The following is a 57,671-nucleotide window of genomic DNA, read 5'->3' on the forward strand; positions in this document are numbered from 1 at the left end:
CGCGTCCGCCCCGTCCGCGGTGTCCGCCGCGTCCGGATCGGACGCCTGGTCCGCCCCCGGGCCGGCGGGTGCGCTCGCGCCGGCCGGCCCGGATCCCGTGTACCCGGCCGGTGCGGATCCCGGTCCGGAGGCCGTGCCGAGGACGCCCGCGCCCGATCCCGCCGGGGTCCCCGGTCCCTTCGCGGTGACGGGGTCCGGGGCGGACTCCGTCGTCGACCTCGTGCTCGACCTGGTGCCGGGGGAGGACGAACGCGCGGGCTCCGCCTTCGGCGCGACCTCGGCCTCGGTGTCGGTCCCGGCGGCCCCGGGCTCCGTGCCGACGGCCGTCCCGGGTGCGGAACCGGCGGCGAGCGATCCGGTGCCGAGGACCGCGGGCCCCGGCCCGGTGTACCGGAAGGCCGACGAACGCGTCGCCGGTGGCCCGCAGCCGCGCGACGCCCGGCCGAACGCCGTGGACCTGCTGCCCGTTCCCGCACCGGAGGCCGGTGCCTCGGCCGCCGGTGATCCGGTGGACGGCGGGCCTGCCTCGGCCGTCGAGGCCGCAGTGCTCGTCATGGCGGGCGCCGGGTCGGCGACGTACGGGCCCGGAGCCACCGCTCCCGATGTCCGCGACGCCTCTGCTCCTGATGTCCGCGACGCCTCCGCCACCGACCCCCGCGACATCTCTGCCACCGATCCCCGCGACGCCTCCGCGGCCGCTCCCGGCCGGGGCGGCGCACCGCACACCGCGCCCGCGCCGGGGCTCGCCCCCGACTCCCTCTCCCTGACGTTCACCGGCGAGGACACCGGCGAATTCCGGACCGGCGCCCGCGAGGACACCGGCGAATTCCGGACCGACCCCCGCGAGGACACCGCTGAACTCCGCCCCGACGTGCGGTGGGACACCGGCCGGCACCAGGCGGTCATCGCCAACGAGCGCACGGCTTCCATCCCCGTGCACCTGCTCTTCCGGGAGGAGGCCGAGACCGGGGCGGACGCCACGGCGCTGCCCGTCACCGTCGTACGCAGGGCACCCGGGGGCGAGCAGCCGGCCGGTGTCCGGCGGCCGCCGGTGCCGAGGTCTCCGCAGGTACAGCCCTCGACCCGGCCCGCACCGGTCGCCGATCCGCGGCTGCACGAGCGGCCGGGACCGGCGCTGCCCGGCTGGGTCGCGGTGCTCACCGCGGCCTGCGGGACCGCCGCCGCCGGTGGAGTCCTGTGGTGGGCCGGGGCGGTGCCGGCCCGGGTGCTGTCGCGGATCGGGGTCGGTCCGCGACCGTACGACGGACTCGGTACGGGGGCCTGGGCGGCGCTCGCACTGCTGGCGACCGTGGTCCTCTTCGCGATCGGCGGTCTGAGCCGGGGCCGGGTCGGGTACACCTGGGTGCTCACGCTCTTCGGCCGGTACCGGGGCACCGTGCGGCGGACCGGGCTGATGTGGATCAGCCCGCTGCTGCTGCGGCGCCGGGTCGACGTACGGCTGCGGCACTGGCGCAGTGAGCCGCTGCCCGCGATGGACGCCAACGGCACCGCGCTGCGGGTCGTCGTCCTCGTCGTGTGGCGGGTCGAGGACACCGTCCGGGCGACGCTGGGGGTCGAGGACCACGAGGAGTACCTGCGCGAGCAGGTCGAGGCGGCCATGGCGCGGGTCCTGTCCCAGCTGCCCGCCGACGCCTTCCACGAGGACGCGCACACCCTGCGCAACGCCGAGGCGGTAGGCGACGCGCTGACGCGGATGCTGAAGGCGGACTGCGAGCCGGTCGGCATCGAGGTGTACTCGGCGCAGCCGACCGGAATCGAGTACGCGCCGGAGGTGGCGGCGGCCATGCAGCGGCGCCGGATCGCCGCGATCGACGCCAAGCACCGCGACAGCGTGCTGACTTCGGTGGTGGACGCCGTGGACGACACCGTCAACCGGCTGACCGCCCGGGGCCTCGTGGAGCTCGACGACTACGAACGCAAGTCCCTGGTCAAGGACTTGACGGTGGCCTTCTACACCGGCCGCAGTGGTGGGGACAGCGCCTGAGACGTTCTGCCCGGCACCTCGGAGGCAACCGGAATCCGGCTCTCATTGGTCTGGACATGTTCATGCTGCGTCAATAATCTAGGTCTTGGTCTAGACCGCACAACACGCGCGTAGCAGTGCTCATGGAACCTCCCCCACGTCTCCGAGGAGCGGCAGCAATGCGTAAGAAGACAGGCGCGGCCCTGGTCGGCCTTGCGGTAGCGGGCGTCTCGATGTTCGCGACCAGCAGTGCCAGCAGCCACGGCTATACGGACAACCCCATCAGCCGTCAGAAGCTCTGCGCCAACGGCACGGTGACGAACTGCGGCAACATCCAGTGGGAGCCGCAGAGCGTCGAGGGCCCCAAGGGCTTCCCGGCGGCGGGTCCCGCCGACGGCGCCATCTGCTCCGGCGGCCACGGCGAGTTCGCCCAGCTCGACGACCCGCGCGGCGGCAACTGGCCCGCCACCAAGGTCACCGCGGGCCAGGGCTTCAGCTTCCGCTGGCAGTTCACCGCCCGGCACGCCACGACCGACTTCCGCTACTACATCACCAAGAACGGCTGGGACCCCACCAAGCCGCTCAAGAGGTCCGACCTGGAGTCCCAGCCCTTCATGACGGTGCCGTACGGCAACCAGCAGCCGCCGTCGACCCTGACCCAGCAGGGCACCATCCCCACCCAGAAGACCGGGAAGCACATCATCCTGAGCGTCTGGAACATCGCCGACACGGCCAACGCGTTCTACTCGTGCTCGGATGTTCAGTTCTGACGCCTGGTCGGTTACCGTGCGGCGCCATGGGGAGCGCAGGCACCGTCGCGGAGCTCGTACAGCGCCAATGGGGCGATCACCGGCCCGGGTTGAGACATGAGGGAACCGTCCTCAGTCATCACCAGGTCGCCTCGGGCGCTGCCGCACGGGCCGCGCTCCTGGCGGAACTGCTGCCGGCGGGCAGCGAACCGCACCTCGGGGTGCTGCTCGACAACACCCCCGAATTCCCGCTGTGGTTGAGCGCGGCGGCCCTGGCCGGGGCCGCCGTCGCGGGCATCAACCCCACGCGTCGCGGCGCCGAACTGGCCCGCGACATCCTGCACACCGAATGCCGGGTGCTGATCACCGAGCGCGCCCATCTGCCGTTGCTCGACGGCCTCGCGCTGCCGGGCGTACGGGTGCTGGTCACCGACACCGACGCCTACGCCGCACTCCTCGCCCCCTACGCCGGGGCGCGGCCCGGTGACACGGTCCTGCACCGGCCCGCTCCCGCGACCCGGATGCTCCTGTACTTCACCTCGGGATCCACCGGTGCCCCCAAGGCCGCGATCTGCACGCAGGGGCGCCTGGCGGCGGCGGGGCGCTCGCTCGTCGATCACTTCGGGATCCGGGGCGACGACGTCCACTACATCTGCATGCCCATGTTCCACGGCAACGCGGTGATCGCCGACTGGGCCCCCGCCCTGTCCGCCGGTGCCGCCGTCGCCCTGCGCCGCCGCTTCTCGGCCTCCGGCTTCCTCGCCGACGTACGCGCGCACGGCGCCACGTACTTCACCTACGTCGGCCGTGCCGTGCAGTATCTGCTGGCCACCCCCGAGCGCCCCGACGACCGCGAGCACCCGCTGCGCCTGGGCTTCGGCACCGAGGCCGGGGCGGTGGACGCGGCCCGCTTCCGGGAGCGGTTCGGGGTGCGGCTCGTCGAGGGGTACGGCTCCTCGGAGGGAGGTGCGGCGATCCAGCGGACCCCCGACACCCCGCCGGGTGCGATCGGCCGGGCGTCCGACCGCGACGACCTCGCGGTCGTCGACCCGTCGAGCGGCCGGGAGCGGGTGGCCGCGGTCTTCGGCCCCGGCGGAACCCTCCTCAACGGGGCCGCCGCGATAGGGGAGCTGGTCAACCGGGGCCGGACCCCTTTCGAGGGGTACTGGCGCAACGAGGCGGCGGACGCCGCCCGGTTGCGTGACGGCTGGTACTGGACCGGGGACCTCTTCTACCGCGACGCCGACGGCTTCCTCTACTTCGCGGGCCGTACGGAGGACCGGCTGCGCGTCGACAGTGAGAACCTGGCCGCCGCGATGATCGAGAACATCCTGGCCCGCTGGTCCGACGCGGCGGCCGTGGCGGTCTACGCGGTGCCCGACCCGGTCGCGGGGGACCAGGTCATGGCGGCGCTGGCACTGCGCGACGGGGTGCGGTTCGATCCGGACGCGTTCGCCGCCTTCCTCCGGGACCAGCCCGACCTGGGGACGAAGATGGCCCCCCGGTTCCTGCGCGTCGTCGAGTCGATGCCGGTGACCGCGACGAACAAGGTGCACCGGGTCGGACTGCGCCGCGAAGGTTTCTGGTCCGGGGGGCCGCTCTGGTGGAACGGGGACGGCGGAGGGTACGTACCGTTCGGTGACGGCCAACTCGCCCCGCTGGTACGGGAGTACGAGGAGCACGGGCGTCACGGCCTGCTGTCCTCACACGGCGGAGGGCTCTGAAGCCGCCGCCCGTCGCAGATGCGTCACCGCCAGGACCGCCCCCACCAGCAGGAGCAGCCCGCCGGCCACCGAGGCGTACTGCATGCTGTGCACGAAAGCGTCCCGCCCGACCGCGATCAGTGAGCCGTCGCCGGTGGACAGCGCCCCCGGCAGTGTCTTGCGGGCCGCCTCCGGGGCCGTGTCCGGCATGTCCGCGGTGTAGACCGCGGTCGCCACCGCACCCAGCAGGGCCATGCCCATCGCCCCGCCGAACTCCTGTCCCGTCTCCAGCAGGGAGGCCGCCGAACCCGCCTTCTCCGGCGGGCTGGTGGACATGGCCAGGTCCGAGACGAGTGCCATCACCGTGACGATTCCGCTGCTCATCACGGCCGAGCCGATGAGCAGGACGGCGAGGGAGTCCGTACCCGACAGGGCGAGGACACCGAAGCCCGCGGCCGCGATGAGGAAGCCGGCACAGATCACCCGGGCGCGCTCGGTCCGCTGGGCGATCGCGGTGGCCGCCGGTGCGGCCGCGCCCACCGCCAGCGACGGGGCCAGGCTCCACAGCGCGGCCTCCATCGTGCTCATCCCGAGCACCGACTGCAGGTACTGCGTGGTGAAGAAGGCCGAGCCCATCATGGCGAACGCGGCCAGCGCGTTCAGGCCGATCCCGGCGGCGAAGTGACGGTCGCGGAAGAGGTCCCGGCTGATCAGCGCGTCGGAGCGGCCGCGCTGACGCCGGACGAAGAACCGGCCGACGACGAGCCCGGCGACGATGAGGAGGCCGTTGCGCAGGCTCATCCCCTCGGCGGCCGTCTCCTTGACCCCGTAGACGACCGGGAGCACGGCGCCCATCGACAGGGGCACGCTGAGGAAGTCGAAGCGTCCCGGGTCCGGGTCCTTGAACTCCGGCACCAGGACGGGCACCAGGATCAGCAGCAGCACCATCGCCGGCACGTTGATCAGGAAGACCGAACCCCACCAGAAGTGCTCCAGCATGATGCCGCTGAGGACCGAGCCGAGCGCGATCCCGCCCGCCATGGCCCCGGACCAGATGCCGATGGCGCGGCCGCGCTGCTTCTCGTCGCGGAACATGTTCCGCACCAGGCCCATGGTCGAGGGCATCAGCGTCGCACCGCCGATCCCGAGCAGCGCCCGGGCCGCGATGAGCATCTCGGGGCTGGTGGCGTAGGCGGCGCCGACCGACGCCGTGCTGAAGGCGGCCGCGCCGAACAGCAGGAGCTTGCGGCGTCCGATCCGGTCGCCCAGCGAGCCCATCGTGATGAGGAGCCCGGCGAGCGCGAAGGCGTACACGTCGAAGATCCAGAGCTGCTGGGTGGCGCTGGGCGCGAGGTCCCGGTCGATGGACGGGATCGCGAAGAAGAGGACGGACACGTCCATCGAGACCAGGAGGAGAGGGAGGAGCAGGACCACGAAGGCGGTCCACTCCCGACGTCCGGCGAGCTCGCCGGGGGCGGTGGTGGTGCGCGAAGAGGTGGGCATGGAGAGGAATATACGAACGTCTTAAACGGTTGTCTAGTACGTCTGTGTAAAACATCCGTACAGTGTCGAGGGCGGCACAAAACACACGAGGCGGTCTCCGTTGAACGGAGACCGCCTCGTGTGCTGTCTGTGCGCCGCCAGGGACTCGAACCCCGGACCCGCTGATTAAGAGTCAGCTGCTCTAACCAACTGAGCTAGCGGCGCTTGCTGACTCGAAAATAATACCTGCTCTTCAGGGGTGCTGATGACGCGCGCCCGTGACCCCGCTGACCTGCCTCTTTGTGCCCCGTGCGGGACTGTGGCGCCAGTGCTGCCACGGCTGGCGCCAATTATGGCTCGCATTGGCACTATGAATGTGCCAATATGGCACCACGAAGAGATGAGCCCCCGGCTTCGCGGAGCGAAGGGCTCACCTCGCACCTGGTGGGCGATCGAGGGGACGGGTCATGGAGGCAGCACAGCGGCAGCAGCAGGTGGCGGCGTCGGGCGCCGTCGCCGCCTTCGCCCGCTTCGTGCTCTGCGGTGGCGGAGTGGGGGTCGCCTCCAGCTTCGCTGTGGCGGCCTCGGCCTCCGTGATCCCCTGGGCTCTGGCCAACGCCCTGGTCACTGTGGTCTCCACGCTCCTCGCCACCGAACTGCACGCCCGCTTCACCTTCGGATCGGGCGGGCGTGCGACCTGGCGTCAGCACGGGCAGTCGGCCGGCTCGGCAGCGGCGGCGTACGGGGTGACCTGTGTGGCGATGTTCGCGCTCCAGCGGTTGGTGGAAGCGCCGGGGGCCGTGCTGGAACAGGTCGTCTACCTGTCCGCCTCCGCACTCGCCGGCGTCGCGCGGTTCGCGGTGCTCCGCCTCGTCGTCTTCGCGCGGAACCGCTCGGTGCCCGCGGCCCGTCCCGCGCACGAGGTCGTGACCCGCGCCCTGCCGCCGGTCGATGCCGCGGAGCTCTGCCCGGCCGCCTGACCCCTCGGCGCGGGGTGCGGGGGAGTGCGTTTCCACCCCTCCGGCACCGCGTGTGGCCGGGCGGTCTTTCAGTGAAAGTCATTTTCTTTCGTAAGTGATCTTCCTTTTTGCGTGCGGCTTTGTAGGGTGAGCCCGTGACGAAACGACGACTCTCCCAGGTGGCCGAGTTCGCGGGTGTCAGCGAGGCGACGGTCAGCCGTGTCCTCAACGGCAGCCCGGACGTGGCGAGTGCGACCCGAGACGCGGTGCTGAGCGCCCTGGACGTGTGCGGCATCGAGCGGCCGCTGCGCTACCGCGCCCCCCGCGCCGCGCTGATCGGCCTGGTCGTGCCCGACCTGCAGAACCCGATCTTCTCCGCGTTCGCCGAGGCCCTGTGCGGGCTGCTCAACAAGCGTGGGCTGATACCCGTGCTGTGCACCCGCACCGCCGACGGAGTCTCCGAGGCGCACTACATCGAGATGCTGCTGGACCAGAACATCGGCGGGATCGTCTTCATCGGCGCGAGCTACGCCGACGCGGGTCCCGAGCACGGCCGGGCGCTGAGGGAGCGCAAAGTGCCGATGGTGCTGCTCAACGCCGCGGACGAGAACCTGGGCGTGGCCCAGGTCCGGGTGGACGACGCCCTGGCCGCCGAACAGGCGCTGACGCATCTGACCGCGCTGGGGCACGAGCGGATCGGGATGATCCTCGGGCCGCTCGGGCATGTTCCCTCCGCCCGGAAGCTGGCCGGGTTCGCGGGGTTCTGCAGCCGGCGCGGCGTCGCCCCGGACGACTGGCGGCGGCTGGTGGCGCATGCGCTGTTCACCATGGAGGGCGGCGCCACCGCGCTGCCCCGGCTGCTCGCCGAGGGGGTCACGGGCATCGTTTGCGCAAGTGACGCGCTGGCGCTCGGGGCGGTCCGCGGCGCCCGCCGCCACGGGCTCTCCGTACCGAAGGACCTCTCGGTCGTGGGCTTCGACGACTCCCCGTTCATGGTGGCCACCGAGCCCCCGCTGACGACGGCCAGGCAGCCCATCCAGGCCATGGCGACGGCCGCCGTCGCCGCGCTCATGGCGCAGATCGACGGCCACGCCAGTGCAAACGACCTGATGATGTTCGACACCGAGCTGATCGTCCGCGGCTCGACCGCCGCCCGCCCCCGTTGAGAACGGTGGCGTTACCTCCGAAGGTCAAGAACATTACTTTCTTGCGTTGATGCATTGACTTCTTGCGTAACCGCCTTCTACCTTCAGCGCAGCTCAAAGCGCCCGGGGTCCGACAGCCCCGTACCCAGGAAGGCACGATTCGCATGGATGGCTCGTCCGGCATCAGCAGACGCCAGCTTCTCGGCTCGGCGACGGCCGTCGCCCTGTCCCTCGCTCTCACGGCCTGCGGTGGTTCCGCGTCCTCGTCCTCCGGTGTGGACAAGAACGGCGTGGTCACGATCAGCGTCAACGGCATGCCGGCCAAGACCCAGCCGGTCGACCGCAAGAACTTCATGGAGGACGTCAAAGCCTTCGAGAAGAGCCACCCGAAGATCAGGATCGACGCCCGCGAGGGCCAGATGGACCCGAAGACCTTCGCCGCGAAGCTCGCGGGCGGTCAGCTGGAGGACGTCTACTACGTCTACTTCACCGACCCCGCCGGGCTGATCCAGCGCCGTCAGGCCGCCGACATCAGCAAGTACGTCGCCGACGTGCCGTTCTCCGAGGACATCGACCCGGCGCTGCTGAAGGTCTTCAAGGACGCCGACGGCAAGACGTACGGACTGCCCACCGGCAACTACTCGCTCGGGCTCCTCTACAACCGCGCCCTGTTCAAGAAGGCCGGGCTCGACCCCGACAAGCCGCCGGCCGACTGGGACGAGGTCCGCGCCGCCGCCAAGAAGATCAGCGCGCTCGGCGACGGCACGGTCGGATACGCCGACTACAGCAAGAACAACCAGGGCGGCTGGCACCTCACCTCGTGGATCTACTCCATGGGCGGCGATGTCGCGACGCGGCAGGACGGCAGGTGGAAGGCCGCCTTCGACAGCGACGCCGGGCGCAAGGCCCTCCAGGCCCTGCACGACATGCGCTGGACCGACAACAGCATGGGTACCCGCCAGCTGCTGGAGATAGCCGACGTCCAGAAGATGATGGGCGCCGGCAAGCTCGGGATGTACATGGCGGGACCGGACAACATCCCCACCATCGTCAAGCAGTTCGAGCGCAGTTACGACGACTACGGCCTGGCGGCCATGCCCGGCACGGCGACCCTCGGCGGCGGCGACGGCTTCATGTTCAACCCGAAGGCGTCCCCGGAGAAGATCAAGGCCGGCCTCGCGTGGGTGCAGTGGAAGTACCTGCGCAGCCCCGAGCGGGAGAACGTGGACAGCAAGCGGGCCAAGACGGACGGCGTGCCGATCGGGCTCCCGCAGCCCCGGCTGTTCGCCGGCGGGACCCAGGCCGAGATCGACCGGATCCACGCCAAGTACGCCAACACCCCGGTCGGCAACTACAAGCCGTTCGTCGACCGCAACGCCCAGGTGGAGACCAAGGTCGAGCCGCCCAACGCCCAGCAGCTCTACACCGTGCTCGACGGCGTCATGCAGTCCGTGCTGACCAAGAAGGACGCGGACATCGACCAGCTCCTCAAGGACGCGGCGAAGAAGGCCGACACCATCCTCGCCACGGTGAAGTGACGATGAACGTGTCGTCGCTCTCCTCCGCCCCGGCGAAGAGCACCGGCCACCCGGACGGGGACCCGGCAGCCGCCGGGGCCCCCGCCCCGGCCCGTACCACCGCCGCCCCCGCGGCCGGGCCGGGCAGCGCCCGGCTGCGCCGGGCGGTCCGCGAGAACCTGGTCGCGTACCTCTTCCTTGCCGCCGGTGTGCTCTGCTTCGCCCTGTTCTCCTGGTACCCGATCGTGCGCGGGGCGCTCCTCGGCTTCCAGCAAGTCACCTTCGCCGAACCCGCCCGGTGGGTCGGCCTGGACAACTTCCAGCGGCTGTTCGACGATCCGCTGTTCCTCACCGCGTGGAAGAACACCGGCTACTTCACCCTGCTCGCCCTGGTCTTCGGCTTCGCCGCCCCGTTCGCCACCGCCGTCGTCCTGAACGAGCTGCGCCACGGCCGCTCGTACCTGCGGATGACCGTGTACCTGCCGGTCATGCTGCCGCCGATCGTCACCATGCTGCTGTGGCGCTGGTTCTACGACCCCGGCCCCGGCCTGTTCAACAACGTCCTGGGGGTCTTCCACCTCCCCGCCCAGCAGTGGCTGGAGTCGGAGAACCTCGCGATGATCTCCCTGGTGCTCGTCTCCACCTGGGCCAACATGGGCACCACCACCCTCATCTACCTCGCGGCCCTCGGCGGCATCCCCGGCGAGCTCTACGAGGCGGCGGAGCTCGACGGAGCGTCCATCCGGCAGCGGCTGTGGCACGTCACGATCCCGCAGATGCGCTTCATCCTGATGATCACGCTGCTGCTCCAGGTCATCGGCACCATGCAGGTCTTCGTCGAACCCTTCGTGCTCACCGGCGGCGGCCCCGACGACGCCACCGTCACCGTGCTCCTGCTGCTCTACCGCTACGCCTTCGTCTACAACGACTTCGGCCTGGCCAGCGCCATGAGCACGCTGCTGTTCGTCGTGCTCGGACTCTTCGCGGGCGTCTATCTGCGCCTGACCCGGACGAAGGGCTGAGAGGACCACCCATGCCTGCCGAAACCCCCGTACGCACTTTGATCGCACCCGCTGAGATGAACCGCCGCACCGGACGGCTCCTCTACCGCTTCGTGCTGGTCCTCACCCTGATCGGTTTCACTCTCACCTTCGTCTTCCCGCTGTACTGGATGGCGACCGGCGCGATGAAGTCCTCCGCCGAGCTCGGCGATCCGCACCCCACGATGTTCCCGCAGAGCTGGCACCCCGAGAGCTACACGGACGCCTGGACCAACGTCGGACTGGGGCACTACTTCCTCAACACTCTGATCCTCGCCCTGGGCGCCTGGCTCACCCAGCTGCTCGTCGACGTCTCCGCCGCCTACGCGCTCTCCAAGCTGCGCCCGCTGCTGGGCAACGTGGTCCTCGGCATGATGCTGGCGACGCTGATGCTGCCGGTGTCCGCGCTGCTCGTGCCGACGTATCTGACCGTCGTGGACGTACCCCTCTTCCACATCAACCTGATCAACACCCCGTTCGCGATCTGGCTCCCCGCCGCCGCCAACGCCTTCAACATCTTCATCCTGAAGCGGTTCTTCGACCAGATCCCCGCCGAACTCCTCGACTCCGCACGGATCGACGGCGCCGGCACGCTCAGGGTCCTGGTCTCGGTGGTCCTGCCGCTGTCGCGGCCGGTGCTGGCCGTCGTCTCGATCTTCGCGGTCGTCGGCGTCTGGAAGGACTTCCTCTGGCCGATGCTCGTCCTGCCGGACGAGGCGAAGCAGCCGATCACCGTGGCCCTCAACCGACTGTCGGAGTTCATGCCCGCCAACCAGCTGCTGGCCGGCATGGCCATGGCCGCCGTGCCGCTGCTCGTCCTCTTCCTGATCTTCCAGCGCCACATCATCGCGGGCCTCACCGCGGGCAGCCTCAAGGGCTGACCCGCGGGGCCCCGCCGTGGTGCCGTCTCGGCACCACCCCGGGATTCCCCCACACAGGAAGGACACACAGCCGTGTCTCCTGCACCAAGAAAGCGCTCCCACAACCGCTCCCGCACCCTGCGGGCCGTGCTGCCGCTGCTCCTGTCGATGCTCGGAGCCCTGCTGTACGGGGCCACGGCCACCGCGCAGGCCGCCGGCACCGTGCTCGAAGCGGAGTCCGCACAGCTGTCCGGCGGAGCCGCCGTGTCGACCGAACACCCCGGCTACACGGGCAGCGGCTTCGTCGGCGGCTTCACCGACGCCCACAAGGGCGCCGCGTCGGTCTCGTTCGCCGTGCACTCCGAAGCGGCCGGTGCCGGGTCCCTGGCCCTCCGTTACGCCAACGGCACCACCGCCACCATGACGCTCAGCCTGTACGTCAACGGCGACCGGATCCGCCAGGTGAGCCTGCCCGCCACCGCGAACTGGGACACCTGGGCCACCCACGAGGAGGCGGTCGGCTACCGGGCCGGGGACAACACCGTCACCTGGACGTTCACCACGTCCGACAGCGGCAACGTCAACCTCGACCACGCCACCGCGGTCACCCCCACCACCCCCACGGACCCCGGTCCCACGACCCTGACCCACCAGGCCGAGGACGCCTTCGTCTCCGGCGGCGCGTCCAGGGCCACCACCGCCGCCGGCTACGAGGGCAGCGCCTACCTGGCCGGCCTCACCACCACCGGCGCCCGCGCGGTCTTCTCCGTCGACGCGCCCGAGGCAGCCACCTACCCGCTGACCGTCCGCTACCGCACCACGGACACCACCGCGGCCACCACCACGCTGCAGGCCAACGGCACGACCGTGCGCCGGCTCACCCTGCCCGGCACCGGCGGCGCCTGGGCGACCGCCGGCACCGACGTCCCGCTGCGCGCCGCACTCAACAGCCTCACCCTGCGCACGGCCTCCGGTGACAACGGCGGCTACCAGCTCGACGGCATCGCCGTCACCGGCTCCACCCCCGCCGCGACCCGCGGCGCCACCCTCCCGTACACCGCGTACGAGGCCGAGAGCGGCAGCACCGACGCCACCGTCATCGGCCCCGACCGCACCTACCTCACCGTCCCGTCCGAGGCCTCCGGCCGCAAGGCCGTCGTCCTCGACAGCACCGGCGAGTACGTGCAGTTCACCCTGACGAAGCCGGCCAACGCGCTGACCCTGCGCTACTCCCTGCCGGACAACGCGGCCGGCACCGGAACCGCGGCCACGCTCAGCGTCTACGCCGACGGCAGCGAGATCGAGGACCTGCCGCTCAGCTCGAAGTACAGCTGGGTGTACGGCGGCTACCCCTACAACAACGATCCCTCCCAGGGCTCCGGCCACCACTTCTTCGACGAGACCCGCACCCTGCTCGGCAAGGAGCTCCCGGCCGGCACCGTACTGAAGTTCCGGAAGGACTCCGGCGACACCGCCGCCTCCTACACCCTGGACCTCGTCGAGACCGAGAGCGTCCCGGCCGCGCTGACCATGCCCGCCACCGGATTCGTCTCCGCCACCACCCTCGGCGTCACGCCGGGCGACTCCACGGACGACACCTCGGCCCTCAACTCGGCCCTCGCCACGGCCACCTCGCAGGGCAAGGGGCTCTGGCTGCCCGCCGGCACGTACGACATCTCCGGGCACATCGACCTCGCCGGGGCCGACCTGCGCGGCGCCGGCCAGTGGTACACCGTGCTGCGCGGCAAGAACGGCAAGGGCGGCCTCTTCGGCCGCGGCGGCACCAGCAACGTGCAGGACCTGATGATCGCCGGTGACGTCTCCTACCGGGACGACGCCAACTTCGACGCGGCGGTCGAGGGCGACTTCGGCAACGGCTCGACCCTGCAGAACATCTGGATCGAGCACACCAAGGTCGGGCTCTGGACCGACGCCCCGACCACCGGCCTCCTCGCCACCGGGCTGCGCATCCGCGACACGTTCGCGGACGGCGTCAACCTCCACAAGGGCACGGCGGGGAGCGAGGTCACGCAGTCGAGCATCCGCAACACCGGCGACGACGGACTCGCGATGTTCTCCGAGTCGCAGGCGGTCACGGACAGCGCGTTCCGCTTCAACACCGTGCAGCTTCCGCTGCTCGCCAACACGGTCGGCATCTACGGCGGCCACGCCAACCGGGTCGAGGACAACCTCCTCGCCGACACGGTCACCGGCGCCTCCGGCATCGCGATCAGCAGCCGGTTCGCCCCCGTGCCGTTCAGCGGCACCACCGCCGTCCTGCGCAACACCCTGACGCGCACCGGCGGCTACGAGCCCAACTGGCAGAGCAGGCTCGGCGCGCTCTGGATCTACGCCGACTCCTCCGACATCACCGCACCCGTCCTCCTCCAGGACAACGACCTCCTCGACAGCACCTACAGCGGCCTGCTCATCAGCTGGCAGAAGAACGTCAGCTCCGTGACGGTCGACGGTCTGAAGATCGACAAGGCCGGCTCGTACGGCATCGAGATCAACTCCGCCGGTGCCGGAACGTTCTCCGGCACCACCGTCAGCGGCGCCACCGACGGCGGACTCTCCGCCGCGGGCGGCTTCACGATCACCCGGGGCTCCGGCAACACCGGCTGGTAGCCCCGTCCGGTGCGGGCGGCCGCCCCTGACTGCGGCCGCCCGCACCACCCCTTTACCGAACAAGGAGTCTCAGTGACCCACTGGTGGCGGCACGCCGCGATCTACCAGATCTACGTACGCAGCTTCGCGGACGGCAACGGGGACGGCACCGGCGACCTCGCCGGGGTCCGCAGCCGGCTGCCGTATCTGCGGGAACTCGGCGTGGACGCCCTGTGGTTCAACCCGTGGTACACCTCGCCGATGGCCGACGGCGGCTACGACGTGGCCGACTACCGCGACATCGACCCGCTCTTCGGCACCCTCGCCGAGGCCGAGCATCTGATCACCGAGGCGCACGGCCACGGGCTCCGGGTCCTCGTCGACCTCGTCCCCAACCACTGCTCCGACCAGCACGCGTGGTTCCGCGCCGCGCTGGCCGCGGGGCCCGGGGCGCCGGAGCGGGAGCGCTTCTGGTTCGTCCCCGGCCGGGGCGGGAGCGGTGAACTGCCGCCCAACGACTGGGTCTCCTACTTCGGCGGCAGCGCCTGGACGCGCGTCACCGAGGCGGACGGCAGCGCGGGACCCTGGTACCTGCACATGTTCGCCCCCGAACAGCCCGACCTGAACTGGGAACACCCGGAGGTGCGGGCCGAGTTCGAGGACATCCTGCGGTTCTGGCTGGACCGGGGCGTCGACGGCTTCCGGATCGACGTCGCGCACGGTCTGGCGAAGAAGCCCGGACTGCCCGACGTCGGACCCGACCCCGATGTCACCGACCTCCCGTACCAGGACTGCGACGAGGTCCACGACATCTACCGCTCCTGGCGCAAGATCCTCGACTCCTACGACGGCGACCGGACGTTCGTCGGCGAGGTCTGGCTGCCTGCCGCCGAACAGACGGCCCGCTATCTGCGCCCCGACGAGCTGCACTCCGCGTTCAACTTCGACTTCCTGTGCTGCCCGTGGGACGCGGCGGCCCTGCGCGGGGTCGTCGACTCCACGTTCGCGGGGCACGCACCGGTCGGTGCTCCCCCGACCTGGGTGCTGTCCAACCACGACACGATCCGCCACGTCACGCGGTACGGGCGCGAGGACACGTCGTTCGACATGGGCGACAAGCGGCTGCTCGACCCGAGCGACCCCGTGCTCGGCCGCCGCCGTGCGCGGGCGGCGGCGCTGCTCACGCTGTCCCTCCCGGGCGGGGTGTACGTGTACCAGGGCGACGAGCTCGGGCTGCCGGAGGTGCAGGACCTGCCGGACGCGCTGATCCAGGACCCGACGTTCGAGCGGTCGGGGGGTGTGGACCGGGGGCGCGACGGGTGCCGCATCCCGCTGCCGTGGCAGTCCGGCGGACCGTCGCTCGGCTTCTCCCCGTCCGGCGCGAAGGCCCCCTGGCTGCCGCAGCCGGCGGACTGGGCGGAGCTGAGCGCATCCGCGCAGGAGGCCGACCCGGACTCCTTCCTCACCCTCTACCGGGCCGCCCTGGCCCTGCGCCGAGAGCGGCTCACCCCGCTCGGGGAAACCCTGACCTGGGTGGACGCGGGGCGGGACACGGTCTGCTTCGACCGCGGGGATGCGTTCCGCTGCCTGGTCAACCTGGGCGATCCGGTGGCGCTCCCGCCGGATGCGAGGGTGCTGCTGGCCAGCGCGGAGCTGGACGAGCCGGGAGTGCTGCCGCGCGACACGGCGGTGTGGCTGGAGCGGTAGGAGGGCCCGGCCCGCGCCGGTCGCGCCGAGGAAGACGTCCTCGCTCGCCGGACGGGCCGTGTTCCGCCACCCGTCCGGCGAGCGAGGCCGGACGGCGTCGCGCAGCCGGTCCGGTCCGTCCCGTCCGAGCTGGTCAGGCCCGTCCGGCGAGCGAGGACGACGCGGGACGGGCCGGTCCGGCTACAGCGCCAGCGACAGGAGAACCGGCGCGGCCCGCCGGTTCAGCGTGTCCGCCGCCGCGCGCAGCCGGTGCGCGTGCTCGACCGGCAGGGACAGCGCCAGGCATCCCGCCGAGGACCCGGCCGTCAAGGGCACCGCGGCGCACACCGTGCCGACCGCGTACTCCTGGAGGTCGAGCACCGGTACCGTCGCCGGCTGGCTGTCCAGCTTGGAGAAGAGGACCTTCTCGCTCGTGATCGTCCGTGATGTCAGCCGGGCTATCTTGTGCCGCGAGAGGTGATCGCGCCGCCCGTTCTGGTCGAGCTGGGTCAGCAGGCACTTGCCGATCGCCGAGGCGTGCGCCGCCGACCGGAAGTCCACCCACTCGTTGACCGCGGGTGTCCGGGGACCGTCGGCGTACTGCGTGACGCGGATCTCGCCGTCCACGTACCGGCTGATGTAGACGGCGGCGCCCACCGAGTCCCGCAGCTGGACCAGCGTCTGCTGGAGCTTGGCCTCCAGAGCCTGCCGACGGGCCGCCCCGGAGCCGAGGAGCAGCAGCGAGGCGCCGGTGACATACGCGCCGTCGGTGATCTGCTCGACGTATCCCTCGCGGCGCAGCGTCAGCAGCAGGGAGGTGAGATGCCCGAGGGGCAGTCCCGTCTCCCGGGCGATCTGGGTGTCCTTCACACCGTTGCCGTGCTTGGAGACCGTTTCGAGAACACGAAGGGCGTACTGCACCGAATGGAACGGCGCGGTCGGTTCGGGCTTCAACGCCACGGTTTCCCCCTACCAGGTTGTGACCGCAAGCTTTGTCACCACGATAGCCGCCAAGAGGCCGTTCAGGGCCGGGTGTTGACTACTCGTCGGTGCGCCCCGGCCCCGCTAGCTGGGGCGCACCCGTCCGGCATATGCCAGAGTCAAGAGCGATCGACGGATGCCAAGGTCACAGCACCGCGTTGAGGAATTCGCGAGTACGTTCGTGTTCGGGATCGGAGAAGATTTTTTCCGGCGAACCCGACTCCACGACCCTCCCGGCATCGAACATCAGTACCTTCTCCGAGACGTCCCGGGCGAAGTTCATCTCGTGGGTCACGCAGAGCATGGTGATGTCGGTGTTCCTGGCGATGTCGCTCAGCAGCTCCAGCACCCCCGCCACCAGTTCCGGGTCGAGCGCGGACGTCACCTCGTCCAGGAGCAGGATCTCCGGCTCCATCGCCAGCGCCCGCGCGATCGCGACGCGCTGCTGCTGGCCGCCGGAGAGCTGGGACGGGTGCGCGTCGACCTTCCCGGAGAGACCGACGAGGTCGAGCAGCTCCCGGGCCCGGGTCTCCGCCTTGTCCCGGTCCATGCCGAGGACGTTCACGGGCGCCTCGGTGATGTTCTGCAGCACCTTCATGTTCGGGAAGAGGTTGAACTGCTGGAAGACCATCCCGATCTTCTTCCGCGCCTCGCGCAGGTGCTTCTCGGACGCCGGCTTCAGCGAGCCGTCCGGCGCCTGCATGTGCGACAGCGGATCGCCGTTGATCCGGATCACGCCGTCGCTGACCTTCTCCAGCGTCATCAGCAGCCGCAGGATCGTGGTCTTGCCCGAGCCGCTGGGCCCGATCAGGGTGACGTGCTCGCCGCGCTCGACCGAGAAGTCCAGCTGGTCGAGGACGACATGGTCGCCGTACCGCTTGACGACCTTGTCGAAGCGGACCAGCGGGTGTCCGGTGGCCCGGGTGGCCGGGATCGCGACGACGTCCTCGGGGGCCGTGGCCGCGGTCTTCTGCAGGGGGAGAGGTTCAGTGGCCAAGGCGCTTCTCCAGCTTTCTCATCAGGAGGGACGTGGGGTAGCTCGCGACCAGGAAGACCAGTCCGGCGAGTGTGAACACCTCGGTGTACACGAAGTGGTCACCCCCGTACTTACGGGCTTCGAAGACCATCTCCTGCACCGTGATCACGGCGAGGAACGGGGTCTCCTTGAACATCGAGATCGCGTAGTTCCCGAGTGCGGGCAGCACGTTGCGCACCGCCTGCGGCAGGATCACGGCCTGCCAGGTCCGCCGGGGTGTCATCGACAGGGCCCGGCAGGCCTCCCACTGCCCCTTCGGCACACCGTCGATCCCGGCGCGGTACACCTCCGAGGTGTACGTGGCGTAGTGGATGCCCAGCACCACGATGCCGATGGTCAGCGGCTCCACCGAGGTGAACAGCGCGGCCGCGCCCACCAGCTGGACCAGCAGCGGCGTGGAGCGGATGAACTCCATCACCACCTTCACGGGTACGGTCACGAACCGGGTGGGAGCCCGTCCGGCGACCGCGATCGCCAGCCCGAGCACCGCGGCGACGAGCGTCCCGAGCACCGTGGCGAGCAGGGTGACCTTGAAGCCCTGAAGGAGCAGGGGCAGTGCGTCCCCCGCCGCGTTCCAGTCGAATCCTTCGTTCACCGGGCACCTCCGGCAGCCGGGGCGGTCACGGCGCTTCGGGACTTCAGCAGGCTTCTCCCGCCGCTCGCCAGGCCGAGCCGCCGTTTGGCGGACCGCTCCAGCAGGTTCATCAGCAGGGTCAGCGCGTAGGCCAGCACGAAGTAGCAGACCAGCAGGGTCACGTACGCGGTGAGCGTCTCACCCGTACGGCTGCGCAGCTTCTCGATCGCGGTCATCAGGTCGGCCGCCGAGATCAGCCACAGCAGTGGTGTGCACTTCAGCAGCTGGATCAGGAGGTTGGTGAGGGAGGGGATCATCTGCACCCACGCCTGCGGAAGGATCACCTTGCGCATCCGGTGCACGGGCGTCATGTTCAGCGCGACCGCCGCCTCGTACTGGGCGCGCGGCACGGAGTTGATCGCCCCGCGTACCACTTCGGCGCCGTAAGCGCCGTAGTTGAGACCGAAGGCGATGACCCCGCAGAGCAGAGGCGTCAGTTCGTAACCCGTGAGGGGCGGCATCGCGTAGTAGAGCCAGAACAGCTGGACGTACAGCGAGGTGCCGCGGAAGAACTCCACGACCACGCGCGAGACGCCCCGCGAGACCAGCAACCGGCTGATCGACATCAGGCCGAGGACGAACGACAGGAGCAGGGCCAGCAGCGCGCCCAGGACGGTGGCCTGCAGGGTCACCCACATGCCCGAGCCCAGTCGTGGCAGATCGTCGGCGAAGGCGGAGAAGAAGTCACTCATGCGGCGGGCCCCGTCCCTGTCAGCCCTTGCACAGATCGGCCGTCTTCAGGGTGGCCGGCGGGAGCTCGGTGGCCCCGAAGCCGTAGTCCCGGAGCAGCTCGACATAGCGCGACTTGTCGGAGACGATCTTCTTCAGCTCGCGGTTGAAGGCGTCCCGCAGCTCCTCGTTGCCCTTGCGGAAGACGGCGCCGCCGGGGCTGTACTGCTTCACCCCGTCGAGCTCCGGCAGGAAGGCCTCGGTGACCTCGGTTTCCGGGTTGGTCTTCGCCAGCCAGCGCAGCGAGATGCCGGTCAGCAGGAAGGCGTCGACCCGGCCGCCCTTGACCGCGTCCGCTCCGTCCTGCGGCTTCTGCAGCGACTTGATCCGGTCCTTGGATATCCCCGCGCCCTCGGCGTACGAGCCCTCGACCGCACCCGCCATCACGCCGACGGTGATCCCGGCGGCCTTCGCGGACGCCAGGTCGGTGACCTTCTTCGGGTTGCCCTTCTTCACCATCAGCGCGGTCGGCGAGATGAACTCCGGCTCCGAGAAGAGGGCGTTGGCGCAGCGCTCCGGTGTGATCGCCATACCGGCGCTCACCACGTCGTACTTGGACGCCTGCAGTCCCGGAATGAGTCCGTCCCACTCGGAGAGGGTGGGGCGCAGCTCGTCCACGCCCAGCGCCTTGAAGATCTCCCGGTGCAGGGCGGGTGCCTCGCCCTTGAGCTCCTTGCCCTCCATGTAGCCGTACGGGGCCTCGTCGGCGTACGCGACCCGGACGAATCCCTGCTTGCGGAGCTTGGCGAGGGCGCCCTCGCCGTCCGCCGAATCGGCGCCGGTCTTGCTGCACGCGGTGAGCAGGCCGGGGACCACGAGCAGACCGCCCACGGCTGCCGATCGGTTGAGAAAGCCCCGGCGGGACAGGTTCGGGAAGTCAGCCATGGTTCGCAATCTCCTGAAGGGGTCGAACAGTCCGGACAGGGTTGACGCCTTCCCGATCCGGTACGTCTATGCAGGAGGAGGTGGCATGTAACCGAACGGTGGCCGGAGGGTGACCTTCCCGTGTCCGGATGCGGGCGGAGTGCGACGACTCGTGTGCGGGGCGTATGTCGTTGCGGAGTGCGGTGAATGACGGGGTGTTATCCGTGGATGTCCGTCATGGGGTGGCGAAGTGGGGCGCGGCAGGCCCGGATTGGGGTCACGCGTCCTGGTCCGTGCCCGGGATGTACCCGAGCCGCTTGTCCACCACGTTCGGCAACGGATCCCCGGCCGCCCACCGTTCGTACATCGCGACGAACTGCTCGCCCAGCCGGTCCCGCCAGCCCGCCACGTCACCGCTCATGTGCGGCGACACGATCAGGCCGGGGGCGTCCCACAGCGGGTCGTCCGGGCCGAGCGGCTCCCGCTCGAACACGTCGAGCGCCGCCCCCGCGATCCACCGCCTGCGCAACGCGTCGACGAGGTCGTGCTCGACCACCATCGGGCCGCGCCCCACGTTGACGAACACGGCCGAGGGCTGCATCAGCCCGAAGAACCGGCTGTCGAACATGCCCCGTGTCCGCGGGGTCAGAGGCGCCGCGCAGATCACCCAGTCGGCGCGGGCGGCCAGCCGGTCCAGGTCCCCGGCGCCGTGGATCGTGCGCCGGGCCGTGCGGCCCACCAGGGCCACCTCGACGCCGAGCGCCATCAGCAGCCGGGTGATCGCGCGCCCGACCGGACCGGCGCCGAGGACCACCGCGCGGGACCCGGCGACCCGGGCGGTCTCGCGGTGGCGCCATCGCCTGCGTCCCTGGAGCTCCAGGGTGCCGGGGAGGTCCTTGGCGAACGCCAGCACCAGGCCCGCCACGTACTCGGCCATCGGCTGCTCGAAGATCCCCCGCGCGTTGGTCACCACGGTGTCGCCGTCCACCAGCTCCGGGCAGAGCAGCCGGTCCACCCCCGCACTCGCCGTGTGCACCCAGGCGGGACGGGGCCCGCCGCCGGGCCAGGCGGCCCGTACCGCGTCCGAGGTGAAGTCCCAGACCAGCAGGACGTCCGCCCGGGGGAGCGCGTCCGCCAGACCGGCCCCGTCGGTGTGGCGCACCCGCACCCGGCCGGTCAGTGCCCCGAGGCGGGGCGGCGGATCGGCGTCCAGGACGAGCAGGACGGGCTCCGGCATGGGGGCGGTTCCTCCGCGTCGGCTGCATTCGGCTGAGGCTGCGGAGGCACCACGCTCGCAGTCGCACCCCACCCCGTCAACAGGTCGCAGCGGTGACCGGGGCGGATGGGGGAATACTGGATGAGAAGCGGGGAAACGGGTCAGTGTCGCGGGTCGCCTGCCGCGACCGGTGCGCCGCACTGGACACGCAGTACAGGAAGGGTGGACATGACGACCGTCGGATTCCTCTACCCGGGCCATTTCGCGGAGGACGACTACCCGCGCATGGAGATCCTGCTCGACAGCACCATCAGACTCGTCGTCCGGCACACGGAGAGCCCCGACGACGCCTACCGGGAGGACGCCCTGCGTGAGCTCGGCGCCCCCGGCCGGCTCGCCACCCGTGTCGAGGAGCTTCAGCGCTCCGGGGTCCAGTCCGTCGTCTGGGCGTGCGACGGCGGCAGCTTCCTGTACGGCCCCGACGGCGCCCACGACCAGGTCATGGCCCTGGCGCGGGCGGCGGGTGTGCCGGCCTCCAGCACCTCCATCGGCTTCGTCCACGCGGTACGGAAGCTGGGTGCCAACCAGGTCGCGGTCGCCGCGACCTACCCCGAGGACATCGCCGCCCACTTCACCGCCTTCCTCCGGGCCGCGGGCATGGAGGTGGTCGCCACCCACGCGGCGGGCGTGGCCGATGCCGCCGAGGCCGCGGCCTGGGGGCTCGATCAGGTGAAGGAGCTGGCCCGCGCGGCGGACCGGCCCGAGGCGGACGCGGTCCTGCTGCCGGACACGGCCCTGCACACCGTCGGCCACCTCGCCGAACTGGAAGAGTTCCTCGGCAAGCCCGTCCTCACCGCGAACCAGGTGGCCGTCCGGGAGGCACTGCGACTGGCCGACCGCCCCGCCTGGGCGCCCCGGCTCGGCGCGCTCTTCGCGGCCCGCGAATCGCCGCCGGCTCCGGTGGAGTGGGGGAGCGGACGGGCGTACGCACACGGCAGGCCGGGGTAGCGGGGACCGGCCGCCCCGGAATAAACGGAGTCAACCTCCTGTTGCACTGCTCCGGACCGACGAAGGACAGACGAGCACCACCGGAGAGGCCAGGACGTGGACGAGATTCGAGGCGACGAGATCCGTGGCAAGGCGGAGGGGACGGCACCCGTGCCCCTCTCGGTCCTTGACCTCGTGACGGTGGGCCAGGGCCGCACCGCGACCCAGGCCCTGCGGACCGGTGTCGAGATCGCCCAGCTCGCCGAGCGCCGCGGCTTCCACCGCTACTGGGTCGCCGAGCACCACTCCATGCCCGGCGTCGCCTCCTCCTCGCCGGCCGTGATCCTGGCCCACACCGCCGCCCGCACCGAGCGCATCCGGCTCGGCTCCGGCGGCGTCATGCTGCCCAACCACGCCCCGCTCGTCATCGCCGAACAGTTCGGCACGCTGGAGGCCATGGCCCCCGGCCGTATCGACCTCGGCCTCGGCCGGGCCCCCGGCACCGACGGCGCCACCGCCGCCGCCCTGCGCCGCACGGAGCGGCTCAACGAGGGCGCGGACGACTTCCCGCAGCAGCTCATGGAGCTGACGCGCTTCCTGGACGACGACTTCCCCGACGGCCACCCCTACGCCCGCATCCACGCGGTCCCCGGACCCGTCCAGGCCACCTCCGAGGGCGGCGTCCAGTCCCCGGCCCGCCCGCCCCTGTGGCTGCTCGGCTCCTCCGGCTTCAGCGCCCGGCTGGCCGGCATGCTCGGCCTGCCCTTCGCCTTCGCGCACCACTTCTCGGCCCAGAACACCATTCCGGCCCTGGAGCTGTACCGCGAGTCCTTCAAGCCGTCCGCGGTGCTGGACGCTCCGTACGCCCTGATCGGCGTCGCCGCCCTGGCCGCCGACGACGAGCGCGAGGCCCGCCGCCAGGTGCTGTCCGGCGCCCTGTCGATGCTGCGCCTGCGCTCCGGCCGCCCCGGGCTGGTCCCGACACCCGAGGAGGCGGAGGCGTACGCCTTCAGCCCGATGGAGCGGGAGTTCGTCGACAACTGGCTCGTCAACATCGTCCACGGCACCGCCGACGAGGTCCGCACCGGCCTCGACGACCTGGCCAAGCGGACCGGCGCCGACGAGCTGATGATCACCGCCAACGCCCACGGCGGCGAGGCCCGCCTGCACAGCTACGGCCTCATCGCGGACGCGTACGGCCTGCCGGGGGCCTGACGGTCCGCGGCCCCGCCATCACCGAAGCCGGCCCGGTCCCCCCGCGGGGGGACCGGGCCGGCTTCGGCGTACGGGGTCAGCGCTGCGGCGCCGGGCGCAGGAAGACCGCGGCGACCAGGACCCCGGCCAGCACCGTGACGCCCGCCACCAGCAGCGCCGTGTGCAGTCCGGTCAGCAGCGAGCCGCCCGAACCGGCGACGGCGGCCAGCCCCGCGACGCCGATGGCGCCGACGAACTGCGGCATCTGGGCCAGACTGCCCGCCACACCCTGCTCGTCGTCCCGCAGCCCCGAGGTCAGCGTCGAGATGAAGGCGACCACGGCGAGCACATGGCCGAAGCCCATCAGCCCCGACGTGAGCAGCAGCAGGGGCAGGTTCCCGTCCCCGGGCAGCAGGACCATCGCACCCGTGCCCGCCGCCTGGACCAGCAGACCGGTCACCATCGCGGCCGTCGTGCCGCGGGCCGCGATCACCCGGGAGGCCAGGGCTCCGGCGAGCAGCGCGGCCGCGCCCTCGGCGAGGAAGCCGAACCCCGTGGCCAGGGGCGACCAGCCGAGCACGTCCTGCATGTACAGGCTGAGCAGCAGCGTCGCGCCGCCGCACATCGAGAAGGTGATCAGGCCGACCAGCGCGCTCCACTTGACCGTGCGGCGGCCCAGCAGCCCGAGCGGGACCAGCGGCGCGCTGTGCCTGGACTCCGCGACGAGGAAGGCGCCGAGCAGCGCCATTGCCCCGATCAGTGCGGTGAGCGTCGGCGCACTCGTCCAGCCGGCGTCGGCGCCGGTCGAGATCCCGTACACGAGGGCGAAGAGCCCGGCACCGGACAGCAGGGCGCCCGGCACGTCGAGACGACTGGCGCGGCGCTCATCGGCCGACGCCGGGAGCAGGGTGAGCGCGCCGCCGAGGACGACCGAACCGATCACCACCAGCAGCATCATGGTCCAGCGCCAGTTGAGCCCACTGGTGATGAGACCGCCGCCGATGGTGCCGGTCACGAAGCCCAGCGAGAGCAGCGCGCCGTTGATCCCCAGCGCCTTGGTGCGCTGCGGTCCTTCGGGGAACGAGGCGGTCATCAGGGCGAGTGCGGTCGGCCCGATCATGGCGGCGGCGATGCCCTGCCCCGCCCGTGCCGTGATCAGCATCGCCGGGCCGGTGGCCGCCGCGGCCACCAGGGAGAGCGCGGTGAACAGGGCGGCGCCCAGGACGAAGAGCCTGCGCCGGCCGACCAGGTCGGAGAGCCGGCCGAACAGCGGGAGCAGTCCGGCGGTCGGCAGCAGGCAGGCGGTGGCCACCCACTGTAGATCGCCCGTGGAGGAGAAACCGAGGTCCCGGCCGATCTCGGGCAGGGCGACGGTGATGATCGAGTAGTCGAGACCGGTCATGAACGTGGCCCCGCACAGGGTGATCAGGATCAGCAGGCCGCGCAGCCCGAGCGCGGAGGACCGGGGGCCGGTGGTGCCGGTCCGGCCCGGCCCGGACGGGGGTGACGTGACGGTGGTCATCGGAGCCTCTCTGCGGTTCTGAATCTCAGCGGTTCTGAATCTCAGCGGTTCTGAATCTCAGCGGTTCCGGAATCCCGGCGGTACCGGAGTCCCGGCGGTCCGGGATCTCAGCGGTTCCGGAAGTAGGTGTCGGCCGCGTGGGCGTCGGCGGGGTAGTGGCGGATCCCGGCGATCCGCCCGTGCTCGATCCGGAAGACCAGCACCCAGGTCATGGCGAGGTCGCCGTCTCCGGAGGTGCAGTCGTGCAGTTCGACGACGTGCCGGTCGTCGGCGCCCGCGAACAGCACCTCGGCGCGGAAGTCGTGGGTGCCCAGCTCCCTGAGGAAGCCGCAGATCGCCGCGGTGCCGCGGTACGTCCCCGAGAGCGGATGCCGGCCGGGCATGTGCCAGACGGCGTCGGCCGCCAGGACGTCGTCCCGCAGCGCGGACAGGTTCCCGGTCGCGTAGCTCGCCCAGAAGGCGCCGATCAGCGAGCGGTTCGGCTCTTCCATGTCAACTCCCCGGTGCCGAGCGGTGGTTACCTGGAGAAGCTTCGGCGCGCGCCGCCTGTCCGGTCCAATACCTGCTTCCATAACCTGGCGGCATGGATGTCGACACCAGACTGCTGCGCTACTTCGCCGTCGTGGCCGATGAGGGCCATCTGACCCGGGCCGCCGAGCGGCTGTTCATCTCGCAGCCCGCGCTGACCAAACAGATCAAGCAGCTCGAAACGCGTCTCGGCGTCACGCTGTTCACCCGGTCCCGGACCGGGATGACGCTCACCGAAGCCGGTACCGCGCTCGCCGGATCGGTTCCCGCGGTCCTCGACTCCTGGGACGCCGCCCTGCGTACGGCCAAGGGCGCCGCCGCCCGCGCCGACCGGGTGCTGCGCGTCGGCTTCGTCGCGAGCGGGGCCAACGAACTGACGCAGCAGATCATCGCCGCCTTCGCCCGGCGCCGGCCGGGCTGGCGGGTACAGCTGCACCAGACGGCGTGGGACGACCCGACGGCCGGACTGGCCGCAGGTGACTGCGACGCCGCGCTGCTGAGGCTGCCGTTCCCGGGAGAGGAGGCGCTGGACGTCGAGGTGCTGATCACCGAGGACCGATGGGTGGCACTGCCCGCGGCCCACCGTCTCGCCGGCCAGGAGGTGATCGAGTTCGCCGAGCTCTTCGACGAACCGTTCGTCGCCACCCCGGAGGAGTCCGGCTGGTGGCGCGAGTACTGGCTCGCCTCCGACGAACGGGACGGACACCCGGTGACGGTGGGAGCCGTCGCCCACAACCCCGACGAATGGCTGAACGCGATCGCCAACGGTTTCGGCGTCAGCCTCACCCCGGAGGCCACGGCCCGCTTCTACCGGCGTCCGGACGTGGTCTACCGCCCGGTCAGCGGCGTCAGCCCGTCCCGGGTGGGGGTGGCGTGGCCGCGTGCCCGGGCCGTTCCGGACGCGGTGCGGGACTTCGTACGCAGCTGTGTGGAGCTGCGGCCGGATGCGGACGCGGTCTGAGCGTCGGGCCCTCGGCCGCGCTCAGGCCTTCAGGGACCGGGCCCCGAGCAGTTCCCCGATGCGTTCGGGGGCGACCGCGCGGGAGTAGAGCCAGCCCTGTCCGGTGTCGCAGCCGATCCGGCGCAGCCGCTCCGCCTGGCCGGCCGTCTCCACGCACTCCGCGGTGACGGTCAGGCCCAGGCGGTGGGCCAGCTGGACCATGGCCTCGACGATGGTCTCGTCGGCGGGGCTGGGATGCGTGCCGTCCTCGTACCGGAAACCGCGGACGAAGGCGCCGTCCAGCTTCAGTACGGAGACCGGCAGGCGGCTGAGATAGGCGAGGTTGGAGTAGCCGGTACCGAAGTCGTCGATGGCGATCCGGACCCCCATGTCGCTGAGCGACTGCAGGGCCCGCAGCGGCCGGCCCGCCGACCCCATCACCGCGGACTCCGTCAGCTCCAGTTGCAGCAGCGCCGGGTCCAGGCCGGTCTCCGCGAGGATCTCCGCGACATCGGTGACCAGATCGGAGTCCCAGACCTGCCGCACGGCGACGTTGACGCTGATGAACAGCGGCGGCTCGTCCGGGTGGTCGAGCTGCCACCGCCTGGCCTGCCGGCAGGCCGCCCGCAGCACCCACCGGCCGAGCTGCACGATCGAGCCGTCCTCCTCGGCGATCGCGACGAACCGATTCGGCGAGAGCAGGCCGAACTGCGGGTGGTTCCACCGCACCAGCGCCTCCACCCCCCGCACGACCCCGTCGGCCATGCAGACCAGCGGCTGGTACTCGATGGTGAACTCGCCGCGCTCGACCGCCGGGCGGAGATTGGACGACAGGGCCTGGCGCGTCATCCGGTGGGCGTTGCGTTCGGGGTCGAAGAGGGTCCAGCGGGCCTTGCCGTCCGCCTTCGCCCAGTACAGCGTCGTATCGGCCGCCTGCATCAGACCCGTGGCCGAGGTGCCCGCGACGGGCCGCTCCACCACGCCGATCGACGCCGAGACCGAGAGCCGCTGACCGGCCAGGTCGAAGGGCTGCTGCAACGCGGCGAGCACCGTGCGGGCGAGATCGGTCAGCTGCTGCGTACCGGTGGACTCCTCGACCAGGATCGCGAACTCGTCGCCGCCCAGGCGCGCCACCAGATGCGCGCCGCCCGGGTGTGCGGCCTCCTGCTCGGCGCAGTCCGTGAGCCGGGCGGCCACGGCGGCCAGCAGCCGGTCCCCGATCCGGTGGCCCAGGGTGTCGTTGACGGCCTTGAATCCGTCCAGATCGAGATAGCAGAGCCCGATCCGTCCCCGTCCGGGCATGCTGTCGTCCTGGTACGGCACCGCCTCCAGGACCGCCGAGAGCCGCTCGAAGAACAGCGTCCGGTTGGGCAGCCGGGTCACCGGGTCGTGCATCTGGAGGTGGCGCAGCCGCTTCTGGAGCTCGCGCCGGTCGCTGACGTCGGCCACGGAGAGCAGCACCTGGCCGGGTGCGGCCCCGTCCCCCTGCTCCGGTGCCGCGGCCATCGGCACGACGGTGATCTCCGCCCACAGCGAGCGCCCGTCGGGGTGCTTGAGCCGGCGGGTGCAGCGGAACCGGGAGCGCCGGCCGTGCAGCACCTCGCGGTACGCGCGCCAGGTGCGGCCGTCGGCGGCGAGGTCGACCAGATCGGAGGCGGACTGCGCGGTCAGCGCCGCCGCACCGACACCGGCCAGTGCGGCCAGCGCCTCGTTGGCGGTGACGATCAGGCCCTCGTGGTCGACGACGGCCATCGGGAGCGTGGCCGCCCGGAAGGCGGCCCGGTAGTCGTGCGGTTCGGACGAGGCCCCGGCGGAGGGCCACGCGCCGTCACACTCCGTGAGGGAGGGTGGTGGGGAAGAGGGGGCTGTGCCTGCCGCGGGCCTGGGCCCTTCGGAGGTTTCGCTCACCGTTCGCTCCCGCCGTGCAGTTCTGTCCCGGACACCTCTGGTCGGACTGGCCCGCCGCGTGGAGCGCCGTCGTCAGAGGCGGAAACCGCGCAGGAAAGCGAGGTGAAGCATAGATGCTGGCACCTCGGCCGTTCCAGCGCCCCGGCGCTTGTCACCCCGCGTCCGCTGCACTTGAGCCATTCGCGGGGTGATCCGGTTTGCCCATGACTGATCGATTCTGCGCGGCTCCGTTCCCTCCCGTTGTGTGGGTGATCGATTGTGACTGACTGTGAAGGATGCGGGGGGTGTGGCCGCTGACCCGAGTGGGGCAGCCCAACAGGACGTACCTCGCGAAACGCCAGAAGGTGGTCAGGAGGGTCCTGGAGTCCGTACCCGTACCGGAGGTGGATGTGCCGCGTCAGCAAGGGCCCGGAAGGATGGAGAGACCGAGTCCGCGCGCGGTGGCGGCCGGGCTGATCTCCCTCCTGGCGCTCGCCGCCACCTCCCTCGTCGCGGGCCCCGCCGCAGCCGCCACCGGAGAGGCGGCCCCCTGCGCCCTGCCCCGGACCGAGGCCCACCACTCGCTGGGCCTGGACGAGTGGAACGGCGCCTATCCCCGCCCCGACCACCCCCTCGACGCGGTCATGGTCTTCCTCTCGTTCCCCGACGCCCGGCCCGTCACCACCCCCGCCGAACTCGCCGCCGACCACTTTCCCGCCACCACGCAGTTCTTCCAGCGCGCCTCGTACGGAAAGTTCACGCTGCGCCCGCACCCCCTGCGGCACTGGATCCGGATGCCCGAACCGTCGGTCCGCTACGGGATACAGCGCGACTGGGACGACGGCCGGCGCAGCGCCTACCTGCGCGACGCGATCGCCGCGGCCGACCCCGAGGTCGACTTCTCGAAGTACGACCTCGTCTACCTCGTCGCCGACCCGGACGCCCCGGGCGTCGACTCCGACGCCACCAAGGTCGTCAACTTCGACCGGCCGCTGCACGCCGACGGTACGGAAATCAGGCGCGTGGTCACCGTCTTCGAGCAGCACCCGCCCGACCACAACGTCCTCGCCCACGAGACCGGACACGTCTTCGACCTGCCCGACCTCTACCACCGGCCCTCGGACGGCAAGGGGGACTGGGACACCTACGTCGGCGACTGGGACGTCATGGGCAGCCAGTTCGGCCTCGCGCCGGACCTCTTCGGCTGGCACAAGTGGAAGCTGGGCTGGCTCGACGACCGGCAGGTGACCTGTATCCAGAGCGACCGGGTCGTCACCCTGGAGCCGATGGCGGCCGTGCCCGTGCCGGGCGCGTCCATCGGAACCCGGCTCGCCGTGATCAGGACCGGCGAGGGCAGCGCCGTGGCCGTCGAGGCCCGCAGTGCCACCGGCAACGACAGTGCCACGTGCACCGAAGGCGTGCTGCTCTACCGGATCCGCAACGGGACGCCGTCCGGCGGCGGTCCGGTCGACGTCCTCGACACCCACCCCACCACCGACGCCTGCTGGGACCGCTCGGTCTACCCGCCGCTCGCGGACGCCCCGCTGAGGGTCGGCGAGACGTACTCCATCCCCGGCGGACACACCACGGTCGAGGTCGCCGACCGGACGCCGTCCGGCGCGTGGACGGTCCGGATCACCACCGGAGGCTGAAGGCGCGGACCGCGGTGGTGATGACAACGAAGAAGCCCCCTCGCTCTCGCGAGGGGGCTTCTTCCGTCTGTGCGCCGCCAGGGACTCGAACCCCGGACCCGCTGATTAAGAGTCAGCTGCTCTAACCAACTGAGCTAGCGGCGCCTGCTGACGTCGTAGACCTTAGCACCCTGATCCGTGGGAGGAAAAATCGAAATCCGGGGCGCCGGAGCGGGCACCGACCGGGCCACCCGGACGCAGGCCCAGAGCAGGACGTCCGGCCCCGGGAGCCAGGGGCTGCGGGTGTCGGGGGCGACCAGCCAGCGGGGCCCGGAAGAGGCCGGATCGCAGGTCAGGGGCGGGACCGTCACCGCGTCCCCGGCGCCGTGACAGAGCAGCGGCGGCACCTTCGGGCCGCTGCCCTCCGGCGTCAGCGGGTCCCGGGCGGACCGGGTCCCCGGCCCGGACCCCCACTCCTCCCAGTCGAGCAGCGACGGCAGCCGCTGGGCGGTGCCGGGAGAGGCGAAGAGCAGCATCCGGCCGCGGTGCGTGGCGACCGGGCCGGAGCCCGGACCGTCGGCCCACAGGTGTTCCAGCATCCGGCGCCCGAAGAGCGTCGGCACGTTCACCACGTCGAAGGCGGAACCGCACGGCAGCACCCCGGGCGATGAGGGGTGCGACTCCCACTGGGACAGGGTGCTGCGCGGATACGCCGCGGCCCCGGCCAGCCAGGCGGCACCGGCCGCGGTCACCTGGGCCGTCCGATGGCCGGCCTGCTCACGCAGCACGGCGAAGATGTCGGCGTCTTCACCGGCGTGGGGGAAAGGCCCGTCGCCGTGATGCAGGGTCGTTTCGTCTGGCAGCCATGCGGTCATGTGCACAGGTCTACCCGGAGTGATCACCCGGATTCCGAGAGTTGTCGGAAATCGGGACAGGTCGGGGTGGCGAGGAGTATCTTGCGCACCTGGCATATGCCAACGGTTGTACCCGGAGTGATCGCGAGGGCCGTCGAGCAGGCCACCGCGGCACGCCGCCGGCGACGGAAGAACGGCCCCGGCGTCAGGGCCTCGGTTCGTTCAGCAGGCTGCGGCCGAACTCGACCATCTTCACCGCGTAGTCCTCGGTCCACTCCGCCCGTCGCGCGATGTCCGCCGTCGTCAGCCGGTCGAACCGGCGCGGATCCGCCAGCTGGGCCGCCGCGATCGCCTGGAACTCGACCGCCCGGTCCGTCGCGGCGCGGAAGGCCAGCGTCAGCTCGGTGGCGCGGCTCAGCAGCTCCTTCGGATCGTCCATCGACTCCAGGTCGAAGAAGTGCTCAGGATCGGCGAACGCTGCCGACGGCTCGAAGAGCAGGGGTGCGGGGCGCAGCCGCTGCTGCTCGTTCCGCTCGGGTTGTGCCATGTGGTTTCTTCCTCCTCCGGTGGGCCCCGACGGCCACCCTCTATTGTCCGACCCGCCGCAAGGGCGCCTGGTCCGCTCCATTCCGGGGCGTGCGACGCCCCGCTTCCGGTCCGTCGTGCCCCCGTGCGCCCCCGCCCTCAACGTCCCCAGCGCACCCGGTGTTCCGCCAGATGCGCCAGCACCGCGTGATTGGCCTCCCAGCCGTCCGGGAACTTCACGGTCACGCCCAGCTGGACCGGCTCCGTCGACGGATGCTCGTCCAGCAGGTCCGTGACCCCCTCGCGGCACACCACGATGCAGGCGTGGCGGTGCCGGGAGGCCAGCACGCACAGCCGGCCCGTCTCCAGGTGGAAGGCGGTGGCGTCCGGGCGGCCGGACAGCGGATGCAGGACCACCGTCACATCGAACTCACGGCCCTGGAGCCGGTTCGCGGTGTCCACCGCCACCCCCGTCACCCCGAGCTCGTCGAGCGCCGCCCGCACCGCAGCCGCCTGGTCGCGGTGGGCCGTGCCGACCGCGACCCGGTCCGCCGTCACCGGCGCCGGATCCGGGGAGCGCTCGCTGGTCGCCGCGCCGCCGCGGTCCAGCAGCCGGCGCACCACCAGGGCCACGGCCCGCACCGCCTCCGGGTCGGTGCGCGGGGTGTGCCGGGCCGGGAGCTCCAGCAGACCCCAGCCGGACTCCGCCGCCTCGTCCAGCACCCGGTCTGCCGCCGAGCCGTCGGACGCGACACCGAACGACAGCAGCCGGTCGCCGTGGTCCGTGCCGCTGCGGAACGGGGTGTACGGGTAGAACGCGTCCGACACCAGCGGTGCCGCCGAGGCCGGAAGCCGCCAGGAGACCGGCAGCCGGTGCTGCGGCAGCTCCGGGTTGTGCGCCAGCAGCGTGGTGACCGCGCTGGCCGACGGGTCGTAGCTCAGCCCCGCCCACTGGTCCGCGCCGACGATCGAGAACGGGTCGAGCTGGCCGGGATCGCCGACGAACAGCGCCCGTTCGAAGAGCCCGGCGACGGCGAGGAGCGCGTCCGAGCGCATCTGGTACGCCTCGTCGACGATCGCGTGGCCCCACGGCTCGACGTTCTTCACATGGGCCCACTTCGCCGCCGTCGAGATGACGACGTCGAGCCCGGCCAGATCCGCCGCCTTCGCCGACTTGCGTACGTTGGCCAGGCCGTCCAGCACCTTGTCGTACGGATCGGAGTCGTTGCTGTGCAGCCGGCCGACCGGCAGGCCCGGGTCCTTCTCGGCGAGCCGGACCACCAGGTCGTCGACCTGGGCGTTCGTCTGCGCGACCACCATCAGCGGGCGTCCGGCCGCGGCGAGCTCCAGCGCGGCGCGCACCACCAGGGTCGACTTGCCCGCACCCGGCGGGGAGTCCACCACGATGCCGCGGGCCGAGCCGTTCAGCGTGTCGTCCAGGATCCGGGCGGTCGCCAGGCCCGCCGCAGCGCCCGGGTCGAATACGGCCGTCACAGCAGGTCCTCCGTGGTCACGGGGTCGGGGCGCTCGGCAGCCGCCACGCCGCCCGGCGGGCCGCCGTGGGTCCACGGGGTCTCCTCCGCGTCCGGCAGCTGCGGCCCGCCGCGCTGGTCGTGCTCGAAGAGCGTCCAGGCGATGACGTCACCGGGCTCCGGCACCGAACCCGGAGCGGGCTCCTTGCCGCGGCCCATCCGGTCGGTGATCCGCAGCACCAGTGCGGGTGCCGCGCCCTCCTCCGCAGGTCCGTAGCCCGCGAATTCGGCGGTCTGCGGCTTGCCGTCCAGCGAGCGGTAGACCTTCACGCGCTCGCCCAGATGCGGCTGCTCGGCCGTGAGCACCGTGACCAGGGGACGCGGGGAGGGGCGCTTGGACTCGCTGTACGCCATCTCCACCGCCGTCACCTCGCCGAGGAACGCCTCGCCCGCCAGCCGCCGGCCGGCCAGCACCAGCGGATCGTCCAGCGCCTCCTGGGCCTCCAGCTGGGCCTGTGCCGTCTCCCGGGCCGCCAGCTTCCGGGCCGCCGTCACCGCGTCGTCCCGGCGCGGCTGCGGCGGCTCACCGGCCCGCACCCGGTCGCGGTGACCGGTGAACGACCAGCGGTCGCGGGTCCAGCGGTCCTCCACCCTGGACCCCCCGGGCAGCTCCCGCACCAGGTCCAGGCCCCGCCACACCGCGTCCCAGGTCGGCCGCAGCACACCGGCCAGCAGCTTCCGGATCTCCCGCTCGGCCGCCGTGAGCTCGGCGAGCCGGGCATCGGCCGCCAGACCGTCCTCGGCGGCGGCCAGCGAGGTGCGCGCCCGGTCGTACTTCTCGATCGCGGGCGCCAGCAGCCGGTTGTCGAAGTCGGGGTCGGTGGCCGGTCCGGCCGGCGGGCACAGCAGCTGGCCCCCGGAGTCCCTGGCCAGCTCGGCGCGGAGCGCGCCCTCGGCCCCCGACTCGCCCGCCGGCGGGTCGATCCAGGCCAGCAGGGCGCCCAGATGCTGGTCCTCCAGGGAGGACTGGCCGGTCGCCCAGTGCCGGTTCAGCAGGTCGGTGCCGGCCAGCAGCAGCGAGGAGCCGGGAACCCGGGCCCGCTCGCCGTAGTGGGTCAGCCAGCGCCCCAGCAGCGGGACCCGGGCGGGTGCCGGATACGGGGTGTCGGGGTCGTCCTCGGCGGTGCGCCGGAACCGCATGGAGCGGCCCAGCAGCCGGACGAACTCGATGCCCGCCCGGCTCGGCACGATCAGCTGCGCCGCGTCCGTGCACAGCTCGGTCTCGACCTTGACCTTCTTGCCGGTCGACGGGTCGGTCTCGCTCCGTTCGGCGGGCTCGATCACATCGGCGTACGACTCGATGTACGGAAGGACCGCCTCGGCCAGCTCGGCCAGGAACGCGAACCGCAGGTCCCGGTCGCGCGGCTGGGCCACGGCCAGCAGCCGGGGCGCGTCCCGGTCCGTGCCGACGAGCGCGCCGAGCGGTGCGCCGGCCTCGCCCGCGGTGGTGAGCGGGACCAGCACGAGGGGCCGCTCGCCCAGGTGGCGGTGGCGGACGGTGGCCATCGGCTGGGCGCGGCCGCTCTCCACGGCCTCCAGCCGGGCCAGGGTGCCGATCAGCGACATGCGGTGCTCCCCGGGTCCTGTACGGAGTTATCCCGGGGCGTCGCGGTGTCGGGCGCCGCCGTCTCCGGCGCTGTCGTCGGCCGCGATGTTCCCCGAGCTCTGGGCCGCGATCGAGCAGGGGAGGCCGCATCGGCCACCACTGACTCCTCCGCCCTGGATTCGACGGCACCCGACGCCGCTCCTTCTCCCGCGCCGGAACTCCGTACCGGACCCTCCAGCGCCTCGGCGCGCAGCGCGGCCGCGCGGAGCAGCGCGGCGACCGTCGGGTCCGCCGGATCGCCCTCCTTGCCCGCGGCCGCGGCGAGCACCTCCTCGACCGTGGTCAGCCCGCCGAGCTCGCCCCGCACGCTGCGCCCGAGCGCCTCGACCGCACCGGCGGCACGGGCCTTGGCCCGGCAGTGGAAGGCGAGCTCGCAGGCGGCCAGGCACTCCGGTGCGTACGCCGCGGTGACGGACTCGACCGCGGAGTCCAGCTCCTCGGCGGAGCACTCCGGGTCGAAGGTGGTGCCCTCGGGCAGGGCCGCGGCGATGTCCTCGATCCGGGTGAGCCGGGTCAGCTGCCTGCGGGTGACCGCGCGCTGCTTGCGGACGTCGACGACGGACGCGGTCGGCAGGTTGGAGAAGTCCTTGGGGCAGACCAGCAGCACCCGGTGGCCGACCTCCGCGCCGCCGGTCGCCGCGGCGACCCGCTCCAGCGCCAGGACGTACACGGCCGACTGCCGGGCGGCCGCGCCCACCTTCGCGGCGTCGGCGGAGCCGTCGATCATGGGAAAGGACTTGATCTCGACGACGGTCCAGGTGCCGTCGGGGTGCACCACCACCGCGTCCGGCTCCAGATAGGCGGGCGATCCCGCCACCTCCAGGGCCAGCATCGGGTGGTCGAGCAGCGCCCAGCCGCCGGAGGCGGTCGCCTCCCGAAGGGCGAGCGCGGTGCGGGCGGCACGGCCTTCGGGACCCGCGGCCGTCAGATCGGGCACCGGGACGTCACCGGGCGGTTCGCCGGGCTCGCCGAACCCCTGGTGCAGCAGGCGCATCAGCTCCGCGCCCCCGTCGGCCTTGACCCTGGCCTCGAAGGCGTTGCCCCGCATGAAGGCGAACTGGGACTGGCCGAATGCGGCCGGTGAACCGAGCGCCGTGGCGAGCGCGCCCTTGTCGACGCCCGCCCCGTCGAGCAGGGCGCGCCGCTTGCAGCCGGGGTTGGCGGCCAGGGCGGCCAGCGCGCGGGCGTCCAGCGGACGGGGTGCCACGGCCGGGCCCCTCAGCTCAGCGAGCCGCCTTCGCAGCGTCACCGCCTGCGGCTCTTCCCGCGGAGGCCGGGACGTCGGCCGGGGCAGGTGGGCCGGCCGGTGCTGCTGCATCGGTGGGGTCTGCGGAGGTGGTCCGCTGGCCGGGGATTCGCTCACCCGCGGAAGTCTTGCATCCGGCACTGACATCCGGGGACTTCGTGGCTGCGGACACCCGTGCGAAACGGGTCAGGGCCGCGTGCTTGACGCGGTCGGCGAGGCGGAGCACGGGCCTGGCCAGCAGTGCTCCGGCGCCCATGACGGCGGCGCCCGCGACGGCGTCGAGGAAGTAGTGGTTGGCGGTGCCCATCACCACGATGACGGTGATCAGCGGGTAGGCGATGCCGGCGGCCCGCAGGAGCGGATGCCTGGCGTGGCGCCACAGGAGGATGCCGCACCAGAGCGCCCAGCCGACGTGCAGGCTCGGCATCGCCGCGTACTGGTTGGTCATGCCGCCCATGCCGCGCGGGGCGCTCGCTTCGGTGCCCCACCAGCCGTACGAGCTGTACTGGGCCATCGTGTCGACGAAACCGTGCCCGGCGGCCAGCAGCCGCGGCGGGCAGGTCGGCATCAGGGTGAAGCCGATGAGGCCGAGCATCGTGGACGTCATCAGCCAGGTCCTGGCCCGGCGGTAGGCGGCCGCGTGGCGCCGGAACATCCATATGAGGACGGCCGGGGTGACCAGGTAGTGCAGGGAGGCGTACGCGAAGTCGGCGGGTATGCCTATCAAGGGGTGCGCGGTGAACAGCCGGTTGAGCGGGTGTTCGGCGTTGAGGAAGAGTGCCTTCTCGAGATCGAGGATGCTCAGCCCGTGGTCGACGGCGGTGGACACGTCGCCCCGGACCAGAAGTCGGCCGCCCGAGTACGCCCCGTACACCAGGGCCAGGAGCGGGAGCTCGGTCCACCATCGGGGCCGGTGGCCCGGCACGGGCGCGGTGGTGGCATGCGGCATCCGGAAGTTCTCCATCATGTGTTCATGCGGCCGACGGCGGGCGTTCAACCGTACGGTGCAGGTCGGCCGCGATCCCCCCGGGGGTGCCGTTTCGGCGCCCCTCAGCTGTTCGCATACGTCTGTGGTCAGTGGGACGCCGATGCCGCCCCACAGGTTGCCTCTCGCGAAGGTACGCGATGATGGAAATCCGGACGATCCGTTTCCCCGCTCCACCCGCTCCATCCCGGGCGGATTCGTCCCCATTGATGTCCAAGATCTCAGATCCCGCATCTCAGGTCCCAGTTTTTCAGGGAGAGCCGTCACATGGCACCGCGCATCCTGCTGGCCCGGCACGGTCGGACGGAATGGTCCGTCAAGGGCAATCACACCGGCAGGACGGATATCCCGCTGCTCGACTCCGGGCGCGAGGGGGCCAAGCTCCTCGGTGAGCGGCTGCACCGCAGGCCGTGGGTGGACCTGCCCGGTCTGGAGGTCCGCACCAGTCCGCTCGTGCGGGCGTCCGAGACGTGCGCGATCGCGGGGTTCGGCGACCGGGCCGAGCCGTGGGACGCGCTCATGGAGTGGGACTACGGGGCGTACGAGGGGATGACGCCGGCCGCGATCAAGGAGGCCCGCCCCGACTGGTTCATCTGGCGCGACGGGGTGCCGGAGGGCGAGACCCTGGCCCAGGTGTCGGACCGTGCCGACGAGATCGTCGCCTGGGCGCTCTCGGCCGACCGCGATGTCCTGGTCTTCGGCCACGGCCACATCCTGCGGGTGCTGGGGGCGCGGTGGCTGGGCGAGGACGCGTCGTACGCGGCACGCCTGAGGCTGGAGCCGACGGCGCTCTCGGTCCTGGGGTGGGCGTACGGGGACCCGGCCCTGGAGCGCTGGAACGACACGGGGCACCTGGAGGGGTAGCCGTTTCGGGGCGGCGTCCTCCAGGGGGCGGCCGCCCGAGCCCGTCCTCCGGGGTCGATGGATCCGTCCTCGGGCGTCGGACGGGCTCGGAGGAGGCCGTCCGACGCGGCGGCTCAGGCGCCGGACGGGCTCGGGTGCGCGCCCGACGCCGACATCGCGTGACGGTCCAGGAAGTCCTTGACGTCCACCGAGCCCCGGCCGCGGGGGCGCAGGACCGTGACCGCGTCCGCCAGTATCGAGCGGATGCGGGAGGACTGGACCTGGTCGAGCAGGTCGAGCACCCGGTGACCCGTCGCCGCCGCTTCCTCCATGAGGCCGGCGCGGGCCAGGTCCCAGGTGAGCTCCGCGCGGTAGAGCGCCAGGTTGCGGGTGAAGTGCGGGTCCTGCAGCCGAGTCGCGCGCCGTGCGTGGCGCGCGGCCCGTGACCAGTCGCCCAGTGCCGACCAGCACTGCGCTTCCAGCATCTCCAGCTCCGCCTCCCGGAAGAAGGTCATCCACTCCGGGTCGGCCGCGGAAGGCCCGCTTCCGAACGCGGTGTGCGCCCGGCCGAGCGCCTGTTCGCAGCCGGTACGGTCCCCGAGCCCGGCCCGGCCCCCCGCCTCCCGCAGCGCGAGCAGCGCCAGCAGCCGCGGCGAGCCCAGGGACCGGGCGGCCCGCTGCCCCGCCTCCGCCGCGCGCACGGACTCACGCGGCCGGCCCGTGTCGCGGGCCAGGAACGACGCGTTGCAGAACGCGTGCGCCTCCAGCGCCGGGTCCCCGGCCAGCCGTGCGGTGGCCAGCGCCTCCGCGTAGTGCGAGCGCGCGTCGTCGAAGCGGCCCGAGTCATGGGCCAGCCAGCCCACCGAGATGGCCAGCTCGCCCGCGCCCGTATGCAGCCGGTCCGCTGTGGAGCGGCGGCTCGCGGTGCCGGAGTCGAGCAGCGCGTACGCCGCCCGCAGCGGCTGCGAGGCCCGCCGGTAGAGGCCGTCACCGCCGTGCCGGTCGTCCAGCAGGCGGATCTGCCGCACCGCCTTCTCGACGGCGCTCACCTCCGCCTCGCCGACCCGGCGCTGCACGGGCACGGAAGCGGCGGCCGGGCCGCCGAGGCCCAGACCCAGGGACGCGGCCGCCACCGCGGTGGTGCCGCTCGTCATGAATGCGCGACGCAGCACGTCGCTCTCCTCGTCGGTGTCGCTGCCGAACACGAACAGCGGGGAAGTCGGGGGGCGCGGGGCGTCCGCCGTGGACCGGGCGGCCCTGCCGCGTACCGATTCGCGCGGTGAGAAGCCCAGGTCCTCCAGGGTCGCCCCGGGGAACATGTGCAGGAAGACCCGCTCGTACGCGTAGTTGGGACAGCGGATCTCGCCGGACTCCACGCGCCCGATGTACCGGGCATCGCACGCGACCTGCTCGCCGATCTCGCGAGCGGACCTGCGTACAGCGGCAGCGAACTCTCCGGCGGAGCGCTGTCCGCGCAGCCGCCGGAAGGCGGGGTTGGGAACTGCCCGTGTCGACACCATGGCGGGGCCCTCTCTGGTGCGAGCCGGGCGCCTGCTTCCGGTGTCCCGGCGGAGCAAGAACGTACCTGCTGTGACAAGACGCACACGCTGCGTTTGCCAACAAAACGGATATCTCGCCCACGATCCGCCATGAACTGCCACCCTTTGCGGCGGTGCTGCACCGTAGCCCTTGACGCGGTCGGCGCGTTGGTCCATGTGGAGACGGAGTCCGGCTCCGCCCCGGCGATGAGAGGAGAGGTCCCTTGTTGCACCTCGGCACGGCGACCGGATCGCGAACGACCGCGACGACTGGGACGGCGGCCACCACGGCGACGACAGGCAGCACGGCATCCGCCGAGGGGGCCGGCGCTCCCGGCGCACCCCCCGAGCCCGAACCCTGCGATCTCGTGACCGTCCCCGCCCGCCAGGGCCTGGAGGCCGTCGACATCCTGCGGCGCGGCGCCGACCAGGAGGCCGTCGGGCCGGTCCTCCACGACGGGGCCTGCGCCACCCTCGGCTTCCTGGTCCCCCCCGGCACCGCCGAGGCGTGGGACGTGCCGGGCAGCGCCTGTACGCAGACCGACGGCCGCGGGCTGCGCATCCCCGCCGAGCCGCCGGCCCCGGGCAGCGGCTGGCTGCTGCCGCCCGCCGACGACACCCCGGTCACCGACCCGGCGGTGCTGCGGGCCGCGCTCGACCAGGCGGCCCGTCTGATCGAGGCGGCCGACAACTGCCGCTGAGCGGCGCCGGTGGCCCCGGAGCTCATAATGGCCGGGACGGCGGGCGTCCCGGCCCGTCCGTCACGGCCGGTCCCCGACCGGTCCCGGACACGATGAGCAGGGACGAGGAGCAGTGGCACGTCGAGGAGCGGCCGGTGGCGCGGGCGACCGCAAGCAGCGCGCGGACCGCAGGGCCGACCGCAAGGCGGCACGCGGCTCCGAGCGCCCGGGAGGCAACGTCACCGAGCCGGTGGACGGCGGCCTCGCCGAGCTCGTACCCGACCGGGAACGCCGGCGCGCCTGGACCCTGACGATCGACGGCGCCCCGCAGTCCCATGTGGACCTGGACGATCCGACGTACCTCTCGTTCGAGTACCAGCGCCGGATCGGCCACATCGCCGACCTGGCCGCGCCCCCGGGGCAGCCGCTGCACGTCGTACATCTGGGCGGCGGGGCCTTCACCCTCGCCCGGTACGTCGCCGCGACCCGCCCCCGCTCCACCCAGCAGATCGTCGAGGTGGACGCCGCGCTCGTCCAGCTGGTGCGCCGGGAGCTGCCGCTGGACCCGCAGGCCAGGATCCGGGTCCGCGCCACCGACGCCCGCGCCGGGCTCGGGAAGATCCAGGACGGCTGGGCGGACCTCGTCATCGCCGATGTCTTCAGCGGGGCCCGTACCCCCGCCCACCTCACCAGCACCGAGTTCCTCGCCGAGGTGCGCCGCGTCCTGAAGCCCGGCGGGAGTTACGTGGCCAACCTCGCCGACGGGCCGCCGCTGGCCCATCTGCGCGGCCAGATCGCCACCGCCGCGGCCGTCTTCCCCGAACTGGCGCTCGCCGCCGACCCGACCGTGTTCCGCGGCCGGCGCTTCGGCAACGCCGTGCTGCTCGCCTCGGACGTGGTGCCGAAGACCGCGGAGCTGACGCGCAGGGTGGCGACCGATCCGCACCCGGGACGCGTCGAACACGGGCGGGCCCTGGCCGACTTCACCGGCGGCGCGGCCGCGGTGCACGACGCGGACGCCCGGCCTTCACCCGCGCCGCCCGCCACCGCCTTCGACTGAACTCCGCCCGGGGGAGTACCGCCCCGATGTGCCGCGAGGCTTCACGACTTCACGATCTCGACCTGCGGCGGATGGTCGTTCCAGGTGCAGAAGACGGACACCGTGGTGCCGTCGTCCTTGGCGAAGTTCACGCGGATCCAGGTCGTGTTCGACCAGACCTGCACCGACCAGCCAGGCTCCGGGGTGGCCGACACCAGCTTCGCCGAGTCCGCGCGGAGGTCGAAGACGATCCGGCCGCCGTCCGTCCCGTAACTCCTCACCGTGCCCGACGCGGTAGCCGTCACCGTCGGCCGCGGCGTACCGGCCGGGGTGCGTGACGGGGTCCGTGACGGGGTCCGTGACGGGGTCGCGGACGGCTTCGGGGTGACCCGGGGGGTGGCGTGGGGCGTCTTCGACGGGGACGGTTCCGGGCGGTGCGTCGAGGACGACAGGGTCTCGGCGCTGCCCCGGTCGCTCCGGGCGCCCGCCGCGATCGGCACCGCGCGCGGCGGGTCGTACGCCGTGCCCGCCATCACGGTGTGCACACCCCACCACGACAGCGTGACCGCGGCGCCGGTGGCGAGCGACCACGCGAGCGCGTGTACGAGACCTCTTCGCATCGGCCACATCCTGCACTACGGCCCCGTGCGCTGTCCTCACTACGGCCACCGGGCGGACCGCACGGGTTCCGATGGCGTACGGTGCCGCCCATGCCAAGTGTGCTCGTGGTCGAGGACGACCAGTTCGTACGTTCCGCCCTCATCCGGCACCTGACCGAGGCCTCCCACACGGTACGGAGTGTCGGCACCGCGCTCGAAGCGCTGCGCGAGGTCGCCCACTTCCGGTTCGACGTGGTCATCCTCGACCTCGGGCTGCCCGACCTCGACGGGGCCGAGGCGCTGAAGATGCTGCGCGGCATCACCGACGTGCCGGTCATCATCGCGACCGCGCGCGACGACGAGAGCGAGATCGTCCGGCTGCTCAACGACGGCGCCGACGACTACCTGACCAAGCCGTTCTCCGTGGAACACCTCTCGGCCCGCATGGCCGCCGTGCTGCGCCGCTCGCGGGCGGCCGGCCAGGAGGCCCCGCCGTCGCGCGTCATCCAGGTCGGCGGGCTCTCCATCGACCCGCTACGGCGCCAGGCCGAACTCGACGGCGCCGAACTCGACCTCACCCGGCGCGAGTTCGACCTGCTCACCTTCCTGGCCGGTCGGCCGGGCGTCGTCGTCCCGCGCAAGGAACTCCTGGCGGAGGTCTGGCAGCAGTCCTACGGGGACGACCAGACCATCGACGTCCATCTCTCCTGGCTGCGCCGGAAACTGGGCGAGACCGCAGCCCGGCCCCGCTATCTGCACACCCTGCGCGGCGTCGGCGTGAAGCTCCAGCCGCCCGCCGCACCCCCGGAGCAGCCCGCATGAGATGGGCCCTGGTCAAGGTCTGCCTGGCCGTCACCGCGATGGTCGTGATCGCCTTCGCCGTCCCCCTCGGCCTCGTCATCAAGGAGATGGCGCGCGACCGCGCTTTCTCCGACGCCGAACGGCAGGCCGCGACGATCGGTCCCACGCTCTCCATCACCACCGAACGCACCGAGCTGGAAACGGCCGTCCTCACCACCGAACCCGGAGCGGCGGGCCGGATGGCCGTCCACGTCCCCGCGTCCGGCGAGGCCGACGGCGTGGCGGTGGAGATCGGCATCCGGCGTGCCACCCGCAAGGACCTGGAGACCGTACGGAAGTCGGGGCGCGCCTCCATCACCGAGGTGGCGGGCGGCTCCGCGCTGCTCCAGCCGACCTCGCTGGGTTCCCGGGGCACCGTCGTCGTCGAGGTGTTCGTGCCGGAGGACGAGGTCTCCAACGGTGTCGCCACCGCCTGGCTGATGCTGGCGGGCGTCGGCATCGCGCTCGTCGTCGGCTCGGTCGCGGTGGCCGACCGGCTGGGCGTACGCATGGTGCAACCGGCCCGGCGGCTGGCGAGTGCCGCGCAGGACCTGGGGGAGGGGCGGCTCGGCACCCGGGTGCCGGAGGAGGGGCCGACCGAACTCCGGTCAGCCGCGACGGCGTTCAACTCCATGGCCGACCAGGTCGTCCAGCTCCTCGCCAACGAGCGCGAACTGGCCGCCGACCTCTCGCACCGGCTGCGCACCCCGCTCACCGTGCTCCGGCTCAACGCCGCCTCGCTCGGCGAGGGACCGGCGGCCGAACAGACCCGGGCGGCCGTCCAGCAGCTGGAGCGCGAGGTGGACACGATCATCAGGACCGCCCGCGAACAACGCCCCCAGCCCCAGGGGCCGAACGGCGGTCCCGGGGCCGGCTGCGACGTCTCCGAGGTGATCCGTGAGCGGATGGACTTCTGGTCCGCGCTGGCGGAGGACGAGGGCCGCGCGGTGCGCCTGGCGGGAGTGGACCGTACGGTACGCATCCCGGTTGCCCGCCCCGAACTCGTCGCCGCACTCGACGCCCTGCTCGGCAACGTATTCCGGCACACCCCGGAGGGCACCGCCTTCGCCGTCGACGTCCACCACAGCGGGGACGCGGTGATCGTGCTCGTCTCGGACGCGGGCGGCGGCATAGCGGACCCGAAGGCCGCACTGGCGCGCGGCAGCAGCGGGCGCGGCGGTGCGAAGGGCGCGGTGGGCTCGACCGGTCTCGGCCTCGACATCGTCCGCAGGGTCGCCGAGTCCACCGGGGGCGACGTGCGGATCGGGCGCTCGGTGCTCGGCGGCACCGAGGTGCGCATCTGGATCGGGCTCGACGGGCAGCGGCCGCAGCGGCGCGGGCGCGGCCACCGGGTGGGGCGGCAGCGGCGCGGCGCCCTCCGCCGGAGCGCGGCGCTCCGATTCCGGTCCGGCGCGGGCCCCCGCCTTTAGGACGTCCGGCCGCGGGGGCCGGAGCCGCCCCGCGGCCGGACGCTCTTAACCGGCGCCGATGCCCTCCTTAAGGCAACCCTAAGAACATCAACTCCGTTCCGGATCGCGCGTTTTGTCGGTTTGCGGGCGGCTAGCGTGCTCCCGCATCCCCACTTCCGTATGACGAGGCAGGAACGCGATGGGCACCAGCACGCACCGGCGCACGGCGAGCACCAGGACCAAGGCGATCGGCGCGGTCGTCGCCGCGGCCGTGATCGGCGGGACGGTCTTCGCCCTCACCGGCACGGCCCAGGCGGCGGCGGTCGGCGCCGCGTACACGAGGACCAGTGGCTGGACCGGCGGGTACACGGGGCAGTACGTCGTCACCAACGACACCGACCGGGCCAAGTCCGGCTGGACGCTCGAATTCGACCTGCCGGCGGGCACGAAGCTCAGCTCGCTGTGGAACGGCGAGCACACGGTCAGCGGCAACCACGTCACCGTCAAGCCCGCGAGCTGGGACAAGGAGCTCGCCGCCGGGAAGTCCGTCACCATCGGCTTCGTCGCCAGCTCCGACGGCACGGCCGCCGACCCCACCGGCTGCCTCATCGACGACGCCGCGTGCTCCGTCGACACCGGCGCGACGCCGGAACCGAGCGGCCGCCCCACCGAGCCGGCGACCCCCACCCCCACCGCCCCGGCCACCCCCACCGAGGAGCCGGCCCCCACGCCGACGCCCACCGAGACCGGCAGCGGCGGCGGCACGGCGAGCGGTGCGGGCTTCGCCCCGTACGTCGACACCTCGCTCTACCCGGCGTACGACCTGGTCGACACCGCCACCCGGACGGGCGTGAAGCAGTTCAACCTCGCCTTCATCACCTCCGGCGGCAGCTGCGCCCCGCTCTGGGGCGGGGTCACCGGGCTGGGTGACGACCACGTCGCCTCCCAGATCGGCGCCCTGCGCGCGGCCGGCGGCGACGTCCGGGCCTCCTTCGGCGGAGCCTCCGGCTCCGAACTCGCGCTGAACTGCACGTCGGCCGCCGACCTGGCCGCGGCCTACGGCAAGGTCGTCGACACCTACAAACTGACCAAGGTCGACTTCGACATCGAGGGCGGGGCACTGCCCGACACGGCGGCCAACTCCCGCCGCTCCCAGGCCATCGCCCAGCTCCAGAAGTCCCACCCCGGCCTCGACGTCTCCTTCACCCTGCCGGTGATGCCCGAGGGCCTGACCCAGCCCGGCGTGGACCTGATCGCCGACGCGAAGAAGAACGGCGTGGACGTCGGTGCGGTCAACGTCATGGCGATGGACTACGGCGCCTCGTACAGCGGCGACATGGGCACGTACGCCATCCAGGCCGCGACGGCCACCCAGGCCCAGATCAAGGGCGTGCTCGGCCTCTCCGACGCGGACGCGTGGAAGGCCGTCGCCGTCACCCCGATGATCGGCGTGAACGACGTCAGCACCGAGATCTTCAAGGTCGAGGACGCCACCCAGCTGGTCGCCTTCGCCAAGGAGAAGGGCCTCGCCTGGCTGGCGATGTGGTCGGGCACCCGGGACAAGGAGTGCGCGGGCGGGGCCAAGCCATCCGCGGACGCCTCGTGCAGCTCGATCGCGCAGGAGCCGCTCGCCTTCACCAAGGCGTTCGGCGCCTACAAGTAGCCACCTTCCCCCGCCCGTGCATCCCGGCCGGCCCCCACACTCCCCCCACCCGGCCGGGATGCGCGCCCCATGCGCGGGCCGTACGGCGTTACACCCGTGCCCGGTTCACCGCCGACAGCACCGCCGCCGCCGACGCGGCCACGCCCGACGCGTCCCGGCCCGCGCCCCAGCACACCCGCTCGCCGATCCGGCACTCCGCGTACGCGGTCACCGTCCCCCCGGCGGCCCCGTGCCCGGCGGCTCCGTGCTCCGCGAAGTCGAGGACGGCGACCCGCACCCCGGCCGCCTCCAGCGCATGCGTGAACGCCGACACCGCACCGCCGCCCGTGCCCTCGTAGTCCCCCTCGCGGCCGTCCACCCGCAGGGTGCAGACGAAGCGGTGCTCACCGGCCGGGCTGCGGTCCGTCGACCAGGACGCCAGGGCGATCGAGCCGTCCCGCCCGGGAGTCAGGTACGTCGCCTCGAACAGGTTCCACAGGTCCTTCGGCGTGGCCTCCAGACCGCTGTCGTCCGTCGCGTCCTGCACCGTGCGGGAGAAGTCCGCCCGCATCCCCGCCGGCAGGTCCACACCGTGGTTGTTCCGCAGCAGGTGGGCGATCCCGCCCTTGCCGGACTGGCTGTTGACCCGGATGACCGCCTCGTACGTACGTCCCACGTCCGCCGGGTCGATCGGCAGGTACGGCACCGACCACAGCGGCGAACCGCTGTCGGCGTGATGCGCGAAACCCTTGCTGATCGCGTCCTGGTGGGTGCCCGAGAACGCCGTGTACACCAGGTCGCCGCCGTACGGATGGCGCGGTGGCACCGGCAGCCGGTTGCAGTGCTCGACCGTGCGGCGGATCTCGTCGATGTCCGAGAAGTCGATCATCGGGTCGACGCCCTGAGCGTGCAGATTGAGGGCCAGGTTGACCAGGTCGACGTTGCCGGTGCGCTCCCCGTTGCCGAACAGGCAGCCCTCCACCCGCTGCGCCCCCGCCAGTACGGCGAGCTCCGCGCAGGCCACGCCCGTACCGCGGTCGTTGTGCGGATGGACGGAGAGGATCACGGAGTCACGCCGGTCCAGATGGCGGTGCATGTACTCGATCTGGTCCGCGTACACGTTCGGCGTCGCGATCTCCACCGTGGCCGGCAGGTTGTGGATGACCGGCCGGTCCGGCGAGGCGTCCCACAGCTCGGTCAGACTGTTGCAGATCTCCAGGACGTAGTCCGGTTCGGTCAGGACGAAGACCTCGGGGGAGAACTCGAACCGGATGTCCGCCCCGGGCCGCGCCCGCACCAGCCGGTCCATCTGCCGGGCGGCGTCCAGCACCACGCCGTGCACCTCCGCCCGGCTGCGGCCGAGGACGACGTCCCGCCAGACGGGCGCGGTCGGGATGTAGAGGTGGACGACCACCCGGTCCATCCCCGCGACGGACGCGAAGGTCCGCTCGATCAGCTCGGGCATGGCCGGGGTGAAGACGACCACGGTCACGTCCTCGGGCACGGCCCCGCTCTCCGCCAGATGCCGTACGAAGCCGAAGTCGGTACGGCTCGCCGACGGATAGCCGATCTCGATCTCCTTGTAGCCCATCGCGACGAGCAGATCGAACATCCGGCGCTTGCGCGGGGTGTCCATCGGTTCGGCCAGGGCCTGGTTGCCGTCCCGCAGGTCGACGGGGACCCAGAGCGGGGCGCGGTCGATACGGGCCTGCGGCCAGCTCCGGCCCGTCAGCGGGACGTCGACACGGTCGAACGCCGGACGGTAGCGGTGCGACGGCATCGAGCTGGACCGCTGCGGGTTCCAGTGCGGGGCGGTCCGGGGCACGGGCCCGCGGGGCGTGCAGATCGTAGGGAAGCTGTGCATCGGTGACAGACGCTGGGACATGGAAAGGGTCTCTTCTCGCATCGCCGGATGCGACCGGCACAGCACGGCACCCCGCGGCGGGGTGCCGATCGCTTCAGGCCCCGCCGCGGCAGCCGAGAAGAAGGAGACCGCGGTACGTCATGGCCGGTACAGTAGCCAGAAACCAAGTCCTCAGACAACCTGACAGGTGAGTCCCGTGTCGTCGCTCGGCCCGCTCCGCCCCAGCCCCCTGGTCGAACAGGCCACGCGTCATCTGCGCGCACAGATCACCGAGGGGCACTGGCCGGTCGGCACGAGGATCCCCGGCGAGACCACCCTCGCCAAGACGCTCGGCGTGGGCCGCTCCACCGTGCGCGAGGCGGTGCGTACGCTCGCCACGCTCGGCCTGCTCCAGTCCCGCCAGGGCGCCGGCGTCTTCGTCATCGCCGACCACGCGACGGAGGAGTGGCCGGTCCGGCTGCGCCGGGCCGCCGTCACCGACGTCTACGAGGTGCGCATGCTCATCGAGGTGCAGGCCGCCCGGCTCGCCGCGCAGCGCCGCACCGACGAGGACCTGATCGCCCTGGAGACGGCCCTCGCGGCACGGCGGGCGGCGGGCGCGGGGCCGGACGACGCGGGCTTCGTGGACGCCGACATCGCCCTGCACCGGACGGTCGTGGCGGCCGCCCACAACCCCGTACTCACCGATCTCTTCGCCGAGTTCGCCCCCGCGCTGCGGCAGGCGCTCATCGACCTGGTGGAACTCCTCGGCCTGCGCCGCGGCGACCCCCAGCACGGTGACGCGCAGCACCTGGCGCTGGTCACCGCCGTCGTGGCGGGCGACGCGGAGGGGGCCGGGCGGGCGGCCCAGGCGGAGTTGCGGCACACCCTGGACCGCCTGCGCACCGCCTGAGCGGCCCCGTCAGGCCGCCCCGGCCCCCGAGTCCCGCCACTCCTGCGCGTACTCGTCGAAGATCGCCCGCAGCTGGTGGCCGATCTTCAGATAGTCCAGGTCGTCCAGGTTGGCCAGGGAGACCCGGACCGACCACTGCGGACCGTCGAAACCGCCGCCGTTGAGCAGCACCACGGACGTCTGCTCGGCCAGCCGGAACAGCGGGTCGACGGGCTCGTAGTTCTGCTCCAGATAGTCGGCGAACTCCTTGCCCAGGGTGCGCTCCGCCTCGGCCAGCAGGTCCAGCTCGATGTAGTACGAGGCCCGCTTGGGATCCTCGGAGATCTTCATGTGTGCGCCCTCCAGCAGGAGTTCGAGGCGCTGTTGCACGATGGCACGGATCCGCTTCTTGTACTCCTGGCCCTCGTCCAGCATGTCGAACAGGGAGAAGAGCGTCATCATCACCTGCTGCGGCAGCGACAGGCCCGCCGTGTGGTTGAGCGCCACCTGACGGGAGTCCGCGACCAGCCGGTCGATGAACCGCATCCTCTCCGGGTGCAGGGACAGCGTCCCGTACCGCTTGCCCAGCCGCGCCTTCTCCTCGGCGCTCTGCGCGGCCAGCAGATCGTCGATCACGTTGTCGTCGTGCAGTCCGATGACACCGAGCCGCCAGCCGGTGGCGCCGTAGTGCTTGGAGTACGAGTACACGAGCAGGGAGTTGCGCGGCAGGTCGGCGGCGAGCGAGCGGAAGCCCTCGACGAAGGTCCCGTAGACGTCGTCCGTCACCACGATCAGGTTCGGGTTCTGCCCGGCGACGATGTCCACGATCTGCTCGGCCACCTTCGGGGCGAGCGCGAGGGACGGCGGATTGCTCGGGTTGACGCAGCAGACCATCCGGACGGAGGGGTCGGCCAGCTTGGCGATCTCCTCCGGCGGATAGCGCCACTGCCGCACCCCGGTCTCGGTGAACAGGTTCGCCTCGACGTGCACGACGTCGAATCCGTACGTGTCCAGCTCGGGGATCTCCAGGTACGGGGTGAACACCGGCACCATCAGGGCGATCCGGTCTCCCTTGCGCAGGATCCCGTTCTTCAGCAGTGAGTCGAAGATGTAGCACATCGCGGCCGTGCCGCCCTCGGTCGCGAACAGGCTGAGGTTGTGCCCCTCCGGCGGCCGGTGGTCGAACATCTCGTCGGCCACGTACCCGCGCACGATCTGCTCGACGTGCGGCAGGATCCGCCCCGGCACCGGGTAGTTGTCCCCGATCGAGGAGTCCGTCAGCTCGTGGACGAACGCGTCGGGCACGAATCCGAAGCGCTTGACCGCCAGGTCGATGGCCGCCTGCAGCAGCTCGATCCCGGGCAGCTCCGGATGCGTACGCACGAAATGGGCGAAGCGGTCCGCGCAGCCGTTCTCTTCCGGCATCCCGCCCAGGTTGTCCGCCGTCCAGACCCGGCGGGACTCGGCGATCGCGAAGTAGCCGAGTGCGTGGTACGCCTCCCGGGGGCCGGTGGCGACCCAGTTCGGGTTGCCGCGGCCCGCGTTCAGCATGGCCCGGGTCGTCTTTCCCTTCTGGCCGGGCTTGTCGCTCTGTTCGGACTGGGCGATGGCGATGAACTTGTCCTTCAGCTCGAACGGGCTGAGCTGGGCGAACGAGCGGATCTCCGCACGGCTGAGGCTGGCCTTGGGCATGTCTGCGCTCCCGCGGTTCAGTGGTTGAGGATGACGATGACGGCGCCCCATACGGTCAGCAGCACATTGCCGACGGCGTACGGGATCGTGTAACCGAGCGTGGGGATCTGGGACTTGGACGTCTCGTTGACGGCGCCGATCGCCGCCGTGGTGGTCTGGCCGCCGGCCAGCACCCCCATCAGGATCGGGAATCTGATCTTCTGGATGTAGTGCCCCACCAGGAATCCGACGAGCAGCGGGACGACGGTGGCGACGGCCCCCAGGAGCAGCAGGCCCCAGCCCGCCGACGACAGACCGCTGGTGAAGCCGGGACCGGCGTTGATGCCGACCACGGCGACGAACATGCACAGGCCCAGGGTGTCCATGAACCACTGGGCGCCCGGCGGTACGTTCCCGTACGTCGGGTACTTGCCCCGGATCCAGCCGAAGACCAGGCCCATGATGAGGCCGCCGCCCGAGGTGGAGAGCGAGATCGGCACCCCGCCCGCAGTCAGCGCCGGAATGCCGATGCAGCCGCCGAGGAAGATGCCGAGGCCCACCCAGACCATGTCGGTCGCGAAGCTGGTCGGCACGGGCTTGCCGAGTTCCCTGCCCGCCGGGCCGACCAGCCGCTCCGGCCCGCTCAGTACCAGCGTGTCGCCGCGCTCCACCTGGGTGGAGAGACGGAAGGGGAACTCGGCTCCCGCCCGGTAGATCTTGTCGACGTACACACCGGCCATGAACGGCTCCCGGCGCAGCTGCTCCACCGTCCGGCCCAGCTGCGCCTTCTCGGACGCCACCACGTGCAGGGTCTCGGTCCGGTAGCCGAGCAGCGCCACGTCGTCGGCCTCCGGGCCCACGTGGGTACGGGCGTCGAAGTCCACCAGGTCGTGCCGCAGCGCGCTGACGGCGATGGTGTCACCGTCCCGCAGCACCAGGGACTGCTGCTGCGGGAGGATCGTCCCCTCCCGCCTGACCTGGGTGATGTAGACGCGGCGGCCGAGCGCCTGCTGTTGGGACTCGAAGTCGGCGATGCTGCGTCCGACGAGGTCGTGGCGCTCGACCGTGTAGGCGCGCAGCACGGTCTCGTAGTAGCCCTCGCCCTCGTCCGGGTTCTCGTCCGGGGCGTCCAGTTCGGCGGCCAGCTCCGCGCTCTCCTTGGCGAGGTCCCTTCGGTAGAGCCGGGGCAGCACATTGGCGAGGAGCATCGCGCACAGGATGGTGCCGAGCGGATAGGTGACCGCGTAGCCGACCGCGACCAGGTTCTGTTCGGACTTCACCTGGGCGTCGGAGAGACCGGGGAGGGTGCCGATGGCGTCCTGGGCGACACCGATGGCCGCCGACTGGGTGAGCGCGCCGCTCATCAGTCCGGCGCCGAGCCCGGGTCCGTACCCGAGGATCACGGCGAAGAGCCAGGAGATCAGCAGCCCGCTCACGCAGACCACGACGGCGTTGACGACCTGTGGCAGCCCGTCCTTCTTCAGCCCCCGGAAGAACTGCGGACCGACCCGGTAGCCGAGCGCGAACAGGAACATGATGAAGAAGAGGTTCTTCACCGTGCCGTCGATCTGGACCTTGAACTGCGCGCCCAGCACCAGTCCGGCGACCAGACAGCCGGTCACGGCGCCGAGCGCGATCGCCTTGTAGCGGACCTTCCCGAGCAGGAACCCCAGTGCGACGACCAGGAAGACCAGCAGTTCGGGATGGGGCGTGAAGATGTTGCGGTTGAGGAAATCGATCATTCAGGCTCCCAGGATGCCGACGAGGATGGGACCGGTCAGAGGCAGCAGGAAGTTCGAGAGGGCGTACGTGATCGTGTAGCCGAGTAGGGGGACCGAGCTCTGCGCCACCTGGGTGATGGAGGTGATCGCCGGGGTCGAACACTGCTGGCCCGCGATGGCGCCGATCAGCAGCGGCTTCTCGATGTGCAGGAGCTTGAGCCCGACGATCAGGGAGACGGTCGCGGGGATCAGCACCATGGCGATCCCGGCGAACGGCAGCAGCGCGCCGTACTCCTTCAGCAGCGGCCAGGCCTGGGGCCCGGCGGTCAGCCCGGTGCAGGCGATGAAGACGGCGAGGCCCAGGTCCTTCAGGGTGTTCGCGGCCTGCGGAGGGAAGGCCCCGAAGGTCTGCTTGCGGGAGCGGAACCAGCCGAGGAGCAGGCCGGAGACCAGGCAGCCGCCGCCGGTGCCGAGCGACAGCGGGATGTCGCCGACCCGGACGACGACCTGGCCGAGCAGGGAGCCCAGCACGATGCCGAGCCCCAGGTAGATGAAGTCCGTCGCGTCGTTCTTCACGACCGCGCCGATCTTCGCGACGAGCCTGTTGAGCCCGGAACGGGCACCGACCAGGGTCAGTACGTCACCGCGCTCCACCGTCGTCTCGGCCGAGGCGGGCAGATGCTGGTCGTTGCGCAGCACGTCCGTGATGTACACGCCGTCCCGGCGGAACTCGGGGTGGTCCTGCTCCAGCTGGGCGATGGTCGACCCGGCGGTGGCCTTCTCGGTCACCGCGACCTGACGGGTGGCCAGCGGGGTGTCCAGGCCGGGCACCGAGGGGGTCTCCGGGCCGATCTCCCGGCCGGCCTCGATGATCCCGCGCCGCCGGCCCACCAGCTGGACCAGGTCGCTCAGGGTCAGTTCCAGATCGGGGGAGGGGTCCAGCAGGACGCTGCCGCGCTTGACGCCCTCCACCGTGACGGTCCCGCCCAGGGACGCCTCCAGCTCCCCGATCCGGCGGCCGTCCGCCGTGGTCACCAGGAACGTACGGCCGACCGTCCCGGGCAGCGCCTCGCGTTCGTCGGACTCCAGGCCGCGGACTCCGCCGCGCATCTTCTCCCAGAGTTCGCGCGAGGCGTCCGCGAGGTTGATGCGCAGCAGCATCGGCATGATCTGGCTGGTGTACAGCACGATGGTGACCAGGCCGAAGAGGTAGCAGACGGTGTACGCGGTGGCGACGTGCCCCTGGTACTGGGTGATCTGCGCGGCGGTCAGGTCGTCGAGCTTGCCGATGGCCTCGGTGGCCGTACCGACGACCGCGGACTCGGTCGCCGCGCCCGCCAGGATGCCGGAGGCGGTGCCCACGTCGAGGTCGAACGCCTTGGCGAGGCCCAGGGCGATGCCGAGCACACAGACCAGTTCGATCGCGCAGAGGGCGAAGAAGCGCAGGCTCTTGCGGTTGAGGTTGGCGAAGAACTGGGGCCCGGCCAGATAACCGAGCGAGAAGATGAACAGCGCGAAGAAGACCGTCTTGACGTCCTCGTCGACGGTGACGTGCCGGGTGCCGATCAGCAGCGAGACGATCAGTGTGCCGCAGATTCCGCCGAGCGTGATCGGACCGACGCGGATCTTTCCCACGAGGTATCCGAGGGACAGGCAGAGGAAGAGAGCGAGTTCGGGGTGGTCGCGGACTACTCCCACCGGACCTCACCCATCCGAAATGACATAAGTGATCATTAGGTGCATAGGGGTGAAAGTAACAGCGGCTGCGGTGGGCGGCACGTCCGATTCGCGCGCGCCGCGCGGGGAGATGCGGGATCGGCGCGGGGCGGGGTTCCGGTCATGGGCCGGGCTGTCGTTTCGGCCAGCGATCGGTCCTCGGGTTCGGGGAAAGAACGCGGAGGTGCCCCGGAGGGCCCCCGCGACGCGGTGCCCCGTTCACCTTCCGGCGGGCCCTGCGGGAGGAAACGGGGGTGGCGGGGGCGGTTTCCGGGGGATTCCGGAAAACCGGCGCGATCGTGGCGGCTTCCCGCCCCCTCCTGCGTGATCCGTACCCAACAAGCCCTCTGCCTGCAGGAATTCGGGAACGGGTCGATCCGCAACCTCTGTTCGCGCGCTTTGGCAAGCCTTCGGCCGGACACGGTCTCGTGACTTGCAGGACACGCTCGCGCAACGGAAGCGTCTTCAACTCTTGACACCCACCCCCCTGAGGCAGCAACCTTCCGACATCGACGCATGGGAGCGCTCCCACATCGCAAGAGGATTTCTCGCGCGAACGCACTGCCCGTGTCCTCCCCCCTGAACCATCCGGCACCCGCACTCACCAGCGCGTATGCCACGCAGTGAGCCAGTCCCACCCTGGAACAAGGAGTAGTGGAATGCGTATCACCCGCACAGTCGCCGGTCGGAGCCGCAGAGTCGCGGTTCTGGCCACCACGGGCCTCACCGCCTCGGCCCTGCTGCTGACCGGCTGCGGCAGTGACTCCGACTCGTCGGACGACACGTCCTCCGATGCGAACGGGAAGATCACGCTGACCGTCGCCGACTTCGGGCAGTTCGGCTACAAGGAAGCCGGCCTCTTCGCGAAGTACCACGAGCTGCACCCGAACATCACGGTGAAGGAAAACACCACCGCGGATGAGAAGGACTACTACCCCAAGCTGCTCCAGCAGCTGAACTCGGGCAGCGGTCTGGCCGACGTCCAGGGCATCGAGGTCGGGCGCGTCAAGGAGCTCGTCGACACCAAGGCGGACCAGTTCGCCGACCTGAGCAAGGTCATCGACGTCACGCAGTGGGTGTCCTGGAAGGAGAAGCAGGCCACCACCAAGGACGGCAAGGTGATCGGCGCGGGTACCGACATCGGCCCGATGTCGCTCTGCTACAACACCGAGCTCTTCAAGAAGGCCGGCCTGCCGACCGACCGCAAGGACGTCGCCGCGAAGATCGCCGGGGGCTGGGAGGACTACCTCAAGCTCGGTGAGGAGTACAAGAAGAAGGCGCCCGCGGGCACGTACTTCATGGACTCCGCCACCGCGATGTTCAACGCCGTCGTCAGCTCGAACGCGAAGCAGTACTACGACGAGAACGGCGAGGCGATCTACAAGGACAGCGCCAGCGTCAAGCAGGGCTGGAACCTGGCCGCCGAGGCCGCGGACAAGAAGCTGACCCAGGGCCTCGCCCAGTTCAGCGACCCGTGGAAGGCCGCGCTGCGCAAGAGCACCATGGCCACCGTGGCCTGCCCCGCGTGGATGGCCGGTCAGATCTCGGTCGCCTCCGGTGACGCCAACAAGGGCAAGTGGGACATCACCACCGCCCCGGGTACGACCGCCGCCAACTGGGGTGGCTCCTTCCTCGGAGTCCCGACGGCCGGCAAGCACGTCAAGGAGGCCGGTGAGCTCGTCAAGTGGCTGACCGCCCCCGAGCAGCAGGCCGCCGTCTTCGAGGCGATCGGCAGCTTCCCGTCCAACAAGGGCGCGTACGACCTGCCCGACGTGAAGACCGCCAAGCTGGCGTACTTCAACGACGCGCCGATCGGTGAGATCTACGCGGACGAGGCCAAGTCCATCCCCGAGACGATCCTCGGCCCGAAGGACGGCATCATCAAGGACACCATCTCCAAGCAGATCACCAACATGGAGCAGCGTGGCACCGCGCCCGACAAGGCGTGGGACGCGGCGACCGAGGAGATCGACAAGGCGATCGGCTGACGTTCGCGGCAGCGGGCGGCCCCAGGGCCGCCCGCACCTGCGTGTCCCCACCCCATGGGGCGCCGGGGGCCGGGGAACGGCAGGCCTCGCGGAGGGCTTGCACGGGGCGACCGGGTATCTCCCGGCCGCCCCGTGGAAGCCCACCGCGCACGCTTGTGACCGACGCCCCGGCCCACCGGCCCGGCCCCGTACCCGGGTAACCAAGCAATCCAGGGAAGGACTCCCGCCCGTGGCCACCTCGACTCCCACCCGGGACGCATACACCCCGCCACCCCCGAAGAATCCGGTGAGCACCCGCCGGCAGACGTGGCGGAGCCGCCTCTGGCGGTTCGACGACAAGGCGTCGCCGTACGCCTACATAGCCCCGTTCTTCCTCATCTTCGGCGCCTTCGGGCTCTATCCGCTGATCTACACCGGCTGGATCGCCCTGCACCGGGTCGAGATGACCGGCCTGGACCAGATGGAATGGGTCGGCTGGGACAACTTCGACAGGATCCTGCACGACTCCGAGTTCTGGACCGCCGTCACCAACACCTTCCTGATCGGTGTCATGTCGACGGTCCCGCAGCTGCTCGTCGCGCTCGGCCTGGCGCACCTGCTGAACTACAAGCTCCGTGCCAGCACCTTCTGGCGGACGGTCGTCCTCACCCCCTACGCCACCTCGGTGGCCTCCGCGGCCCTCGTCTTCGCCCTGGTCTTCCGGGCCGACGGCGGTCTGCTGAACTGGGTGCTGCACTTCGTCGGCTTCGGTGACACCAACTGGGGCAACGGGCACTGGACGTCCAAGATCGCCATCTCCGTCATCGTGATCTGGCGCTGGACCGGCTACAACACCCTGATCTACCTGGCCGCGATGCAGGCGGTGCCCTCCGACCTGTACGAGGCCGCCTCGCTCGACGGCGCCTCGCGCTGGCAGCAGTTCCTCAAGGTGACCATCCCCTCGCTGCGGCCCACGATCCTCTTCACGATCGTCATCTCGACCATCGGTTCCATGCAGCTGTTCGGTGAGCCTCTCCTGCTGGAGGGCGGCAGCATCGGAGCGAGCGGGGGAACCGAGCACCAGTACGAGACGCTCAGCATCTACCTCTACAACTACGGCTGGAACCTGGGGCACCTCGGTCCGGCCGCCGCAGTGGCCTGGGCGATGCTCGCCCTCCTGCTGATCATCGCCGCGGTCAACTGGCTCATCGGCCGCTTCGTACGCAAATCCGCGGTCTGACCGGGAGCGAATTCCATGACCATCACCAGCCCCACCAAAGTCCCGGGCTCCGTCCTCCCGGCGCGCACCGCGCACCGCGCGCCGAAGCGCCCCAGCCGCTTCAAGCCCGGTGCCGGGCAGCAGCTGAAGGGCGGCCCGTTCGCCTACATCGCGCTGACCGTCGTCGGCATCGGCTCGCTGCTGCCGCTGTACTGGACCCTGGTGGCCGCGTCCCACACCCAGGACGAAGTACTGGCCTCCACCCCGCCGTTCCTGCCCGGCGGCCGGCTGTTCCACAACCTCGACGCCGCCTGGAACCAGGCCCACCTGGGCAAGGCGATCGTCAACAGCTTCATCGTCTCCGGCTGCATCACGCTGGCGACCCTGTTCTTCTGCACGCTGGCCGGATACGCCTTCGCCAAGATGCGCTTCCGCGGCCGCGGCGCGCTGATGACCGCCGTCATCGCGACCCTGACCATCCCGCCGCAGCTCAGCGTCGTCCCGCTGTTCATGATGATGTCCGACCTCGGCTGGGGCGGGAGCCTGGAGTCGGTGATCTTCCCGACCCTGGTCAGCGCGTTCGGCGTGTTCTTCATGCGGCAGTACCTGATCGAGGCGCTCCCGTACGAGCTGATCGAGGCCGCCAAGATCGACGGTGCGAGCAACTTCCGTATCGTGCGCAGCGTCGTGCTCCCGGTGGCGCGCCCCGCGATGATGGTGCTGGGCATGCTCACCTTCGTCCAGGCGTGGAACGACTTCTTCTGGCCCTACCTCGCGCTGAACCAGGAGAACCCGACCCTCCAGGTCGCCCTCGGCCAGCTGAAGGCGTCCTACACCCCCGACGAGAGCATCGTGATGGCCGGCGCGCTGATCAGCACGCTGCCGCTGCTCGCGGTGTTCGTCATCTTCGGCAAGCAGATCGTCGGCGGGATCATGTCCGGCGCCGTCAAGGGCTGACATTCCCGCGGTCACTTCTTCCCGGAACTCCCGTACGGCCCGTACCTGACCGCGGGTTGTACGGGTTCCGGAGTTCCACCCCCTTTCCCGCCCCTGTCCGTCCACCCCTGGGAGCGCTCCCGCATGACTGCCGTACGACCCGACATCGCCCCGAAGCAGGCGCCCGAGGCAACGCAATTCCCGACGGGCTTCGTCTGGGGGGCGGCGACCGCCGCCTACCAGGTCGAGGGCGCCGCTGCCGAGGACGGTCGCACCCCCTCCATCTGGGACACCTTCAGCCGTACGCCGGGCAAGGTCCGCAACGGCGACACCGGAGACATCGCCGCCGACCACTATCACCGCTTCCGCGACGACGTGGCGCTGATGAAGCAGCTGGGGCTGAAGGCCTACCGCTTCTCCATCTCCTGGTCCCGCGTGCAGCCCACGGGCCGCGGACCCGCCGTCGAGCGCGGCCTGGACTTCTACC

General features: G+C 71.4%; 47 protein-coding genes and 2 tRNA genes (2 of these 49 running past the window's edge). 25 read left to right on the forward strand and 24 right to left on the reverse strand.

The features are described from left to right. The 3 genes from ACGFZA_RS31365 to ACGFZA_RS31375 all read left to right on the forward strand — a co-directional run. Positions 1-2,005: the 3' portion of an SPFH domain-containing protein gene (locus ACGFZA_RS31365; RefSeq protein WP_393683534.1), read on the forward strand. Its footprint begins 293 nt before the window's first position; 2,005 of the gene's 2,298 nt are visible here — the last part of the coding sequence; its start codon lies beyond the left edge, outside the window; it ends in the stop codon at positions 2,003-2,005. A 158-nt stretch (positions 2,006-2,163) separates the two neighbouring features. After that, on the forward strand, positions 2,164-2,754 hold the full coding sequence (locus tag ACGFZA_RS31370) for a lytic polysaccharide monooxygenase (protein WP_385278396.1): 591 nt from the start codon (positions 2,164-2,166) through the stop codon (positions 2,752-2,754). A gap of 26 nt (positions 2,755-2,780) precedes the next feature. Further along, positions 2,781-4,457 (forward strand): AMP-binding protein, encoded by a 1,677-nt coding sequence (locus ACGFZA_RS31375; RefSeq protein ID WP_393683536.1) that lies wholly within the window; start codon positions 2,781-2,783, stop codon positions 4,455-4,457. Here the strand turns inward: ACGFZA_RS31375 and ACGFZA_RS31380 are convergent. Next, positions 4,437-5,939: an MFS transporter gene (locus ACGFZA_RS31380; RefSeq protein WP_393683538.1), complete on the reverse strand. Its 1,503-nt coding sequence runs from the start codon at positions 5,937-5,939 to the stop codon at positions 4,437-4,439. The two genes, ACGFZA_RS31375 and ACGFZA_RS31380, sit on opposite strands and share 21 nt — an antisense overlap. A gap of 130 nt (positions 5,940-6,069) precedes the next feature. Continuing rightward, positions 6,070-6,143: transfer RNA gene (locus ACGFZA_RS31385), tRNA-Lys, on the reverse strand. Positions 6,144-6,385: 242 nt separating this feature from the next. On the opposite strand from ACGFZA_RS31385, the gene ACGFZA_RS31390 reads away from it, so the two are divergent. The 7 genes from ACGFZA_RS31390 to ACGFZA_RS31420 all read left to right on the forward strand — a co-directional run bounded on the left by ACGFZA_RS31390 (position 6,386) and on the right by ACGFZA_RS31420 (position 15,753). Continuing rightward, positions 6,386-6,898: a hypothetical protein gene (locus ACGFZA_RS31390; protein WP_385278390.1), complete on the forward strand. Its 513-nt coding sequence runs from the start codon at positions 6,386-6,388 to the stop codon at positions 6,896-6,898. 134 nt (positions 6,899-7,032) lie between these two features. Beyond that, the gene (locus ACGFZA_RS31395) at positions 7,033-8,043 is read left to right on the forward strand and encodes a LacI family DNA-binding transcriptional regulator (protein WP_385278388.1); all 1,011 of its coding nucleotides are present in this window, start codon (positions 7,033-7,035) and stop codon (positions 8,041-8,043) included. Between the two features lie 143 nt (positions 8,044-8,186). Further along, the gene (locus ACGFZA_RS31400; RefSeq protein ID WP_393683541.1) at positions 8,187-9,560 is read left to right on the forward strand and encodes an extracellular solute-binding protein; all 1,374 of its coding nucleotides are present in this window, start codon (positions 8,187-8,189) and stop codon (positions 9,558-9,560) included. Between the two features lie 2 nt (positions 9,561-9,562). Further along, positions 9,563-10,561, forward strand: a complete 999-nt coding sequence (locus ACGFZA_RS31405; RefSeq protein ID WP_393683543.1) for a carbohydrate ABC transporter permease — start codon at positions 9,563-9,565, stop codon at positions 10,559-10,561. Positions 10,562-10,572: 11 nt separating this feature from the next. Then, on the forward strand, positions 10,573-11,460 hold the full coding sequence (locus ACGFZA_RS31410) for a carbohydrate ABC transporter permease (protein ID WP_393683545.1): 888 nt from the start codon (positions 10,573-10,575) through the stop codon (positions 11,458-11,460). A gap of 72 nt (positions 11,461-11,532) precedes the next feature. Further along, on the forward strand, positions 11,533-14,067 hold the full coding sequence (locus tag ACGFZA_RS31415; RefSeq protein WP_393683547.1) for a CBM35 domain-containing protein: 2,535 nt from the start codon (positions 11,533-11,535) through the stop codon (positions 14,065-14,067). Positions 14,068-14,139: 72 nt separating this feature from the next. Next, positions 14,140-15,753, forward strand: a complete 1,614-nt coding sequence (locus ACGFZA_RS31420; protein ID WP_393683549.1) for a glycoside hydrolase family 13 protein — start codon at positions 14,140-14,142, stop codon at positions 15,751-15,753. A gap of 180 nt (positions 15,754-15,933) precedes the next feature. Here ACGFZA_RS31420 and ACGFZA_RS31425 read toward each other — a convergent pair whose 3' ends face one another. The 6 genes from ACGFZA_RS31425 to ACGFZA_RS31450 all read right to left on the reverse strand — a co-directional run bounded on the left by ACGFZA_RS31425 (position 15,934) and on the right by ACGFZA_RS31450 (position 21,213). Next, a complete protein-coding gene (locus ACGFZA_RS31425; RefSeq protein WP_385278377.1) occupies positions 15,934-16,692 on the reverse strand; it encodes an IclR family transcriptional regulator in 759 nt (252 codons plus the stop codon). Between the two features lie 166 nt (positions 16,693-16,858). Further along, the gene (ehuA, locus tag ACGFZA_RS31430; RefSeq protein WP_393683551.1) at positions 16,859-17,710 is read right to left on the reverse strand and encodes an ectoine/hydroxyectoine ABC transporter ATP-binding protein EhuA; all 852 of its coding nucleotides are present in this window, start codon (positions 17,708-17,710) and stop codon (positions 16,859-16,861) included. Beyond that, positions 17,700-18,344: an ectoine/hydroxyectoine ABC transporter permease subunit EhuD gene (gene ehuD, locus ACGFZA_RS31435; protein ID WP_385278373.1), complete on the reverse strand. Its 645-nt coding sequence runs from the start codon at positions 18,342-18,344 to the stop codon at positions 17,700-17,702. The genes ehuA and ehuD overlap by 11 nt, the downstream gene beginning before the upstream one ends. Beyond that, positions 18,341-19,075, reverse strand: a complete 735-nt coding sequence (ehuC, locus tag ACGFZA_RS31440; protein ID WP_393683553.1) for an ectoine/hydroxyectoine ABC transporter permease subunit EhuC — start codon at positions 19,073-19,075, stop codon at positions 18,341-18,343. The genes ehuD and ehuC overlap by 4 nt, the downstream gene beginning before the upstream one ends. A 19-nt stretch (positions 19,076-19,094) precedes the next feature. Continuing rightward, entirely contained in the window at positions 19,095-19,997 is a 903-nt protein-coding gene (gene ehuB / locus ACGFZA_RS31445; protein ID WP_393683556.1) for an ectoine/hydroxyectoine ABC transporter substrate-binding protein EhuB, read from the reverse strand. Positions 19,998-20,253: 256 nt separating this feature from the next. Further along, a complete protein-coding gene (locus tag ACGFZA_RS31450) occupies positions 20,254-21,213 on the reverse strand; it encodes a D-2-hydroxyacid dehydrogenase (RefSeq protein WP_393683558.1) in 960 nt (319 codons plus the stop codon). 207 nt (positions 21,214-21,420) lie between these two features. Here ACGFZA_RS31450 and ACGFZA_RS31455 point away from each other — a divergent pair, with 207 nt between their 5' ends. Together ACGFZA_RS31455 and ACGFZA_RS31460 are read left to right on the forward strand one after the other, a co-directional pair. Next, entirely contained in the window at positions 21,421-22,200 is a 780-nt protein-coding gene (locus tag ACGFZA_RS31455; RefSeq protein WP_393683560.1) for a decarboxylase, read from the forward strand. 96 nt (positions 22,201-22,296) lie between these two features. Continuing rightward, positions 22,297-23,394: an LLM class flavin-dependent oxidoreductase gene (locus tag ACGFZA_RS31460; RefSeq protein ID WP_385278363.1), complete on the forward strand. Its 1,098-nt coding sequence runs from the start codon at positions 22,297-22,299 to the stop codon at positions 23,392-23,394. A 76-nt stretch (positions 23,395-23,470) separates the two neighbouring features. On the opposite strand, the gene ACGFZA_RS31465 is transcribed toward ACGFZA_RS31460, so the two are convergent. After that, complete coding sequence (locus ACGFZA_RS31465; RefSeq protein ID WP_393683562.1) at positions 23,471-24,895, reverse strand: MFS transporter; 1,425 nt, start codon at positions 24,893-24,895, stop codon at positions 23,471-23,473. A 107-nt stretch (positions 24,896-25,002) separates the two neighbouring features. Further along, positions 25,003-25,386, reverse strand: a complete 384-nt coding sequence (locus ACGFZA_RS31470; protein WP_385278359.1) for a nuclear transport factor 2 family protein — start codon at positions 25,384-25,386, stop codon at positions 25,003-25,005. 92 nt (positions 25,387-25,478) lie between these two features. Here ACGFZA_RS31470 and ACGFZA_RS31475 point away from each other — a divergent pair, with 92 nt between their 5' ends. Further along, positions 25,479-26,384 carry a LysR family transcriptional regulator gene (locus tag ACGFZA_RS31475; protein ID WP_385278357.1) on the forward strand — a complete coding sequence of 302 codons (906 nt, stop codon included), beginning with the start codon at positions 25,479-25,481 and terminating at the stop codon, positions 26,382-26,384. 21 nt (positions 26,385-26,405) lie between these two features. Here the strand turns inward: ACGFZA_RS31475 and ACGFZA_RS31480 are convergent, their stop codons facing one another. After that, the gene (locus tag ACGFZA_RS31480) at positions 26,406-28,271 is read right to left on the reverse strand and encodes a putative bifunctional diguanylate cyclase/phosphodiesterase (protein WP_393683565.1); all 1,866 of its coding nucleotides are present in this window, start codon (positions 28,269-28,271) and stop codon (positions 26,406-26,408) included. Between the two features lie 416 nt (positions 28,272-28,687). Between ACGFZA_RS31480 and ACGFZA_RS31485 the strand changes: the two genes are divergently transcribed. Next, positions 28,688-29,902: a M6 family metalloprotease domain-containing protein gene (locus ACGFZA_RS31485; protein WP_393683567.1), complete on the forward strand. Its 1,215-nt coding sequence runs from the start codon at positions 28,688-28,690 to the stop codon at positions 29,900-29,902. Positions 29,903-29,972: 70 nt separating this feature from the next. Here ACGFZA_RS31485 and ACGFZA_RS31490 read toward each other — a convergent pair. From ACGFZA_RS31490 to ACGFZA_RS31520, 7 genes are all read right to left on the reverse strand, one after another. Continuing rightward, positions 29,973-30,046, reverse strand: a tRNA-Lys gene (locus tag ACGFZA_RS31490). Continuing rightward, positions 30,037-30,756 (reverse strand): hypothetical protein, encoded by a 720-nt coding sequence (locus tag ACGFZA_RS31495; RefSeq protein ID WP_385278351.1) that lies wholly within the window; start codon positions 30,754-30,756, stop codon positions 30,037-30,039. The genes ACGFZA_RS31490 and ACGFZA_RS31495 overlap by 10 nt, the downstream gene beginning before the upstream one ends. Positions 30,757-30,940: 184 nt before the next feature. Then, positions 30,941-31,282: a hypothetical protein gene (locus ACGFZA_RS31500; RefSeq protein ID WP_393683569.1), complete on the reverse strand. Its 342-nt coding sequence runs from the start codon at positions 31,280-31,282 to the stop codon at positions 30,941-30,943. Between the two features lie 137 nt (positions 31,283-31,419). Then, positions 31,420-32,754 carry an AAA domain-containing protein gene (locus tag ACGFZA_RS31505; RefSeq protein WP_385278347.1) on the reverse strand — a complete coding sequence of 445 codons (1,335 nt, stop codon included), beginning with the start codon at positions 32,752-32,754 and terminating at the stop codon, positions 31,420-31,422. Further along, complete coding sequence (locus ACGFZA_RS31510; RefSeq protein WP_393683572.1) at positions 32,751-34,358, reverse strand: hypothetical protein; 1,608 nt, start codon at positions 34,356-34,358, stop codon at positions 32,751-32,753. Before ACGFZA_RS31510 ends, ACGFZA_RS31505 begins: the two co-directional genes overlap by 4 nt. Next, positions 34,349-35,716, reverse strand: a complete 1,368-nt coding sequence (locus tag ACGFZA_RS31515; protein WP_393683574.1) for a hypothetical protein — start codon at positions 35,714-35,716, stop codon at positions 34,349-34,351. Before ACGFZA_RS31515 ends, ACGFZA_RS31510 begins: the two co-directional genes overlap by 10 nt. Next, positions 35,622-36,593, reverse strand: a complete 972-nt coding sequence (locus tag ACGFZA_RS31520; protein ID WP_385278568.1) for a phosphatase PAP2 family protein — start codon at positions 36,591-36,593, stop codon at positions 35,622-35,624. The genes ACGFZA_RS31515 and ACGFZA_RS31520 overlap by 95 nt, the downstream gene beginning before the upstream one ends. Positions 36,594-36,896: 303 nt before the next feature. On the opposite strand from ACGFZA_RS31520, the gene ACGFZA_RS31525 reads away from it, so the two are divergent. Continuing rightward, the gene (locus ACGFZA_RS31525; RefSeq protein ID WP_385278341.1) at positions 36,897-37,493 is read left to right on the forward strand and encodes a histidine phosphatase family protein; all 597 of its coding nucleotides are present in this window, start codon (positions 36,897-36,899) and stop codon (positions 37,491-37,493) included. A gap of 113 nt (positions 37,494-37,606) precedes the next feature. Here ACGFZA_RS31525 and ACGFZA_RS31530 read toward each other — a convergent pair whose 3' ends face one another. Next, positions 37,607-38,992 (reverse strand): tetratricopeptide repeat protein, encoded by a 1,386-nt coding sequence (locus ACGFZA_RS31530; protein ID WP_385278339.1) that lies wholly within the window; start codon positions 38,990-38,992, stop codon positions 37,607-37,609. Positions 38,993-39,237: 245 nt separating this feature from the next. On the opposite strand from ACGFZA_RS31530, the gene ACGFZA_RS31535 reads away from it, so the two are divergent. Further along, positions 39,238-39,711, forward strand: coding sequence for a hypothetical protein (locus ACGFZA_RS31535; protein WP_385278566.1), 474 nt, complete (start codon positions 39,238-39,240; stop codon positions 39,709-39,711). 112 nt (positions 39,712-39,823) lie between these two features. Next, a complete protein-coding gene (locus ACGFZA_RS31540; protein WP_385278337.1) occupies positions 39,824-40,750 on the forward strand; it encodes a spermidine synthase in 927 nt (308 codons plus the stop codon). Between the two features lie 41 nt (positions 40,751-40,791). Here ACGFZA_RS31540 and ACGFZA_RS31545 read toward each other — a convergent pair whose 3' ends face one another. Continuing rightward, the gene (locus ACGFZA_RS31545; protein ID WP_385278335.1) at positions 40,792-41,349 is read right to left on the reverse strand and encodes a hypothetical protein; all 558 of its coding nucleotides are present in this window, start codon (positions 41,347-41,349) and stop codon (positions 40,792-40,794) included. Positions 41,350-41,439: 90 nt separating this feature from the next. On the opposite strand from ACGFZA_RS31545, the gene ACGFZA_RS31550 reads away from it, so the two are divergent. The 3 genes from ACGFZA_RS31550 to ACGFZA_RS31560 all read left to right on the forward strand — a co-directional run bounded on the left by ACGFZA_RS31550 (position 41,440) and on the right by ACGFZA_RS31560 (position 45,240). Further along, positions 41,440-42,150 carry a response regulator transcription factor gene (locus ACGFZA_RS31550; protein WP_385278333.1) on the forward strand — a complete coding sequence of 237 codons (711 nt, stop codon included), beginning with the start codon at positions 41,440-41,442 and terminating at the stop codon, positions 42,148-42,150. Then, a complete protein-coding gene (locus ACGFZA_RS31555) occupies positions 42,147-43,598 on the forward strand; it encodes an ATP-binding protein (protein ID WP_385278331.1) in 1,452 nt (483 codons plus the stop codon). The genes ACGFZA_RS31550 and ACGFZA_RS31555 overlap by 4 nt, the downstream gene beginning before the upstream one ends. Before the next feature lie 178 nt (positions 43,599-43,776). Beyond that, positions 43,777-45,240 carry a cellulose binding domain-containing protein gene (locus tag ACGFZA_RS31560; protein WP_393683579.1) on the forward strand — a complete coding sequence of 488 codons (1,464 nt, stop codon included), beginning with the start codon at positions 43,777-43,779 and terminating at the stop codon, positions 45,238-45,240. Positions 45,241-45,328: 88 nt separating this feature from the next. On the opposite strand, the gene ACGFZA_RS31565 is transcribed toward ACGFZA_RS31560, so the two are convergent. After that, positions 45,329-47,104, reverse strand: a complete 1,776-nt coding sequence (locus ACGFZA_RS31565; protein WP_385278327.1) for a 2-isopropylmalate synthase — start codon at positions 47,102-47,104, stop codon at positions 45,329-45,331. 175 nt (positions 47,105-47,279) lie between these two features. Here ACGFZA_RS31565 and ACGFZA_RS31570 point away from each other — a divergent pair, with 175 nt between their 5' ends. Then, positions 47,280-47,975 (forward strand): FadR/GntR family transcriptional regulator, encoded by a 696-nt coding sequence (locus ACGFZA_RS31570; protein ID WP_385278325.1) that lies wholly within the window; start codon positions 47,280-47,282, stop codon positions 47,973-47,975. 9 nt (positions 47,976-47,984) lie between these two features. On the opposite strand, the gene ACGFZA_RS31575 is transcribed toward ACGFZA_RS31570, so the two are convergent. The 3 genes from ACGFZA_RS31575 to aspT (ACGFZA_RS31585) are packed head-to-tail and all read right to left on the reverse strand — an operon-like array spanning position 47,985 to position 53,044. Further along, positions 47,985-49,646: a bifunctional aspartate transaminase/aspartate 4-decarboxylase gene (locus ACGFZA_RS31575; RefSeq protein ID WP_393683582.1), complete on the reverse strand. Its 1,662-nt coding sequence runs from the start codon at positions 49,644-49,646 to the stop codon at positions 47,985-47,987. 17 nt (positions 49,647-49,663) lie between these two features. Beyond that, on the reverse strand, positions 49,664-51,367 hold the full coding sequence (gene aspT / locus ACGFZA_RS31580) for an aspartate-alanine antiporter (protein ID WP_393683584.1): 1,704 nt from the start codon (positions 51,365-51,367) through the stop codon (positions 49,664-49,666). Next, on the reverse strand, positions 51,368-53,044 hold the full coding sequence (gene aspT, locus ACGFZA_RS31585; RefSeq protein ID WP_393683586.1) for an aspartate-alanine antiporter: 1,677 nt from the start codon (positions 53,042-53,044) through the stop codon (positions 51,368-51,370). Positions 53,045-53,721: 677 nt separating this feature from the next. Here aspT (ACGFZA_RS31585) and ACGFZA_RS31590 point away from each other — a divergent pair. From ACGFZA_RS31590 to ACGFZA_RS31605, 4 genes are all read left to right on the forward strand, one after another. Further along, a complete protein-coding gene (locus ACGFZA_RS31590) occupies positions 53,722-55,050 on the forward strand; it encodes an ABC transporter substrate-binding protein (RefSeq protein ID WP_385278318.1) in 1,329 nt (442 codons plus the stop codon). Between the two features lie 229 nt (positions 55,051-55,279). After that, complete coding sequence (locus ACGFZA_RS31595; protein WP_385278316.1) at positions 55,280-56,269, forward strand: carbohydrate ABC transporter permease; 990 nt, start codon at positions 55,280-55,282, stop codon at positions 56,267-56,269. Positions 56,270-56,284: 15 nt separating this feature from the next. After that, positions 56,285-57,205 (forward strand): carbohydrate ABC transporter permease, encoded by a 921-nt coding sequence (locus tag ACGFZA_RS31600; protein WP_385278314.1) that lies wholly within the window; start codon positions 56,285-56,287, stop codon positions 57,203-57,205. Positions 57,206-57,328: 123 nt separating this feature from the next. Further along, positions 57,329-57,671, forward strand: partial view of a GH1 family beta-glucosidase gene (locus ACGFZA_RS31605; protein ID WP_385278312.1) — the start only. It continues 1,118 nt past the right edge of the window; the window shows 343 of its 1,461 coding nt (coding positions 1-343); it begins with the start codon at positions 57,329-57,331; its stop codon lies beyond the right edge, outside the window.

Origin of the sequence: Streptomyces sp. NPDC048211 (assembly GCF_043202315.1) — a bacterium.
Lineage (GTDB): Bacteria > Actinomycetota > Actinomycetes > Streptomycetales > Streptomycetaceae > Streptomyces.

Coding starts and splice junctions, on each gene's coding strand:
- ACGFZA_RS31530 (WP_385278339.1), bottom strand. CDS start 38,992: ATGGTGTCGACACGGGCAGTTCCCAACCCCGCCTTCCGGCGGCTGCGC.
- ACGFZA_RS31550 (WP_385278333.1), top strand. CDS start 41,440: ATGCCAAGTGTGCTCGTGGTCGAGGACGACCAGTTCGTACGTTCCGCC.
- ACGFZA_RS31485 (WP_393683567.1), top strand. CDS start 28,688: ATGGAGAGACCGAGTCCGCGCGCGGTGGCGGCCGGGCTGATCTCCCTC.
- ehuB (WP_393683556.1), bottom strand. CDS start 19,997: ATGGCTGACTTCCCGAACCTGTCCCGCCGGGGCTTTCTCAACCGATCG.
- ACGFZA_RS31520 (WP_385278568.1), bottom strand. CDS start 36,593: ATGCCGCATGCCACCACCGCGCCCGTGCCGGGCCACCGGCCCCGATGG.
- ACGFZA_RS31400 (WP_393683541.1), top strand. CDS start 8,187: ATGGATGGCTCGTCCGGCATCAGCAGACGCCAGCTTCTCGGCTCGGCG.
- ACGFZA_RS31600 (WP_385278314.1), top strand. CDS start 56,285: ATGACCATCACCAGCCCCACCAAAGTCCCGGGCTCCGTCCTCCCGGCG.
- ACGFZA_RS31410 (WP_393683545.1), top strand. CDS start 10,573: ATGCCTGCCGAAACCCCCGTACGCACTTTGATCGCACCCGCTGAGATG.
- ACGFZA_RS31500 (WP_393683569.1), bottom strand. CDS start 31,282: ATGGCACAACCCGAGCGGAACGAGCAGCAGCGGCTGCGCCCCGCACCC.
- ACGFZA_RS31555 (WP_385278331.1), top strand. CDS start 42,147: ATGAGATGGGCCCTGGTCAAGGTCTGCCTGGCCGTCACCGCGATGGTC.
- ACGFZA_RS31455 (WP_393683560.1), top strand. CDS start 21,421: ATGACGACCGTCGGATTCCTCTACCCGGGCCATTTCGCGGAGGACGAC.
- ACGFZA_RS31465 (WP_393683562.1), bottom strand. CDS start 24,895: ATGACCACCGTCACGTCACCCCCGTCCGGGCCGGGCCGGACCGGCACC.
- ACGFZA_RS31475 (WP_385278357.1), top strand. CDS start 25,479: ATGGATGTCGACACCAGACTGCTGCGCTACTTCGCCGTCGTGGCCGAT.
- ACGFZA_RS31450 (WP_393683558.1), bottom strand. CDS start 21,213: ATGCCGGAGCCCGTCCTGCTCGTCCTGGACGCCGATCCGCCGCCCCGC.
- ehuC (WP_393683553.1), bottom strand. CDS start 19,075: ATGAGTGACTTCTTCTCCGCCTTCGCCGACGATCTGCCACGACTGGGC.
- ACGFZA_RS31375 (WP_393683536.1), top strand. CDS start 2,781: ATGGGGAGCGCAGGCACCGTCGCGGAGCTCGTACAGCGCCAATGGGGC.
- ACGFZA_RS31545 (WP_385278335.1), bottom strand. CDS start 41,349: ATGCGAAGAGGTCTCGTACACGCGCTCGCGTGGTCGCTCGCCACCGGC.
- ACGFZA_RS31380 (WP_393683538.1), bottom strand. CDS start 5,939: ATGCCCACCTCTTCGCGCACCACCACCGCCCCCGGCGAGCTCGCCGGA.
- aspT (WP_393683584.1), bottom strand. CDS start 51,367: ATGATCGATTTCCTCAACCGCAACATCTTCACGCCCCATCCCGAACTG.
- ACGFZA_RS31590 (WP_385278318.1), top strand. CDS start 53,722: ATGCGTATCACCCGCACAGTCGCCGGTCGGAGCCGCAGAGTCGCGGTT.
- ACGFZA_RS31565 (WP_385278327.1), bottom strand. CDS start 47,104: ATGTCCCAGCGTCTGTCACCGATGCACAGCTTCCCTACGATCTGCACG.
- ACGFZA_RS31575 (WP_393683582.1), bottom strand. CDS start 49,646: ATGCCCAAGGCCAGCCTCAGCCGTGCGGAGATCCGCTCGTTCGCCCAG.
- ACGFZA_RS31560 (WP_393683579.1), top strand. CDS start 43,777: ATGGGCACCAGCACGCACCGGCGCACGGCGAGCACCAGGACCAAGGCG.
- ACGFZA_RS31390 (WP_385278390.1), top strand. CDS start 6,386: ATGGAGGCAGCACAGCGGCAGCAGCAGGTGGCGGCGTCGGGCGCCGTC.
- ACGFZA_RS31470 (WP_385278359.1), bottom strand. CDS start 25,386: ATGGAAGAGCCGAACCGCTCGCTGATCGGCGCCTTCTGGGCGAGCTAC.
- ACGFZA_RS31495 (WP_385278351.1), bottom strand. CDS start 30,756: ATGACCGCATGGCTGCCAGACGAAACGACCCTGCATCACGGCGACGGG.
- ACGFZA_RS31510 (WP_393683572.1), bottom strand. CDS start 34,358: ATGTCGCTGATCGGCACCCTGGCCCGGCTGGAGGCCGTGGAGAGCGGC.
- ACGFZA_RS31525 (WP_385278341.1), top strand. CDS start 36,897: ATGGCACCGCGCATCCTGCTGGCCCGGCACGGTCGGACGGAATGGTCC.
- ACGFZA_RS31370 (WP_385278396.1), top strand. CDS start 2,164: ATGCGTAAGAAGACAGGCGCGGCCCTGGTCGGCCTTGCGGTAGCGGGC.
- ACGFZA_RS31405 (WP_393683543.1), top strand. CDS start 9,563: ATGAACGTGTCGTCGCTCTCCTCCGCCCCGGCGAAGAGCACCGGCCAC.
- ACGFZA_RS31515 (WP_393683574.1), bottom strand. CDS start 35,716: ATGCAGCAGCACCGGCCGGCCCACCTGCCCCGGCCGACGTCCCGGCCT.